Below are 56455 nucleotides of genomic sequence, written 5' to 3' on the forward strand. Positions count from 1 at the left end.
ATCAGCGACGCCGGCGGCGAACTGCTCCAGTCGCTGGTGCACCAGCGCTACAAGCTTAAGCGCAGCATCGTGGTGACCTCCAACCGGGTGGTGCAGGACTGGGGGAAGTACCTCGGCGACAACACCATGGCGACCACCATCCTGGACCGTCTGATGCACCGCGCGCACCTGCTGGAGTTCGAGGGGAAGAGCTACCGCTTGAAGGAGGCCGCCAGCCGTCTGACCGGCTTGGTCAAGCAGGGCGAGTCAAAAAATGACCCGGCTGCGGTCGATTAAACTACAATCCGACTGTCCTGCCTGGGGGAATTTGACCCGGCCAAGGGTGGGGGAATTTGAAGTGGCCAACGGGGTTCACGGGGAATCTCATGCGGCGTTATACCTACTTCGGGAGACGGAACTTCATTAGCTATGGATATCGGGCTGCCAAGATAATGAACTCGCAGAGTATCAGGAAGCAGCTTCGGCCCTTGTGGGGGAAGTTCCAGTTGGCTTTGAAGGAAGAGCGACGAAAACGATAGGGAAGGCAGAGGGCTTCGTTCTGACCAGAGAGCGACCAGAAACAAAAAAGCCCACGAACCGAAATTCGTGGGCTTTTTTGATGAATCTTGGTAGGCCGTGCGGGATTCGAACCTGCGACCAACGGATTAAAAGTCCGCTGCTCTACCAGCTGAGCTAACGACCCTTAGGTATGAAAACCTAGGCACTTTCGGAATGGTAGGCCGTGCGGGATTCGAACCTGCGACCAACGGATTAAAAGTCCGCTGCTCTACCAGCTGAGCTAACGACCCCCGAAAGAAGCGAGATTATAGGGGGTAATCAGCTCTGCTGTCAAATGCCCGTCAGTAATTATTTGCCGCCCAGGCGTTCTTTGGCCGTGGCGGCCGCAGGCGAGTCCGGGTATTGCTTGATGAGGTCTTGCAGGGTCTTTTTGGCGGCCTTGTCTTTCAGCTCCGTCTGGCAGCTGGCGATGTTGAGCATGGCGTCGGGCGCTTTCGGGCTGTCGGCGTAGTTTTTCAGGACCACCAACTGGGCGGCAATCGCGGCCTTGCAGTCGCGCTGGGCGTAGTAGGAGTTGCCGAGCCAGTATTGGGCGTTGGAGGCGTAGCTGGAACCTGGGTAGCGCGCGACGAAGTCGCTCAGCGCGCCGCCGGCCGCTTTGTAGTCGCCCGATTTGAACAGCTGCATGGCCGCTTCGTAGTTGCGTTGCTCGCTCGGGTCCACTTGCGAGGTCTTGCCGTCGATGGTGACTTCGCGCGGCTCCAGCTTGCGCAGGCGGGCGTCGAGGTCGACGTAGAAGTCTTTCTGGCGCTTCTGGGCATTGGCCAGTTCGTTGGCCAGCACTTCGATCTGGCCGCGCAGCTGGTTCACCTGCTGCAGTGTGGCTTCGTTCTGGTTGACCAGGTCCAGCGTGCTGGACTTGTCGGATTTGGTGTCGATGCGGGCTTGCAGGTCGGCGCGCATGGTTTCGACCTTGGTGCGCAGGTCGAGCAGGGCTTTGCGGGCTTCGTCGTCGTCGAACAGGCCGGCATGGGCTTGCAGCGGCAGCCAGGTCATCGCGGCCAGCAGGGCGGCGCTCAGGCCGGATTTGGAGAATTTCATCATGTCGGGCGCTCTTTCACACAAATCTAAACAATAAAGAAACGGGGCAGGGCGCGGATTAGTCCGCGCGCCGCCCCGTATTATGCCTGTGACCCGGCAAAAAGGTAGTGCTTTTGATTACTTGTAGACGATGTCAGCACGACGGTTTTGTGCCCATGCCTCTTCGTTGTGGCCTTCGGCTTTTGGCTTTTCTTTGCCCAGCGATACGGCTTCGATCTGCGACTCTGGCACGCCCAGGGTGCTCATGGCTTTGCGCACGGCTTCAGCACGTTTCTGGCCCAGCGCCAGGTTGTACTCGGAACCGCCGCGTTCGTCGGTGTTGCCTTGGACCAGGATCGAGCGGGCTTTGTTTTTGACCAGGTAGGCCGAGTGGTTTTCCACTACTGGCTTGCCGTCGGCGCGCACTGCGTAGCTGTCGAAGTCGAAGTAGACGCTGCGGTTAGCCAGCACGCCTTTTGGATCGTCCAGCGGGTCCAGCGATTTGGTTTCCACTGGCGCGACGGTGCGGGTGTCGGCTTGTGGCTGTACGGCTTTTTCGACCGGACGCTCAACCACTTCCACTGGCTTTTTCTCTTCGATCGGGGTCGACGAGCAAGCGGCGAGGATGGCGGCGGTGGTGATGGCAAATGCCAGGCTGCTGAGTTTACGCATATTCATTCTCCTAGTAGTGAATCGAAATTACTGCATGAACGGACCCCAGGTGGGCTCCTTGATGTTGCCCGCCTGAGCGGTCAGGCGTTGTTTTACACGGCCATCCACCGAGACCACTGCCAGCGATTTGCGGCCGCCAGCGCGGGTGGCGTACATGATGTATTTGCCGTTGGGGGCGAAGCTTGGCGACTCGTCGTCGGTGGTATCGGACAGGCGTTGCTCCTGGCCGCTGGCCAGGTCCAGCACGAACAGCTGGAAGTTGCCGTCGCGGCGCGAGATGTAGGCCAGCGTTTTGCCGTCGGCCGAGATGCGCGGGCTGATGTTGTAGCTGCCGCCGAAGGTGACGCGCTTGGCGTCGCTGCCGTCCGGGTTCATGCGGTAGATCTGCGGGCCGCCGCTGCGGTCGCTCGTGAAGTAGATGCTTTGGCCATCGGCCGACCATTGTGGTTCGGTGTCGATGCCGGTGCTGTTGGAGGCGCGGCGCAGGTTGCTGCCGTCGGCGTTGACGGTGTAGACCTGGGTGTGGCCGTCCTTGGACAGCGCCACCGCCAGCTTGTTGCCGTTCGGCGCCCAGGCCGGCGCCGAGTTGCTGCCTTTTTCGTTGGCCACCACGGTGCGGGCGCGGGTGATCAGGTTCTGCACGTAGACCACGGGCTTTTTCTGTTCGAACGAGACGTAGGCTACCTTGGTGCCGTCCGGCGACCACGATGGCGAGATGATCGGTTCGTTGGAGCGCAGCGCCAGCTGTTCGTTTTCGCCGTCGGCGTCAGCGACCAGCAGCTGGTAGTTGCGGCCTTCCTGCTTGACGTAGGCGATGCGGGTGGAGAAGGCGCCTTTGATGCCGGTCAGCTTGAAGAACACGTCGTCGGCGATCAGGTGGGCCGACAGGCGGGTGAACTGGGCGGTGACGGCCTTGTCCAGGTTGGACAGCTTGGACTGCTTGACGGTGTCCAGCAGCTTGTAGCGCACGTCATAGCGGCCATCGGCCAGCGCGTCGACGGTACCGACTACCAGCGCGTCGGCGCCCTTGGCCTTCCAGGCGCTGTAGTCGATGTTGTTGACGTCGTTGATGACGCCGGCATCGATGATTTTGAAGGCGCCGCTGCGTTCCAGGTCGGCCTTGATGATCTCGGAAATTTTCTGTGGCGACACGCCTTCATTGGCGAAGCCCGCGACGGCCACCGGGATCTGGTTGCTGCCAACGCCGGAAATTTCAATCCGCATCTGCGCCTGGGCGCTGCCCATGGTGGCGGCGATGACCAGGCCGGTGTAGAGCATATTGAGTTTTTTCATAATCAGTGCATTTCCTTCGGTTTGAAGATGAGTTCCAGGTCACGCTCAACCGTACCATCTTTTTTCTTGGGCAGTGGGGACGATTTGTTAATCGCGTTTTCAATCGCATTGTCATAGGCGATCGAGCCGCTGCTTTTTACTTTGCGGATGCCGATGACTTCACCGGACGGCAGTTGCGTAATCAAATAGGTTGCGCTGAGGCTGTCGTCCTGTTCGCCATACACCAGGTTGCTCTTGATCTTGGAGCGGATCGCTGCCGAGTAACCGCCGTCGGTGCGGCCGCCGGTCGACTGGGCGGCAGTGCCGGTCGTGCCTTTGGCGGCGGCGCCGGTGATGCGGCTCATTTCGGCGGCGAAGGCTTTTTCCTTGGCGGCTTTGTCCGCTTTTTCCTTGGCGAGTTTTTCCGCAGCGGCTTTTTTCTTGTCTTTTTCAGCCTGGGCTTTTTCCTTGGCTTCCTGTTCGGCTTTCTCTTTTTCTTTCTCTTCCTTGGCTTGCTGCTCGGCCTTTTTCTTGGCGTCGAGCTTGGCCTGTTTTTCGTCGGCTTCTTTTTTCAGGCGTGCCTGTTCCAGCTTCTCAGCTTTCTCTTCTTCCAGCTTTTTCTTCTTGATGCGCTGGAGGGCGATTTCAGGATCTTCTTTCGGCACCGGCGGCGCTTCGACCTTCGGGGCGGGTGGCGGCGGCTTGACGACTTCGGGTTCCGGTTCAGGCTGCGGCGCCGGTTCGGCGGGCGGCGCTGGCGGTGCGGCGTCCTGGACTTTCATGTCCCAGATTTCAGCCTGCACTTCGACCGGTTGATTGTTTTGCCAGCTCACGCCCACCCACAGGAACAGCAACAACACGGCGTGCATCGCCACTGCCAGCGTGATCGAACGCCAGCTGTCGTGTTGTCGCGGAACCTTGTACGGACCGCCTGCGGTTGCGGGTTTCATGGTTTGCATTTACTTGGTAGACAGGCCTACGCGGGTGATGCCCAGTTTCTTCGCTTCCGAGATCAGCTGGATGACGTCGTCGTACTTGCTTTCCTTGTCGCCGGCGATCAGCACCGGATAGTCAGGATGGTCGTTGTGAATGGTGCGCAGCTTGCGTACCAGCGCGTCGCGGTTGGGCGCGGTTTCCGGCGCGTCCTCATCCTTGCCCTTGACGCCGATCGACAGCGCGCCGTTCGGCTTGAGCACGATCTGCACGTAGTCGCTTGGCGGCTTGGTGGACTTTTCCGCGCGCGGCAGGTCGACCACGCTCGGGTCGTTGGCCGACGGCATCACCATGAAAATAATCAGCAGCACCAGCATCACGTCGATGTAGGGCACGACATTGATTTCCGATTTGAGCTTGCGGCCACGGCCGCCACGCATGCTGCTGGAGAAAGAAGAAGCCATAGTGATTAACGCGATTGACGCTGCAGAATGTTGGAGAACTCTTCCACAAAGCTCTCAAAACGGATCGCCAGGCGGTCCACGTCGTACGAGAAACGGTTGTAGGCCACGAAGGCGGGAATCGCGGCGAACAGGCCGATGGCGGTGGCGATCAGCGCCTCGGCAATGCCGGGCGCCACGGCGGCCAGCGTGGCCTGCTGCACGTTGGCCAAGCCGCGGAACGCGTTCATGATGCCCCAGACCGTACCCAGCAGGCCGATGTATGGCGACACCGAACCGACCGAGGCCAGGAAGGCCAGGTGCGATTCCAGCGCATCCATTTCGCGCTGGAAGGCGGCGCGCATGGCGCGGCGGGCGCTGTCCAGCACGGCGCCGGCGTCCATGTTTTCACGGCTGGCGGTGAAGGCGGCCTTGGATTTGATGAACTCGCCCATGCCGGCTTCGAAGATGCGTGCCAGCGGGCCGCTGTTGGCGCGGTCCTTGCCGGCGTTCTGGTACAGCGCGTGCAGGTTGCCGCCGGCCCAGAAGGTCTTTTCAAACTCCACCGTCAGGCGGCGCGCCGATTTGATCGCAAACAGTTTGCTGAAGATATAGGTCCAGCTGGTCAGCGAGATGACGAACAGCAGCGCCATAATCAGCTGCACGATCAGGTGTGCATTGGTGATGAGGGACAGGAAAGACAGGTCTTGAGTGACGTTCATTGTGTTCAGTCGGTTTGGGTGGTAACACGGGCAGGGCGCATTTTGTCGGCAACGACCGCCGGGACGGCGCGCGGACGCAAGGCAGAATCGACGCAGCCAACTTTGACGCGCGCCGTATTCAGCAATTGCTCGCCGCACCACGCTTCCTGATGGAAAACGATGGAGGCGCGGCCGATTTTTTCGATACTAACTGTTAATTTTAATTCATCATCCAGTTTGGCTGGCGCATGATAGTCGGCGCTCACGCTTTTGACGACGAACATGGCGTCATGTTCAGCCAGTAAATCGTGCTGGTTGACGTTGAGCGCGCGCAGCCATTCGGTGCGGGCGCGCTCAAAGAATTTGAGATAGTTTGCGTAATAGACGATACCGCCGGCGTCGGTGTCTTCGTAATAGACCCGTACGTTCCAGATGAAATCAGCTGGCATGTTGTTTTGACTACTAATGTGATTGAGCAACATTCTACGCGATATTGTTGTTTTGGTTGAACTTTATCAACTGGCGCGCAAGGGTGGCCTAACGACAGTAAAGCGATTTACTTGCAAGTTGCCAAGCATTGTAACAATGGCTTACGAAATTAGTTCATGCGTGAAGAGAAACTAAGTTTCGCTTAAGTCAAGCAGTGTTGGCGTTCACCCCGCACTTCGGTCCGCCGCGGGGTGTGACCCGTACGGGTCAGACCCCTCTGTCGGGGCGGGTTAGAGGGCGCGTTTGATGTTGAGCGCGCCGTAGCCCTGGCACGTCGGCATCATGTCGATGCGGTTGATGTTGACATGCGGAGGGAGGGTGGCAATCCAGTAGGCCGTGTTGGCGATGTCTTCGGCCGTCAGCGGGGTGGTGCCTTCGTAGACTTTGGCCGCTGCCGCGTCATCTTTCAGGCGCACATTGGAGAATTCGGTGCCGCCGCACAGGCCCGGCGCCAGGTTGGTGGTGCGTACGCCGGTGCCGGCCAGGTCAGCGCGCAGGTTCTGCGTAAACTGGTTGACGAAGGCCTTGGTGGCGCCGTACACATTGCCGCCCGGGTAAGCGGTGGAGCCGGCGATCGAACCGATGTTGATGATGGTGCCGCTGTTGCGCTCGACCATGCCTGGCAGGATGGCGCGCGTCATGGCCACCAGGCCGCTGACGTTGGTGGCGATCATGGTGTCCCAGTCTTCCAGCGACGAGGTGTGGGCCGGGGTGACGCCCAGCGCCAGGCCGGCATTGTTGACCAGTACGTCGATGGCGCGCCAGTCGGCGGGCAGGCTGTCCAGCGCGGCCTGGATCGAGGCCTTGTCGGTCACGTCCAGCACGATCGGGCGTACTGCATCGCCCAGTTCAGCCGACAATGCCTGCAGGCGGTCTTCACGACGGCCGCTGATCAATACCTTGTGACCGTTGCTGGCGAAAATGCGCGCCATGGCAGCGCCGAAGCCGGCCGTAGCGCCGGTGATGAAGACGATCATGATCTGTCCTTGGGTGAGTGGTCGGTTGGACAAAATTGTAGCCGCAAATCCGCGATCAGGTGGAATTGCCAATAATGCAATCTATATTCTTGCTCAAATCTGGCGCATCAAATACAATTTGGCTTCCATTACGTCTCACGTAACTGGCGAAAAGCTGGAGTGATTTTCAAAAATGCCCCACAATGGTGCGTTTTGGTCAGTCGGCGAAAGGTGGGCATCCACCGGGAAACGTGAGATTTCAATAGCCGTTCGCCTGGGCAGCCCTCGATGGAAAGCACGAAGAGGCTGCCGGTCCGCTATGGCTTCTCTCTTTCGATCCAACTGCCAGTAACGATTACTCACCCGATTGGAGTTTTTTCATGTTCGCAAAAGATCACACCCTCGCCAGCATTGACCCGGAACTGTTCGGCGCCATTCAAAACGAAAACACCCGTCAGCACGATCACATCGAGCTGATCGCTTCGGAAAACTACACCTCGCCAGCCGTAATGGAAGCGCAAGGTTCGCAGCTGACCAATAAATACGCCGAAGGCTACCCAGGCAAGCGCTACTACGGCGGTTGCGAGTACGTCGACGTCGTCGAGCAACTGGCCATCGACCGCGTGAAAAAACTGTACGGCGCGGAAGCGGCCAACGTGCAGCCTAACTCGGGTTCGCAAGCGAACCAGGGCGTATTCTTCGCCATGCTGAAACCAGGCGACACCATCATGGGCATGTCGCTGGCAGAAGGCGGCCACCTGACCCACGGCATGCCACTGAATATGTCCGGCAAATGGTTTAACGTGATCTCCTACGGCCTGACCGCCGAAGAAGACATCGACTACGCTGCGATGGAAGCACTGGCCAAGGAACACAAGCCTAAGCTGATTATCGCTGGCGCGTCGGCGTTCTCGAAAAAGATCGACTTCGAGCGCTTCGCTGCTGTCGCCAAATCGATCGGCGCCTACTTCATGGTCGACATGGCCCACTACGCTGGCCTGATCGCTGCCGGTCTGTATCCTAACCCGGTGCCGCACGCTGACTTCGTCACCTCGACCACCCACAAATCGCTGCGCGGCCCACGTGGCGGCATCATCCTGATGAAGGCTGAGCACGAGAAAGCCATCAACTCGGCAATCTTCCCTGGCATCCAGGGCGGTCCGCTGATGCACGTGATCGCCGGCAAGGCCGTGGCCTTCCAGGAAGCGCTGCAGCCTGCGTTCAAAGAGTACCAGCAGCAAGTGGTGAAGAATGCCGACGTGCTGGCCAAGACCCTGATCAAGCGCGGCCTGCGCATTGTGTCGGGCGGTACCGAGTCGCACGTGATGCTGGTGGACCTGCGTCCGAAGAACCTGACCGGCAAGGAAGCGGAAGCGATCCTGGGTTCGGCTCACATGACCTGCAACAAGAACGGCATTCCGAACGATCCACAGAAGCCATTCGTGACCTCGGGCATCCGTCTGGGTTCGCCAGCGTTCACCACCCGTGGCTTCAAGGAAGCGGAAGCGGAACAAGTCGGCAACCTGATCGCAGACGTGCTGGATAATCCACACGACGCGGCCACCATCGAGCGCGTGAAAGCGGCGGTGAAGGTTCTGGCTGACAAGTTCCCTGTCTACGCCAAGTAATTGCAGTACCGTGACGCCGGCAGTGGCCGGCGTCACTAAACCAAAGCGCCCATATGAAATGTCCGTTCTGCCAGCATGAAGATACCCAGGTCCTCGATACGCGTGTATCGGAAGAGGGGGATGCTATCCGCCGGCGTCGGCGCTGCGGCAAATGTGATAAACGATTTACCACGTATGAGCGCATCGAGCTGGTGATGCCGTATGTGGTCAAGAAAAATGGCAGCCGGACCGAATTCTCCTCGGTCAAGCTGCGCGGCAGTCTGGAGCTGGCCTTGCGCAAGCGTCCCGTGGCGGCGCCTGCGGTTGATGCGGCCGTTGCGTCGATTGAAGAAAAGCTGCTGACCAGCGGCCAGCGTGAAGTCGATACCGGCTACATCGGCGAGCTGGTGATGCAGGAGCTGAAGCGTCTCGATAACGTCGCCTTCATCCGCTTTGCATCCGTCTACAAAAATTTCGAGGACCTGGCCGAGTTCCAGAACGCGATTGCCGAAGTAGGGCAGGAGCGTAAGCCGTCCCGCAAAAGCTAGCATCCTGCTGGCGCACTTTTGATACACCTCATATTCTCAGCATTAAGCGCTGCTACCTTCTAGCACAGTCTTCCTGACTTGCGGAGGTGTGCCATGCGCGCACGCGGCAATAGCGGTTATACGCTGCTGGAAATCCTGATTGCAGTCGTGGTGCTGGCCCTCGGCATCATCGGCGGCGTGGCCTTGCAGATGGCGTCGTTGCGGGCACGGCACCAGGCGGTACTGCTGTCGCAGGCGGCACAACTGGCGGCCGCATTGTCGGAGCGCGTGCGCGCGAATCCTTCCTCAACCGACGTTTATCTGACCCTCAATTACGATGCCTATGCCGAGCCCATGCCGGTTGTGCCCGCAGCCTTGTGCGATGGCAGCGCATGCAGTCCGTTGCAACTGGCGTTGGCCGATTTGTACGAAGCCAAGCAACTGGTGCGGCAAACGCTGCCGGCTGGCCGCGTGGTGATTTGCCGCGATGGCGGCTTGTGGAGCGGTGGCAAGCTGCGCTGGTCTTGCGCGGGTGACGCCGCTGCGCCGATGGTGGTCAAGGTTGGCTGGCGCGGCAAGCATCCCGATGGGACGCCCTTGACCGATGCGGCGGGCGAATATGCGCCAGGCGTGGCGCTGACGGTGGGAGCCATGCCATGAAACGCGCGTGCGGCTGGGGCATGATCGAATTCCTGGTGGCGATCGCGCTGGGCCTGCTGATTACGGTCATGGGCAGCGGCCTGTTGCTGGCGTCCAGCAGCAACTACCGCAATCACAGCGACAACGTCTGGCTGGCGGATGGCGGCCGTTACGCCATGCGTATCATGGCGCAGGCAATACGCCAGGGCGCCTATGTGAACTGGGACAGCGAGCTTGCGCCGGCAGAGCTCGCACCCGATGCGCCGGCTGCGATTACCGGCCTGGATGCCGCCAGCATTACCCGCAGCAGCGATGGCATCAGCGCGCCACAGCCTGCGGTAGTCAATGGCAGCGACGTGCTGGCCGTACAGTTTTCCGGTTCAGGCACAGGCGCGAATGGCGATGGTTCCAGCATCAACTGTGCGGGCTTCGGCGTGGCTGGCGGCACGCGTGGCTGGAGCATTTTCTACGTTGCGGCGGACGCCGGCGGCGAGCCGGAGCTGCGCTGCAAATACCGCAGCGCGGCTGGCTGGGGCGCAGACGCCATCGTGCGCGGCGTCGATTCCTTTCAAGTGCTGTATGGCGTGGATACCGATACGCCGATGGATGGCGTGCCCAATACCTATCTGAACGCCACCGGGGCGGCGGCGCTGGGCTGGAAGCGGGTTTGCAGCGTCAAGCTGGCGTTGCTGCTGCATGGCGAACGCAACACGCGCGCGGATACGGCGCCTGCGCGTTTTGACTTGTTCGGTACGGCGTATGCGGATGCACATGGCGATGACCTCGGGGTTCGCGTTGTGGAGGGCAGTCTGCCGGCGGCGCAGCGTCAGCGTGCGCGGCGGCTGTTCAGCATGACAGTGGCATTGCGCAACCGGGGCGGTTGAATCATGCGCAGGCAGCGAGGCATCGCGTTATTGGTCAGCCTGGTGTTGCTGGTGATGGTCATGTTGCTTGGGGTGTCGGCAGCGGTGCTCAGCTTGCAGGGCGAGAAGGCTGCGCGCAGCGAGCGTGATCGGGATGTGGCATTTCTGACAGCGGAGGATGCCTTGGGCGATGCGGAGCGTGATATCCAGGACAGCAGCGATCCGTCGCGGCGCGAGGCGTTTGCCAATGGCGAAACATTTTCCAGCCAGTGCGGTAGCGGTGGCGTGGGCCTACGCTTGCGGCCAGCTGGCGCGCAGAAACCAGCCTGGCAGACGGTCGATCTATCCGGCGTGGAAGATGGCGGCGCCTGTAGCGCTACGCACGGCGCCTACACCGGGGCGGCGATGGCGACAGGCGAAGGCTTCCTGCCATTCAAGAAACCACGCTACGTGATTGAACGGATGGAGTGCCACCAGCCAGGCGACGATGCGTCCGCTGGCGCCAAGCCGCATTACTGTTATCGCGTCACGGCGATCGGCTTTGGCGCCAAGCCCGAGGCGGAGGTGGTGCTGCAAAGCGTCTTTGTGAAGCCGGAATAAGGAGCGCATCATGAGCGTGATACGGCATTGGTATGCGGCGGCGGTCTTGTTCACTATTGTAGCGACAACGCAGGCGAGCCCGCCGACGCTGGCGATCGATAGCTTGCCGCTCGCAGCAAGCTGTGGTGCAGCAACGCCAGCGAACGGTGCTGCCTTAGTGCTGGCCGGCACGGGCGATCTTTATCAGGCCACGATGACGCGCGAAGACTGGGGTGGCCATTTTGCGCGCTACCTGTTTTCGGGCGAAGGCGGAGCCTCGGCACTCGCCTGGGATGCCGGCGCCATACTCACCGGCGCACCGGGCAGGCCGCCTGTACCTGTGCCTGAGCTGCGGCAGATCTACACCTCGGTCGTCCAGCCGGATGGCGCACTGGTCATGGTGCCGTTCACGTGGCCTACGCTGTCGCTGCAGCAGCAGGCGCTGCTTAATCTTGAAGATGGTCAGGGAGAGCAACGCCTGGCCTACCTGCGTGGTGACCGGTCGCTGGAAGGCACGGCATTTCGCCAGCGTAGCAGCGTTCTCGGTGATGCCGTGCACAGCACGCCGGTGTATGCGGGGCCGGTTGAACATCGGGCGGTTGTCTACCTCGGAGCCAATGACGGCATGCTCCATGCCTTCAACGCCAGTACCGGCGTGGAGATTTTCGCCTATGTGCCGGACGCACTGTTCCCCCAGCTGTATCATCTGAGTGCGGCCGTCTATGCACACCGGGCTTATGTGGATGGTCCGGCCAATATCGGCGATGCGCTGATTGGCGGCGAAAAGAAAAGCATCCTGCTTTCCGCCATGGGCGGTGGTGTGAAAGGCGTGTTTGCGCTGGATGTCACTGATCCCGACAACTTTGCGGGCGGCCTGGGCGCGGTATGGGAATTCACCAGCCGCGACGATCCGATGATGGGCAACGTCATCGCCATCCCGCAGATCGCCAGAGTGCGCGTGCGCCGCAATGTGTATCGCTACTTCGCTATCGTTCCCAGCGGCGTCAACAACTATGAGGACGGCGGTGATGGCAAAGGCGCGTTGTTCCTGCTGGCGCTCGACAAACCGCGAACGGAAGGCTGGAAAATCAACAGCAACTACTACCGCATTACGACGCCGATCGCCGACAAGTCGCTGGCCAATGCCTTGAACGCGCCGGTTTTGCTCAACGATAGCGACGGCGCGCTGCGCTATGCCTACGCTGGCGATTTGCAGGGCAATCTGTGGCGCTTTGATTTCAGTGGCAACGCGCCATGGTCCAAGGCGCCGGGCAAGCCGTTGTTCGTTGCGCGCGATGCTGCCGGACATCGGCAGCCGATCACACAGCGGCCATTGCTGGCGTTTGCCAGTGTGCATGGCTATATGGTGTTGTTCGGCACTGGCCGCTTGATCGAAGCGGCCGACCGTGGCACTGCCACCGCGGTAACACAGTCTTACTACGCCATTCTCGATAGCCTGCAAACGCCGCCAGACGTCGTCACCAGCCGTCACCAGTTGGCGCAGCGTTTTCTTGACGGCAGTGGCGCGCTGCTCAGCATCAGCGGCGCGCGCATGGATGTGGACAGCAAAGGCTGGTATCTCGATTTCATTGAGACAGCCGAGCGTAGCGTTAACGCCGGGCTGCTGGCGGACGGCGCCGTGCTGTTCAATACAGTGCTGCCGGGTGCCGATATATGTAGTCCAACACGCAGCCGCAGCTACGCTCTGAGTGCGCTATCCGGACTGCCGGAGGGCGGGTTAACCGCAGTCCTGCCCGGCAACGAAGCGCTGGTTGGCCTGCTGCTGCCGTTCTATGCACCGGCGCCGGTATTGCTGCCGCAGGCGGTCACGAGTTCGGCACGCGACGCGCTGGGCCGTATCGTGCAGGAAAATACCTATGCGATGGCACAGCCTGGCGGAGCGGGGCCGTTGACCGTGGTGGGACGCATGAAATCCATACGCCGTGCCGGCCGCTTGAGCTGGCGTGAAGTCAGCAATTGGCGCGAACTGCACGAGGCGGCAAAATGAAGCCCGCAGGATTCACGCTGATTGAATTGCTGGCCGCGCTCGTGATTATCGCGGTGCTGTCGGCGCAGGCGGTGCCTGCCTATCAGCAGCACCTCATCCGCACGCGCCGCCATGAAGCGCATGCGGCCTTGCTCAGGCTGATGATGCAGCAAGAGCGTTATCACACACAGCACAATAGCTACATCGCCTTTTCATCGGGCAATGCCGACGCCGAAGCGCGCCAGTTCCAATGGTGGAGCGCGAACAGCGCCAGCAGCAGCGCCTACGAAATTGAAGGCAAGGCCTGTGACGGCGAACTGATCGACCACTGCGTCCAGCTGATTGCCACGCCGGGCACCGCGCTGGTCGATGAACGCTTCCATGACACGGACTGCCGCGCACTGACACTGACCAGCAATGGCCTGCGTCTGGCGGCCGGTCCCGCAGCAGGGTGCTGGCCATGAAGGCCCCATCCCTTCGCCGGGGCGCCGGCGTGACGTTGATCGAGTTGCTGGTGGTGCTGGCAATCGGCATCATCCTGTTGGGCACTGCCATACCGGCTTTCCATTCTGCCTTGCAGCGATTGCGCTTGCAGGCCGCCGCCAACGATCTGCTGGCCGCCATCGACCTGGCGCGATCCCAGGCCATCGCGCATGGCGGCAAGGTGGTGATGGCGCCGCTTGGCGCCGGCTGGCAAAGCGGCTGGGCGGTGTTCGTCGATCACAACAACAATCGCCGCCACGATGCCGGCGAGCCGCTGTTTTACCGCCATGACCCGCTGCCCGACACCATCCGCATCGCGTCGAACTTTTCCTCAAGTGCAGCGTCACTGTATGTTGCTTATAATGGCGCTGGGCGTGCTTGCAGCGCCGATAACACCCTGGCTGCGCGCTGGGGAACGTTGTCGCTGACGCAAGGCGGGCAGGCGCGCAACATCAAGATCAATATGCTGGGCCGGGTCCGTGTTTGCGATCCGGCGCGGGAACAGGGCAACTGCGGTGGCGCAGTGGATTAAGGATAATGTGGACATCAGCAATGATCTGGAGGGCATGACGCAGGCACTGGCGTGGGCGGCCAAAGGGCTGTACACGACGTCGCCGAATCCGCACATCGGTTGTGTCATCGTGCGCGATGGGCAGATCATCGGCGCCGGCGTCACCCAGCAGGCGGGCAGCGACCATGCAGAAATCCAGGCTTTGAAGGACGCGCAGGCGCGCGGCCATGACGTGCGCGGCGCGACTGCCTATGTCACGCTGGAGCCGTGCAATCACCACGGCCGCACGCCGCCATGCTCGGATGCGCTGGTGCGTGCCGGCCTGGGCCGTGTTGTGGCGGCCATGGAAGACCCGAATCCGCTGGTCGCGGGGCAGGGCATGGCCAAGCTGCAGGCGAACGGCATCGAGACCAGTGTCGGCCTGCTGGCCCATGAGGCGTATGAATTGAATATCGGCTTTTTCTCGCGCATGACGCGCGGGCTGCCATGGGTACGCATGAAAACCGCCGCCAGCCTGGATGGCATGACGGCGCTGCATAACGGCGTCAGCCAGTGGATTACCGGGCCGGAAGCACGCGCGGACGGCCATCACTGGCGCGCACGCGCGTGTGCGATTCTGACCGGCATCGGCACCGTCAAGGCTGATGATCCCCAGCTCAACGTGCGCGCGGTGGAAACGCCGCGCCAGCCGCGCCGCATCGTGGTGGACAGCAAGCTTGATATTGACCTGTCCGCCAAGATATTGGCAGGTGGCGGCACCTGGATTGCGGCGGCGGTCCGTCAGCCCGAGAAGGAGGCGGCGCTGGCGGCAGCCGGCCACGAAGTCATCCTGCTGCCGAACGCGGCCGGCAAGGTGGCTTTGCCGGAGCTCATGCGCGAGCTGGGCCGTCGGCAGATCAACGAACTGCACGTGGAAGCGGGCGGCAAGCTCAACGGCTCGCTGATCCGCGAGGGCTGCGTGGACGAGTTGCTGGTGTATCTGGCGCCCGCGCTGATTGGCGATGCGCAGGGCATGTTTGCACTGCCTGCGCTGACCGATCTGTCGCAGAAGAAACGGTTGAAATTTCACGAGGTTCAGCAGATCGGCGAAGATTTGCGTATCCTTGCTCGATTCACTCATTAGGAAGAATTATGTTTACTGGTATCGTCGCCGCTGTCGGCAAAATTGAATCGGTGAAGCCGCTCGAAGGCGGCTCGTTCGCAGGCGTGCGCCTGGACATCCACGCGGGCGGCCTGCCGTTGGCGGACGTGGGCCTGGGCGACTCGATTGCCATCAACGGCGCCTGCATGACCGTGGTGGAAAAAGACGCCACCCATTTCCGCGTTGACGTCTCGCGTGAAAGCCTGAACAAGACTGTCGGCCTGGACCAGCAGGGCGAAGTCAACCTGGAAAAAGCGCTGACGCTGAATGAGCGCCTGGGCGGCCATCTGGTATCCGGCCACGTGGACGGCCTGGGTGTGGTGCGCAAGTTCGAGCCGGTTGGCGAGTCATGGGAGCTGGTGGTGGAAGCACCGCATGACCTCGCCAAGTTCCTGGCCTACAAGGGCTCGATCGTGGTGAATGGCGTGTCGCTGACCGTCAACCGCGTGAACGACATCGGCACCGGCGCTGAGCTGGTGTGCCAGTTCTCGATCAACCTGATCCCGCACACCATCGCCGTGACCACGCTCAAGCACCTGGCCGTCGGCCATCAGGTCAATCTGGAGATCGACCTGATTGCGCGTTACGTCGAGCGCATGGTGTCGGTGTCTAGCCTGATCGGCGCCAGCAATTAACATTAACGGGACAGGCTTTTCAGATAAGCCACCAGGGCTGCGCGCTCGGCCTTGCTGCGCACGCTGAAGTCCATATTCTGGCCGGGCAGGAATTTTTCAGGATCGGCCAGCCAGCGGTCCAGCGTGCGCTCATCCCATTGCAGGTTGGCGTCACGCAGCGCGTGCGAATAGTCATAGCCCGCCACGCTGCCGGCATGGCGGCCAAACACGCCGCGATGGCGCGGGCCGGTTTCGTCGGTGTCCAGCGCATGGCATTCCGAACAACGTTTTTGCCACAGGCGCTGGCCTTTGGCGATCGGTTGGGCGCCTTGCGCCTGGGCGGATCCCGCCAGCAGCAACATCGCCAGGCAGAATGGTAACGCGGTAGTGAACATGATGAATCCCCTTGTATTTATTTCTTATACGCAAGTGCTGAGCGCCTGGATTCAAGGATTTTGAGGATGGCTGCGCACGGCAAGCGCGGGCAGCGGCGAAAGTGTTAATACAAATACCATGCGACTTGTCGAAAAAAGCGGGCTTTTGCGGTAGGGATGGCGTAAATCCTTTAAAATAGCGGGTTAAGAAATACTCTTGCTCAGCCTTGAAGGATTAAAAATGTCAATTTCCAGCACCGAAGAAATCGTCGCCGAATTGCGCGCTGGCCGCATGGTGATCCTGGTCGATGAAGAAGACCGGGAAAACGAAGGCGATCTGGTGCTCGCGGCGGACTTCGTGACGCCGGAAGCGATTAATTTCATGGTCAAATACGCGCGCGGCCTGGTGTGCCTGACGCTGACCGAAGAACGCTGCAACCAGCTCGAGCTGTCGATGATGTCGTCCAAAAACGGCACCGCGTTCGGCACCAACTTCACCGTGTCGATTGAAGCGGCGGAAGGCGTTACCACCGGTATCTCGGCGGCTGACCGCGCCAAGACCATCCAGGTGGCGGTGGCCAAGGATGCGCAGCCGTCGGACATCGTCCAGCCCGGCCACATCTTCCCGCTCAAGGCCCAGAAGGGCGGCGTGCTGATGCGCGCTGGCCATACCGAAGCGGGCTGCGACCTGACCGCCATGGCCGGCCTGACGCCTGCCTCGGTGATCTGCGAAATCATGAAGGACGACGGCACCATGGCGCGCCTGCCGGACCTGCTGGAATTCGCCAAGGAACACAATCTGAAAATCGGCACCATTGCCGACCTGATCCATTACCGCAGCCGTAATGAATCGCTGGTGGAAAAAGTGGGCGAGCGCACGCTGAAGACCAGCCATGGCGACTTCCGCATGATCGCCTACCGCGACAAGCCGAGCGGCTCGGCCCACCTGGCGCTGGTGCATGGACAGATCGAAAAGGGCAAGGAAACCCTGGTGCGCGTGCACCAGCCGGTGTCGATCCTGGACGTGCTGGAATCGGAAGCCACCACCCACTCGTGGAACCTGTCGTCGTCGATGGCGGCGGTGAAGGCGGCGGACAGCGGTGTGATCGTGCTGCTCAATTGCGAAGAGACTGCCGAGCAGTTCTTTGCCCAGTTCGACGCACTGTGCAAGCCGGAAGCCAAACCGAAAGGCCGCGCGGCCAGCATGGACCTGCGCAGCTATGGCATCGGCGCGCAGATCCTGCGTGAAGTCGGCGTCTGCAAGATGCAGCTGCTGGCCAGCCCGCGCAAGATGCCGTCGATGGCCGGCTTTAATCTGGAAGTCACTGGCTACGTCGCCAAACCTAACTAATTCAACCAACATACAGAGGCACATCATGACCGTAGGAAGCTACGAAACCAACCTGAACGGCGAAGACTTGCGCATTGGCGTGGTACAAGCCCGTTTTAACGAAGACATCTGCCACGGCCTGCTGTCCGCTTGCCTGGCTGAGCTGAAGCACCTGGGCGTGGCGGATGAAGACATCCTGCACGTGACCGTGCCGGGCGCGCTGGAAGTGCCGCTGGTGCTGCAGAAGATGGCGGAGTCGCAGCAGTTCGACGCGCTGATCGCGCTGGGCGCCGTGATCCGCGGTGAAACTTATCACTTCGAGCTGGTGTCGAACGAGTCGGGCGCGGGCATCACCCGTATCGGCCTGGACTTCGGCATTCCGATTGCCAACGCAATCCTGACCACCGAGAACGACGAGCAGGCGGAAGTACGCATGGCCGTCAAAGGCGCCGACGCTGCGCGCGTGGCAGTGGAGATGGCCAATCTGACCATCGCCCTGGAAGAGCTGAACCAAGACCTCGGCGACGACGAATAAGAACGAAACACTAGAAGGTAATGATATGACTGAGAAGACTTTGCACGCCAACCCCAGCAAGAACCGCACGCCGCGCCACCGCGCCCGTGAGTTCGCGCTGCAAGGGTTGTACCAGTGGCTGCTGAATAACGAATCCGCCTCCACCGTGGTCAACCACATCCGCGGCGCGCACGGCTTCGACAAGGCCGACGCGGAACACTTCACGGTGCTGCTGAACGGCGCGATCGGTTCGTCGGTCGAGCTGCGCGCAACGTTTGCGCCGCTGGTGGACCGCGGCATTGCCGAGCTGTCGCCGATCGAGCACGCGGTGCTGCTGATCGGTGCCTACGAACTGAAGAACAACCTGGAAATTCCTTACCGTGTCGTCATCAACGAAGCGGTAGAGCTGACCAAGTCCTTCGGCGGCATCGACGGTCACAAATACGTCAACGGCGTGCTGGACAAGCTGGCTGCGCAGCTGCGTCCGGATGAAGTTGCTGCGGACAAGAAGCGCTAAGCTTTCCCGGTATCGTTAAAAGCCACCCACGGTAGCGTGTGGTGGCTTTTTTTATTGGTGGCTTGACGCGGGGTGGGGCAGGTGGACAGAATTGCTTTTCGGATAATTCTGGGGCGGTATCATCGAACTGCAAACACCAAGCTGGCGCCGGCGTGGCTGGCTGGCGCTGATCGCCGGCGCTCACGTGCTGGCTTTTTTGTGCTGGCAGCCGCCTGCGCGGCCGCTGGCGGCTTCTATTACGTCGCAGACGCCGATTACCTACATCCTGACGCCGATCAGGCGGCCACCACCGCCTCCGCCGCAGCGCACGGCGGCACCGGCGCCAACGCCGCAGAAAACGCGTATCGCCTGGGCAGCGCCGTCACCGGCGCCAGCGCAGCCCCAGGCCATCACGCCACCGGCGGAGCGGCAGCCGGAAGCCATCACGCAAACGGCGCCGCCACCGGATCCGTTCGCCTTGCCGGTCAAGCCGGAGCAGAACTTGAAAGAACGCGCGATTGCCGGCGCGCTTGCCGCTGACAAGCAGGCGCGCAAGGACGCGTGGACGCAGCGCGACAGGCGGTATGTCAACGATGAGAGCGCGTTGGCGGCGGCAATCGGCAAAGCCTATCGCGGCGGTACGTTAAAGACAGTGGAAATGGTGGCTGCCGACGGTAGCCGGATCACCAAATGGGTGATGCCCGGAGGGCAGGAGGTCTGCTATTACTCCGAATCCAACAATTTCAGCGGCGGGCGCGATCCCTTCCGCGACACCGGACGCCTCAGCGTCAGAAGCTGCAATTAGCCGGGACGAAAAAAACCACCTGACCAAGGTGGTTTTTTTTGCTTTGCGGAGCAGACCGGATTACAGGCCAGCGATCTGCGTGCCGTTGACCGACTTGTCGGTGGCAGCCACTGCCGCTGGCTTGACGGGTGCGGCGGCCATCACCGGGGTGATGGTTGGCACTTTCTTACCGGCCGACACTTGTTTCAGGCGGCTGTATTCAGCCAGAACGCGCGAACCGTAGCCATCGTCATGTTCGAAGGCAGCGGCGCCCACGTAGCTTTTCAGGCCAGCTTCAACCGAACCGCCACGGGTCACGTAATCCTTCAGGATCAGCGAGCCGACGCGGATGTTGGCCACGGGATTCAGTGCAGCTTGCAGGCCGCCCATTTCCTGGAACTTCTCGTGGTGCACCTTGGACATGACTTGCATCAGGCCTTGCGCGCCCATCGGGCTTTCCGCAAACGGGTTGAAACCCGACTCAATCGCCATCACCGACAGGATCAGCAGCGGATCCAGTTTGATCTCGCGTGCCGTCAGGTAAGCGGTGGACACCAGCATGTTGGCTGCGTCGCCCGCAACGCGGTAGCGCTTGGACAGCCAGGTGGTGACCCATTGCTGCTGCTTCTGGGTGCCCAGCAGGGCTTTTTCTTCCGCCGACAGCGGTTCTGCGTTGGCAGTTGGCGCTGCTGCGGCAGGTGCTTCCATCAGCGCGGTCAGTGGTGGCGCCTGAACGGCGACCACTTCGGCTTCTGGCGTGCGGTTCAGGCTGTCGCTGAGGGCCTTGGCCAGGTCTGGACGGACAAACAGGACTGCCATTACTACTAAAGCGGTCACACCCACAATGGTCAGGGTGTGCTGGGCGGTGGTCAACACGCCCTTTGCCGAAATGCGGGTCGAAGACAACCACGCTGGCTGGCTAGCCATGAAACGGGCAGACAGGACTGCACCGGTGTTGCGATTAATCATATAGTTCCCCTGAAATGTCCGTAAAAGCGATACCCCGCCAGCGTCAAACGCAGCTATACAGGTGCTCATGCCGTGCATCAGAAATATTCGTTCGTCGTCGCTGTAGGAAGCACACGAGAACGCCATCATTGCTTGCTTGTTGCTGATCTCTCCAGATGGAGTCAACCAGATGCAATACAACTACTACCGGGGAGGAAGGCAGACGCCTTGTGAAAACACTCCTTAAAATGTCATGTGGAGCCCCGACTCCGTGAATGAATGAGCGCTGACATTGTGTGGTCCGCGTAAGGTCCTGAGACCTGTTCTCTTCAAGTAGGGTGGATTGTATGAGGCGTTTTATATCAAGTCAATACTAACAAACTCGTGTGTTATAACTTTTAAATCTAGCTTTTTGCCATGTGTGCGGCGGAAAACCAATAAAATCAACCACTTGACCTGTATTTTTAAACAGTGCGCTTTAATGTAAGAAAATATTAAAAAACGATGAAATATTCCGATCTACGAGATTTTATTTCTCAACTGCAACGGATGGGCGAACTTAAACCCATTTTGACACCTGTTTCGCCACATTTAGAGATGACCGAGGTTTGCGACCGTACCTTGCGGGCTGGCGGACCTGCCTTGCTGTTCCAGAATCCGACCGGGCACAGCATGCCGGTACTGGGTAATTTGTTCGGTACGCCGCGCCGTGTGGCGCTGGGCATGGGCGCGAACGATGTCACCGAGTTGCGCAAGATCGGCCATGTGCTGTCGCGCCTCAAGGAACCGGAGCCTCCCAAGGACTTCAAGGACCTGATGGGCCTGGGCTCGCTGGTCAAGGCCGTGTGGGACATGGCGCCGAAAGAGCTGCGCGGTGCGCCATGCCAGGAAATCGTGTGGGAAGGCGCCGATGTCGATTTGTCGAAATTGCCGATTCAGCACTGCTGGCCCGGCGATGTGGCGCCATTGATTACCTGGGGCCTGGTGATTACCAAAGGCCCTAATAAGAAGCGCCAGAATCTGGGCATCTACCGCCAGCAGGTGCTGGGGCCGAACAAGGTCATCATGCGCTGGCTGGCGCATCGCGGCGGCGCGCTCGACTTCCGCGAGCACGCCATCCAAAGCAAAGGCAAGCCTTATCCTGTCTGTGTCGCTTTGGGGGCGGACCCCGCTACTATATTAGGTGCGGTGACGCCGGTGCCGGACAGCCTGTCGGAATACCAGTTTGCCGGCCTGCTGCGCGGCAGCCGTACCGAGCTGGTCAAGGCCATCGGCAGCGAGCTGCGTGTGCCGGCCTCGGCGGAGATTGTGCTGGAAGGCCATATCTATCCTGACGAAAATCACCCGTCGGGTTATGAGCATGCGCTGGAAGGGCCGTATGGCGACCACACCGGTTATTACAATGAGCAGGACTGGTTCCCGGTGTTTACGATCGACCGCATCACGATGCGCCGCGATCCGATTTATCACTCGACCTACACCGGCAAGCCGCCGGATGAGCCAGCCGTGCTGGGCCTGGCGCTGAACGAGGTGTTCGTGCCGCTGCTGCAAAAGCAGTTCAGCGAGATCACCGACTTCCACCTGCCGGCCGAAGGCTGCAGCTATCGCATGGCAGTGGTGCAGATCAAGAAACAGTACGCCGGCCACGCCAAGCGCGTGATGTTTGGCGTGTGGAGCTTCCTGCGCCAGTTCATGTATACCAAGTTTATTGTGGTGGTCGATGAGGACGTCAACATCCGCGACTGGAATGAAGTGATCTGGGCCATCACGACGCGCGTCGATCCAACCCGCGACACCACGCTGGTCGATAACACGCCGATTGATTACCTGGACTTCGCCTCGCCGGTCAGCGGTCTGGGCAGCAAGATGGGCATTGACGCTACCAACAAATGGCCGGGTGAAACCAGCCGTGAGTGGGGCACGGTGATCGCCATGTCGCCCGAGGTGAAAACACGCGTCGACCAAATTTGGCAGGAATTGGGACTCTAAGATATAATGGGTGCTGGCGGGCCCCTGCGCATTGTGGCATGGTCAACCTGGTCAGGTCGGGAACGAAGCAGCCACAGCCGTTCACCATAAGTGCCGCAGATCAGGCTCGCCTCCTTATTCAAGAAAAAGCCATGTGTTAGATCACATGGCTTTTTTTTATTCGCTGTCGAGTTCGGCTTCGTAAGGCCGCTCGGAGGCCACTATCAGCGGATTTTCCTTCAACAGCGCCGAGTCCGCCTTCAGCTTGATCTGGTTGCGGGCATCGGTGTTGTAGACCGCGTTGCCAATCTTGAGCTGCGCCGGATGGCTGAACTTGAAGGTGACGGTCTTGGCGCTTGGTGCGAACAGGCTCAACGCCCCTGCCATTTTCTTGATCGCCTGATTCATCTGGCCGATGCTGCCCATGACCTGGGCATAATTCCACTGCATGCCCTCGGGGACCGGCGTGGTGGCGTCCCAGCCGACGGCGGACTTCTCTTCCTTGGGCAGGCTGGTCATGATCTTGGTGTCGTCGCTCATCCATTTGGGATTCGGCACCAGCGCCATGCGGAAGTCGGCGGACAAGGCCGGCAATTGCTGGCGCTCGCCGCCGCGCACCGCTGTCAAGATGACGTCGCCCGGCTTAATGCTCTTGTTGTTCGGCTTGACGGTCACGTACAGGCTGATCTTGTCGCGTTCCGCAGCGGGCAGCGCGTAGAACTTGTCGATGCGCAGGTCTTCCACCAGTTTTTTATAGGGCAGCCATTCGCGTTCATCGGCGTGGGCGGCGAGGGACAGCAGCAGCGCAGGAAGCAGGGCGAGTTTTTTCATTTTTTGCATATTAAAAGAAAAACAAATTGTAGGCGGAAAAGGCAGACTTACCTAATCTAGTCGTGACTTGTTACAATTGCCGCTTTGGCACCCGCGATACGGTAAAATCCCAGCATGTCCTATCAAGTCCTCGCCCGCAAATACCGCCCCCGGAACTTCGAAACGCTCGTCGGTCAGGAGCACGTGGTTCGCGCGCTGACGCATGCTTTGCATAGCGGTCGGCTGCATCACGCTTATCTGTTCACCGGCACCCGTGGGGTCGGCAAGACCACCTTGTCGCGTATCCTGGCCAAGTCGCTCAACTGCGTTGGCCCGGATGGCAATGGCGGCATCACCGCGACGCCGTGCGGCGTGTGCGAAGCATGCACCGCCATCGACGCCGGCCGTTTTGTCGATTACATCGAGATGGACGCGGCGTCCAACCGCGGCGTCGACGAGATGGCGCAACTGCTGGAACAGGCGGTGTACGCGCCAAGCAATGCACGCTTCAAGGTCTATATGATCGACGAGGTGCACATGCTGACCAACCACGCCTTCAACTCGATGCTGAAGACGCTGGAAGAACCGCCGGAGCATGTCAAGTTCATCCTGGCGACCACCGACCCGCAAAAGATTCCGGTGACGGTGCTGTCGCGCTGCCTGCAATTCAACCTGAAGCAGATGCCGCCGGGGCACATCATCGGCCATCTGGAAAATATTCTGGGCCAGGAAGGCATCACCTTTGAGCATCCGGCGCTGCGCCTGCTGGCGACCGGCGCCCATGGCTCGATGCGCGATGCGCTGTCGCTGACCGACCAGGCGATTGCCTACGCCGCCGGCGCGGTAACGCTGGACGCGGTGCAAGGCATGCTGGGCGCGCTCGACCAGTCGTATCTGATCCGTTTGCTGGATGCCTTGGCCGCGCAGGATGGCGCTGACCTGTTGGCAGTGGCCGACGAGATGGCGACGCGCAGCCTGTCGTACAACGGCGCCTTGCAGGATCTGGGCACCTTGCTGCACCGGATCGCGCTGGCGCAGACCGTGCCTACCGCCGTGCCGGAAGATTTGCCGGAGTATGCGGACATCGTGCGCCTTGCCGCTGCGTTTGATGCGGAAGAAGTGCAGCTGTATTACCAGATTGCCGTCCATGGCCGCAACGAACTGGGCTTGGCGCCGGATGAATATGCCGGCTTCTCGATGACCTTGTTACGGATGCTGGCCTTTCGCCCCGGCGTAGGCGGGGCTGAAGGGCAGGCTGCAACGGCCTCACCAGCCGTGTCGCGCCAGGCGGCGATGGCGTCGGCCCGCGCTGCGGCCGGTGCACCGCCGGCCCGCGCGGCCGCGAATGTACAGGCAAACCATGCCAGCGTGGTGCCGCCGTCGGTAGTTGCCGGCGCGGCGGCGATGGCTGCGGCGGCTGCCGCACCGGCACCAGCACCAGCCATCTCGCAGCCGGTCGCCGCACCCGCACCGATGTCTGCCGCACCAAGCGCGCCACCGCCTGCAGCACCGGCTGCTGCGATGCCAGCCGTCGCTGCGCCAGCGCCATCGGCCGCACCGATCAGCACCGCGCGCGCAGCCATCAACGCGGCGCTGGAAGCGGCCCGTGCCGCATCGCGTCCTGGTGGGCGCCCGGCGGCCAGCGCACCAGCTGCTGCACCAGCCAATGCACCTGCGGGACCGTCCTCGCCTCCCAGTGTAAGCGCCGCTTCGACGGCGCCTGCACCTTCGGCGCCTGCGGCTGCCTATGCGCCACCGGCACCCGCGCCGCAAGCACCGTCTGCCGCTTACACGCCGCCAGCCGCATCCATGCAGGCCAAGGCGCCGCAGCGCCCGGCGCCGTGGGAAGACATGCCGCCAGCCGCCGACATGGGCGGCACTGCCGTGCTGGAAGCGCCTGCGCGCCAGGCTGTACAGCCACAGCAAGCTGCGGCGGACGACGACCTGCCGCCATGGGTCACCGAATTCTCGGATGACTCCGCCATGCCGGCACAGGGCGCGCCGCATCCGTACGCGCCCGCAGCAGCGGCACCGCAAGCTGCACCGGCCGATGATCCGCACGCCATCGCCATGCCAGTACGCGCCGCGCCGGCGCCCGCGAAAGCGCCGTACGCATACGTCATCACGCCGGTCGCTGAACTGGGCTGGGATGGCAACTGGCCCACCGTCGCAGCCGCCCTGCCATTGCGCGGTACGGCCCAGCAGCTGGCCATGCAGTCCGAGCTGGTGAACTGCGGCTTTGAAGGCAATGCCACCGTGTTCACCATCCGCGTGCCGATCGAAACCTGGCGTACGCCGGGCAACCTCGAAAAGCTCACGGCCGCACTGAGCGAACGCTTTGACCGGCCGGTGCGCGTGGACAGCGAACTGGGCGCCGTGTGGTACACCGCCAGCGCCGAAGCGCAGGCCTACCGCGAAGCCTGTCAGCGTGCGGCGGAAGAAACCGTCGCCAACGATCCTTTTGTGAACAGCATGATCCGCGAACTGGATGCCTGGGTCGTCCCAGGCTCCGTCGTGCCGCCGCAAACCAGCGCGGCTGCGGCTGCCTGATCACCTCTTTCAACTTACCGAAACCCGGAGAACTCCACCATGATGAAAAACCAACTGGCCGGCCTGATGAAGCAAGCCCAGGCAATGCAAGACAATATGAAAAAGGCCCAGGACTCGCTGGCCCTGATCGAAGTGGAAGGCCAGTCCGGCGCCGGCCTGGTCAAGGTCGTGATGACCTGCAAGAACGACGTCAAGCGCGTGTCGATCGACCCGTCGCTGCTGGCCGACGACAAAGACATGCTGGAAGATCTGGTGGCCGCTGCCTTCAACGACGCCGTGCGCAAGGCCGAAGCTACCGCGGCAGAAAAAATGAGCGGCCTGACCTCCGGCATGAATCTGCCAGCCGGCTTCAAGATGCCTTTCTAAGGAACCATGTCCAAGTCGCTGGAATTTCTGACCGAAGCGCTGCGCCGGCTGCCCGGCGTGGGGCCGAAGTCGGCGCAGCGCATGGCCTTCCATCTCCTGCAGCATGACCGCGAAGGCGCGGACATGCTGTCGCGCGCATTGCATCAGGCGGTCAGCGCCGTGCATCACTGCGCACTCTGCAATACCTTTACCGAAGAAGACGTCTGCGACACCTGCAGCGACGAGGAGCGCGACCGCCACCTGCTGTGCGTGGTGGAGACGCCCGCCGACCAGCTCATGATCGAGCAGACGCTCACGTACAAAGGCCTGTACTTTGTGCTCATGGGCCGGCTGTCGCCGCTGGATGGGATCGGTCCGCGCGACATTCATCTGGAAAAGCTGGTGGCGCGCGCCACCGATGGCCTGGTTACCGAGGTGGTGCTGGCCACCAATTTCACCAACGAAGGCGAGGCCACCGCGCACTACATCAGCGAAATGCTGAAAGCGCGCGGTCTGCGGGTGAGCCGTCTGGCGCGCGGCGTGCCGGTTGGCGGGGAACTCGAATATGTAGACGCGGGCACCATCGCCCGCGCCATGCTGGATCGAAGGGCGACATGACGACCAAGAACACCGCCGGGCCGTTGGCCGGCATCAAGGTACTGGAACTGGGCACGCTGATCGCGGGCCCTTTTTGTGCGCGCATGCTGGCGGAGTTTGGCGCCGAGGTCATCAAGGTCGAGTCGCCGGACGGCGGCGATCCGATCCGCAAATGGCGGGTGTTGAAAGATGGTACGTCGCTGTGGTGGTCGGTGCAGTCGCGCAACAAGAAATCGCTGACGCTGAACATGAAGCATGCGCAGGGCCGCGAGATCGCGCGCAAGCTGGCGCTGGAAGCGGACCTCATCATCGAGAACTACCGCCCTGGCGTGCTGGAAAAATGGGAGCTCGGCTACGAGCAGCTCAAGGCGGTTGATGCGTCAACCATCATGGTGCGCCTGTCGGGCTTTGGCCAGACCGGACCGATGAAGGATTTGCCGGGCTTTGGCGCCATCGGCGAATCGATGGGCGGCTTGCGCTATGTGTCTGGTCACGCGGACCGGCCGCCGGTGCGCGTGGGCGTGTCGATCGGCGATTCGGTCGCCGCGTTGCATGGCGTGATCGGCGCCATGATGGCCTTGCGCCACCGCGACGCGACCGGCGGCAAGCGCAAAGGCGAGGGCCAGATGGTGGACGTGGCCTTGTATGAATCGGTATTCAACCTGATGGAATCGCTGGTGCCGGAGTTTGACCATGCGGGCGTGGTGCGCGAGCGCACGGGCGGTTCGCTGCCGGGCATCGTGCCGTCCAACACTTACACCACCAGGGATGGCGAAAACATCGTGATTGCCGGCAATGGCGATGCGATCTTCAAGCGGCTGATGCTGGCCATGGGCCGCATCGACATGGCCGGTAATCCTGAGCTGGAGCGCAACGACGGCCGCGTCAGGCACACGCAGATGATCGACGATGCGATTCAGGCCTGGTGCGAGACGCAGGATATCGACAGCGCGCTGACCGTGCTGAAAGCGGCCGATGTCCCGGCCGGCAAAATCTACTCCGTGCGCGACATGATGACGGACCCGCAATTCCTGGCGCGCGACATGTTCGAACAACACCAGTTCGCCGACGGCACGCCGGTCAAGCTGCCCGCGGTCTCGCCCAAGCTGTCGGCCACGCCAGGCCACACCAAATGGATAGGCCCAAGCCTGGGCCAGCACAACGACGAAATTCTCCAGTCCCTGGGCTACACCGCGCAAGCCATTGCCGCGATGAAGCAGGATGGCGTGCTGTAGCCATATCAGTCGGCGATGGCATATAAGGTCTGATGGCGGGTGATTGCAAGCGCAACCAGGCGCTGGAGGTCATTGAGGAATGATGGTTTTGCGGTAGGGTAGCGATGCGCCATGGTTGTGATTTCTTTTTGCAGACCTGGTAGTTCAATGGTAGTCGTATCGACATCTTCGAAGTAGTCGTGAAATCGCAAGATGCGGAATAACTTTAACTCTCGGGCATAAGCGATGAGTTCCTCATGTTCGGCCATCGATATGGGCACAACCTCAACCGGTGTGCCGTCTTGCGCTAATAAAGCAAAGTCCAGTGGCATGATTTCCTACCTTCGGCCGGGAAACATGGTGACAAGGTCTCCATTTGGCCGCGTAAAAATAGTAACGATCGCAGTTGGCATGCCTGTGTCACGGTCTATGCCGATCGGCATACCGACGTCGAGCACCCGCTGAAGATTTCCTTTATACGGATAAGCCGGAAGAGCCGCAGCCTTATTCAGTAAATCCATCAAATCAACACTGAGATAGAATTTACTCTTTGATTTATGCCGTGTAAATTGCGACGCAATATGGTGACGCATGATATGCCGCCAAGCCCGCTTGGTAATATGAATCACGTCATCGCCATTGCGCGCTGGCTGGCGAGCAGGCTGGGGATGAGCTCGGGTGGGGAGGGATGGCCCAGGTAGTAGCCTTGGGCCATGTCGCAACCGTATTGTTCCAGCAGGACCAGTTGGGCGTCGGTTTCCACGCCTTCGGCAACCACCGCCATCTTCAGGCCGTGCGCCATGGCAACGATGGCGCGCGTGATGGCGGCGTTCTCTGCATCCAGCGGCAGGCCGCTGATGAAGCTGCGGTCTATTTTCAGCGCGCGGACGTCAAAGCGCTTGAGGTAGTTCATCGATGAGTAGCCGGTGCCGAAATCGTCGATCGACAAAAATACGCCGATGCCGCGCAACTGTTCCAGCGTGACCATGGTGGCGCGCGCGTCGTCCATGAGCGTGCCTTCGGTGAGTTCGAGTTCCAGCAGTTCGGCCGGCAGGCCGGTGTCGTGCAGGGCGGACAGCACGCTTTGCGTGAGGTTGTCATCCTTGAACTGCTTGGCCGACAGGTTCACCGCCACGCGCACCGGCCGCCTGCCGGGCAGTTGCCAGGTCGTGGCCTGCTGGCAGGCGGTGCGCAATACCCATTCGCCGATCGGTACGATGAGGCCGGTCTCTTCGGCCAGCGGAATGAATTCGGTCGGTGAGATCACGCCGCGCTCGGGATGCTTCCAGCGCACCAGCGCTTCAAAGCCGACGATCTGCGTGCTGGCAACGTCGATCTGCGGCTGGTAGAGCAGGTACAGTTCGTCATTCTGCAAGGCCTTGCGCAGGCCGACCTCCAGCTTCACATGGCTCATGATCTGCATGGTCAGCGAGGAGCTGTACAGCTTGGCGTTGTTCTTGCCGCAGTTCTTGGCGTGGTACATGGCTGTGTCCGCATACTTGAGCAGCGAGTTGCAGTCTTCGCCGTCTTCCGGATACAGCGAGATGCCGATGCTGGCGGTGACGAAGATCTCGTGCGCTTCCAGCAGGAAGGGCCGGCGCATGGCTTCCTTGACGCGTTGGGCGACGTTGAGCGCGTCCTCCACCTTGTCCAGGTCGGGGATCAGGATGGTAAATTCGTCGCCGCCCAGGCGGGCCAGGTTGGTGCACACCAGATCGCCGGGCCGCGTGGTGTCGCGCAGGCGATCGGACACGGCCTTGAGCAGATGGTCGCCGACATCATGTCCCAGCGTGTCGTTGATGCGCTTGAACGCATCGAGGTCCATGAACAGCACGGCGAATTTTTTGTTGGCCTTGCGCGAGCGCACCAGTTCAGCCTCTAGCGTTTCCAGAAACGCCTGACGATTCGGGATGCCTGTCAGCGAGTCGCAATAGGCAAGGCGGCGGATTTGCTCTTCACTGCGCTTGCGCTCGCTAATGTCGCGTACCAGACCCAGTACCTCGTTCGGGCCAGTGGCCACCAGCCGCGCTTCGAAGTGGCGCGCCGGCAGGGGCGCGGGACCGGGCAACGGCAGTTGATAGTCCAGCGAACGGATGTGCTGGGTCTGCAGCACCGAGTGCACCTGCTCCAGCATGTGGCCGGCAATCTCCGGCGGCAACACCTGGCTAAGATGCCGGCCCACGCACAGGTCGCTGGCGAAGACACTGCTGGCCTCGTGGCCTTGTTCGTAATCGAGATAGTAGCCATCTTTGTTCATGCGAAAGAAAGTGTCGGGAATCGCCGCCAGCACGGCGCGGTGCTGGGCATCGGCAATGCGCAGGCGGCTGATGGCGTCGCTGGCGCGCAGCACGTACAGCACGCGGTGACCCAGTATCGGCCAGTTGATGGGCTTGGACACGAAGTCGGTGGCGCCCGCCTCGTAGGCGCGCGTCACCGAGTCCAGCTCATCGCCGCCCGTGACCATGATGATGGGCACGGTACCGTGGGTTTCCAGCTGGCGGATCTCGCGGCACACGGCAAGGCCGTCCAGGCCGGGCATGTCCACATCCAGCAGCACCAGGTCGGGTGACGCGCTTTGATAGCGGGCGATGGCCTGGAGGCCATCTTCCGCTTCGATGGCGTCCAGGCCGACCTGCGCCAGCATCTCGAGCATCAGCAAACGCATGGTGGGATCGTCGTCCGCGACCAGTACCAGGCCGCGCTTGGGGGAGGTTGCCATGATCAGATTTCCTTTTCCAGGAGGGCTCCCAACGCCTGCCGCGCGGCCTGGAAAGAGCGTTCCATATCGGCCAGCAGTGGCGCGGCGCCGGCGGTGGTGTCGTTGCGTCCTAGTTGTTCCAGTTCCTTGCTGCGCTGCGCCAGCGCGTCGGCGCCGACGTTGGCGGCGCTGGACTTGAGGCTGTGCGCGGCCTTGCGCATCCCTTCCGTATTGTCGGCCGTAATGGCCTGGCGGATGGTGTGCAGATGGGTGGGTGTGTCGTGGAGGAAGGCGTACAGCACGCGCTCCAGCAGGGCGCCGCCATTGTTCGGGCTGAGCGCGCGTATATTGTCCAGTGCCTGCAGGTTGATGTGTTCGTCCGCCTGCGGTGGCGCTGGCTCGGCAGGCGCGGCCGCGATGCGGGGCAGGTTGATCCAGCGGGACAGTGTCTGCCCCAGCGCCTGCTGGGTGAACGGCTTGCTCAGGTAGTCATCCATGCCGGCGGCAAGACAGGATTCGCGGTCGCCTTGCAGCGCGTTGGCGGTGATCGCGATGATGGGCAGGTTGCGCGCGCGGCCATGTTGCTGTTCGTGACGGCGGATTTCGGTGGTGGCGGCAAAACCGTCCATCACGGGCATCTGGCAGTCCATGAGGATGACGTCGAAGTCGTCTTCCTGGACGGAGTGCAGCGCTTCTTCGCCATTGCAGGCGCGGCGCACGTCGAGCCCCAGACCTTCCAGCATCGCGCTGGCGACTTCAACGTTGACGGGGTTGTCTTCGGCAAGCAGAACCTTGCGGCCCTTGCGCACGCGTGACGCGTTGCCGGCGCTGAGTGTCGTCAACGGCGGTGCGGCTGCTGCGCTGGCGGCGCGCGTCTCGCGTCCGCGTGCCGGGGGGGTGAGGGCTTCGTACAAATCGCAGTCACGCGCGGGCTTGATGAGCTGGAACGCAGCGCCCGCTGTGCGTAGCTGCACGTTATCGGCAGCGTTGTGTTCGGTGCTGAGCAGGAGTAGCCGCGTGGCGCACAATGCCGGCTCGCCGTGGATGGCGGCCGCCAGCGCCAGGCCGCTGGTGCGGGGCAGCTGCATGTCGAGCAGTGCGGCATCATAAGCTTGTCCGCTGGCGGCCGCTTGCAGCAGCTGGGGCAGGGCGTCGGTAGCGCTGGCGTGGGCGCAGTGGATGCGCCACGACGTCAGCTGCCGCTCCAGCGCGCTGCGGCTGGCAGGGTTGTCATCGACTATCAAAGCGCGGATTCCCTGGGTGGCGGTGGACGGGTCGTCGCTGTCAACACGACGTTTGTCAAAATTTACGGCAAACCAAAACACCGAACCTTGAGTTAGCGCATGATCCACGCCAATTTCGCCACCCATGAGTCCCACCAGTTGTTTTGAGATCGCCAGTCCCAGGCCGGTGCCGCCGTGTTTGCGCGTGGTGGAACCGTCGGCTTGTGAGAAGGAATCGAAGATGCGCGCGCGTGCTTCGGCGGAGATGCCGATGCCGGTGTCATGGACTTCAAACCGCAGTCCCACCGATTGCGCGTCTTCCTGCACCACATGCACTTTGACGGTGATCTGGCCGCTGTCGGTAAATTTGATGGCGTTGCCAAGCAGGTTGAACAGCACCTGGCGCAGACGGTTGGGATCGCCGCAGATCGCCAGCGGGATGTGGTGGGCGACGTCCAGCTCCAGCCGCAGTCCCTTGGCCTGCGCCTGTGGCGAAAACACATTCTCGATGTCGTCCAGCAGGTCGCGGAAATTGAAGTGGATGTATTCCACCGTGAGCTTGCCCGCTTCGATTTTGGAAAAGTCGAGAATGTCGTTGATGATGACCAGCAGATGCTCGCCCGAGCGCTTGACCATGCTGGTGTAGTGGCGCTGCTGGTCCGACAGGCGGGTTGCCAGCAGCAGGTCGGTCATGCCGAGGACGCCGTTCATGGGGGTACGGATTTCGTGGCTCATGGTGGCCAGGAAGGCGCTCTTGGCCTGGCTCGCGGCCTCGGCGGCGTTCTTGGCTTTTTCCAGTTGTTCGGTGCGGACGCTGACCTGGCGCTCCAGCTGGTCGCGATACTGGGCCAGCGCGGCATCGCGGCCTTCGACTTGCGCCAGCATGTCGTTGAAGCTGTCGATCAATGCGCCGAGCTCGTCATTGCGCTGATGGGCGATGCGTGGTGTGGCTGCGCCCTGGCTGACTTGCCGGGCGGCGGCGATGAGCTGCTTGACAGGCTCGCTGAGGCTGTTCTTGAAGCGTGCCGCGTTCAGCCGGGCCAGCGTGAAGGACAAGACGGCGGCAAATGCGGCGACGCCGAGGGTTTTCAGGATCTCCGGCCACATGTGGCTTTGCGTGGCCTCCAGCAGCAGGACACTGTCGCCGTCGCGCAGTGCATGGTAGAGGCGCGTGGTGGCAGCCCAGGGGGGGCCGTTGTGTTCGACACGGATGCGGAGGTCATCGATGGCCGCTGGCGCATCCGACGCGGCTTGATCCGGTGGCAGCAGGGGGGACCGGTAGCGGCTGCGCAGTGTGCCGTCGTTGTCGTAGATGACTGCTTGCAGGATGGTGTCATCGGCAACGAGGGCGTCAAGGACAGGCTGGCGCTCGCTGAGGAGCATGGCGGCCAGGATGGTGAGCCGCTGAGCATCCTTCTCGCGATGGCTGACGACAGAGGCTGCTGCAAACAGCACAAATACCAGCAGCAGCGCGCTGCCGGTCGACACCACCGAGATGCGCGTGAGCTTTTGATGCGGACCGGAGCGTTCAATGTTGAACATCGCAAGGCCTCATTCATAAATGCCAATAAGAAAAATATATGCTGCAGGCAAGCTCGACTTTGATCCGGGTTAAGGCGGGCACGTTTGCGCCAGCTCAAACAACCCATGCGTGACAGTTGCAAGCTGTGGGAATGGAACGCAAAAAAATCTTGTTTGTGGCGGAAGCGGTCACACTGGCGCATGTGGGGCGTCCGCTCGCGCTGGCGCAGACGCTGGACCGGCAACGCTACGAGGTGCACTTTGCCTGCGCGCCGGGCTATGAGATGTTCCTGGCGGGGAGCGATCTCAGCACATGGGTGCTGCACAGCATTTCCGGCGAACGTTTTCTGGCGGCGCTCGCGGCCGGCAAGCCGGTCTACGACCGGGCCACACTGGCGCAGTACGTGCTGGATGATGTGGCGCTGCTGGAGGCGGTGCGGCCGGATGTGGTGGTGGGCGACTTCCGTTTGTCGCTGTCGGTCAGCGCGCGTGTGGCGCGGGTGCCGTACGTGGCACTGATCAACGCTTACTGGAGTCCGTACGTCAAACAGCACTACCATGTGCCGGCGCTGCCGATGACGCGCGTGTTGCCGATTGCACTCGCGGAGCGTCTGTTTCGTGGCGTGAGGCCGCTGGCGTTCGCCTTGCATAGCCGTCCGCTCAACAAGGTGCGGCGCGCGTATCGCCTGCCATCGCTGGGCTACGACTTGCGGCGCATCTACACTGATGCGGACCACGTGCTGTACCCGGATCTGCCCGAGATGTTTCCGCCGCTCGACATGCCGACAACGCACAGTTATCTGGGACCGGTGATCTGGTCGCCGCCCGTGGCCTTGCCGGCATGGTGGGATACCTTGCCGGCTGGCCGGCGTATCGTCTATGTCACGCTGGGCAGTTCGGGGCAGGCAGCGTTGCTGCCGACCTTGCTAGACGCCCTGGCGCCGCTGCCGGTCACGGTGCTGGTGGCAACTGCGGGCCATGCAGTGCCGGCCAGCGTGCCGTCCAATGCGCACCTGGCGCCGTATCTGCCGGGCATGTTGGCCGCACAGCGCGCCAGTCTGGTGGTCTGCAATGGCGGCAGTCCGACCAGCCAGCAGGCGCTGGTGGCGGGCGTGCCGGTGCTGGGGATCGCCGGAAATCTGGACCAGTACCTCAACATGCAGGGCGTGTTGCGCATGGGCGCCGGCATCCTGTTGCGTTCGGACCGGGTGCGGGAAAAGCAGCTGCGCGCGGCAACGCTGCAATTGCTGGAACACGCCGGTCCGCGTGCGGCGGCGGCCGGCGTGTCCTTGCAGTGCCTGCGCTACGACGCAGGAGGGCGTCTGGCGCAGCTGCTGGCAGCGATTTAAAGCTGGGCGCGCAATTCCAGCGCAATCACGCGCGGTTTGCTGACGTAGACGTACGGCGAACCCACGGCCGAGCCCAGCGTACTGACCGACACATACTGTTTGTTGGTCAGGTTGCTGACCACCAGGCCAACACCCCAGCGGCCGGACGCCGCCGTCCAGCCCACGCGCGCGTCCACGCGTTCACGCGCCTTGCCCGCGCCGACCACGCTGTCCGGCAGGCAGTTGCCGGTCGCGCTGGTGTCGGCATTGCAGCGCTTCTTGCCCTGATAGCCGTACATCAGGTTGACGTCAGCCTTGCCGTCGGCGACCGGCCACTTGGCGGCCACGCCAGCCGAGGCGCTCAGGTACGGCGCGCCTGCCGGCTGACCATCCAGGCTGACGCCGGTTGGGGCGACATAATGGTCGTAGGTCTGGTCCAGATATTCCAGCGAGCCGTTCAGGCGCCAGATGCGGTTCAGCTTCCACTGGCCTTCCAGATCCACGCCGGTGGCCTTCTGGTCGCTGTTGACGATCTGATAGACCGGGATGCCGCTGGTGGCGCTGGCCGGCACCAGCGTCAGGCTTTGCAGGTTGGTGTATTTGTAGCGGAACACGGAAGCGCCGTAGCTCAGGCCCAGCGAATTCACGCTGCCTTTCAGGCCGGCCTCCAGATTGGTCACCAACTCCTTGTCGTATTGGCCGTTGACGCCCACCGCATCAAAGCCGCCGGACTGGTAGCCCTTGCTCCACGATACATATGCCATGTGGTCCGGCGTCAGGTGATGGTCGAGCACGACACGCGGGCTGAAGTTGTTCCAGCTCTTGTCCGCGCTGAACGCCGCCTTGGCCGAGCCTGGATTGGTGAACTGGATATTGCTCGTCGTGACCGCCTTGAGCGTGGCCGCCTGGGTTGCGGTCAGCAGTCTGGCGGCGACTAGCGACGGGAAGAAATTGGCCTGGTTGAGCGCGGCCAGTGTGGTGTCCAGTCCGCTTGCGGTACGCGCCGGGTTGTACCAGCTGAACGATTTCTGGTCGTGCGTGTAGCGGCCACCCAGCGTCAGGTTGCTGCTGTCGCTGACGTGCCAGATGGCGTCGCCATACACGGCGTAGGCGCGGTACTCGCCCTTGTCGTGCATGTACTCGGACCAGGACTGGCCCAGCAGGTTGACGCCTTGCAGCGCGGCGTTGCCGGTGGCCTTGCCCAGGCCCTGTGCCAGCGCGGTCAGCGTGGCATATGGCGACAGGCCGGCCGAGTGGTTGATGATGGTGTCCAGCGAGGTGGTGGTGGCCGACACGCTCTGCACCGACGCCGCACGTTCGCGGTAGGCGCTGACGCCGCTGACCCAGTTGATCTTGCCGGTCTCGCCGCTGAGCTTGAACTCCTGCTGCCAGGTCGCGTTGGATTCAACGATGCCGGTGGACAGCGCCGTGGCCGCGTTGGCGCCCGCATCGTTATCCTGCCAGTTCTGGGCGTTGTAGTGGCGGTAGGCCGTGGTGCTGGTCAGCGTGGCAAACGACAACGGGGTTTCGATGCGCAGCGTCACGCCGTCGAAGGTGCGGCCCTGCATGTCCGGCTCGGCGTCATTGTTGAGCTGGGTATTCAGCGGATTGGTCCACGTGGCCGGGCCGCCGTAATTGATCTTGTTGTTGGTGAGCGAGAACACGGGCGGGCCGGAGGCGCGCATCACCTCATGTTCCCAGCTCAGCGTGGCGGCGCTGTCGTCGCCTTGCCAGCGCACGGCCGCGCGCACGCCGCGGTCGCCATCATCGCCCATGCGCTTGCCGTTGTAGGCGTTGCGTGCCCAGCCGTCATCCTGCTGGGTAACGGCGGAAATCCGCAGCGACAGGCTGTCGGTCAGCGGCGTGTTGTACAGGGCTTCCGCGTGGCGCGTGCCGTGGCTGCCGACGCGCACCAGGCCGTTGGCTTCGACGCGATTGACAGGGTCATTGGTGACGATGGAAATGGCGCCTGCCGCAGCGTTGCGGCCAAACAGCGTGCCTTGCGGCCCCTTCAGCACCTCGATGCGCTTGACGTCGTTGAAGTTGAGCAGTGAGCCGCCATTCTTGCCGGTGTAGACGCCATCGGTGTAAATGCCCACCGGAGAATCGGTGCCGATGCCGAAGTCTTGCGTGCCCACACCGCGCAGGTAGACCGATGGCCGCACGGACTGCGAGGTATCGATCGACAGGCCCGGCACGAAGGCATCCACATCGCCGAGGTTGGCAACGCCGATGTCCTTGAGCGCGGCGCCCGACATGGTCTGGACGGCAATCGGGACGTTTTGAATTTGCTGGCTGCGGCTCTGGGCCGTCACCACGACCACTTGTTCCGTCTCTTGTGCAAAGCTGGTGGTCGTGGCCATGCTTGCCAGCGCCACACTGACCGCGCTGGCGCACAAGCGCAGCGGCAGCCGTTGTTGAATCAAACTCACTTTCATCTCCCGTTGAACGTACAATTTTTGACTTCAAAACGCCGGCTGATCGCCTGCTGAAAATGATTCTAAGGTTTGCTTTCTTCTAAAAATAGGAGCAATATCGCCATAATCATGACCAATATCGCCAACCCCATCCCGCATTTCGAGGCACAAGTGCTGTGTTTGCCTGAGGCTATCATGGGAACGGTGTTCAACGCGGCCGACGTGCTGAGGCTGGCTGCAACCGTGCTGAAGTTGCGAAATCCCCACGCTGTCAGCCCCCTGAGCTGGAAAATCGTGACGCCGGCCGGCAGTCCGGCCTTGTTCGATACCTCGGTCGCAGGCGTGTTTGCTTCGACCTCGGAGGTGACGGCGCCGCCGCATCGCCGCTTGCTGATTATTCCGGCGCTATACGTGTCCAACGCGCTGGAATTGCCGCTGCTGGCCACACGCTATCCGGCCGTGATGACGATGCTGAAGGCGCATGTGGAGCAGGGCGGCATTATCGCAGCCTGTTCGACCGGCCTGATTTTTCCTGCGCTGGCCGGCATGTTGGACGGCTTGACGCTTGATGCACACTGGGCCTTCAAGGCGTTCTTCCGCCGCCGCTTTCCCGCCTGTGATTTCTCCAGCCCGGATGCCATGAGCTTTTATCCGCAGCTGTACACTTGCGTGGCGCCGTCGCAGCAGACCGATTTCCTGATCGAGATATTGACGCGCATGGTGGATGCCGAAGCGGCGCAAGGCTGTGCGCGGCTGCTGCAGCTGCAATCGGAGCGTCAGGAGCAAGGCAACCAGCTGTCCGAGCGTGACTGGCTGTCGATGACCTCGGACAGTCCCGTGTACCGTGCCAAGCAGTGGCTGGAAGCGAATATCGAACAGCCTTATGATTTGTCGGCACTGGCAGCGGTGGCATCGTCCAGCGAGCGCACCTTGCTGCGTCACTTCCAGAGCGTGCTCGGCATGACGCCGCTCGACTATCTGCAGGACCTGCGCGTGCAGCGTGCCAAGGTGATGCTGGAGATTAGTCTGAACAGTCTGCAAACCATCGCCAATGCCTGCGGTTACACCAACGCCAGCACCTTCAGCAAACTGTTCCGCCGGGCGATGGGTATGAGTCCGGGCGAGTATCGCAAGCACCACACCTTCCGTACCAAGCGCGCGCACTGGCGTGTGACGCGCGGATAAAAAAAAGCGGATCAGGTGGCTACGCCTGATCCGCTATCAAGGACCGCTGCAACAGCTCAGGACTGCACTTTGCGGCGCGTGCCCAGCGCGAGACCTGCAAAGCCGAGGCCAATCAATGCCAGCGTGGCTGGCTCGGGTATCGTCGCAAAGCTTTGCGACGAATCCACTTTCAGGAACGGTACTGTGGTGGGAGTGGAGCCGTCCCACATCATGGTCGGGGTAAAGAATGACGGCACATTGGTGGTGCCGGTAAACTTGTCGACAAAGATGGAGCCGGTGACGGCGTTCAGGTAGTTGGTGTCCACATAGTCGATCATGAAGCGCGAATCGAAGGAGCCGGTGCCGACAGTGCCCGAGGCGCTAAAGCTGGCGTCGTTGAACACCAGGTGGCCGGACATAATCAGCACGCCGTCGCCATCACCGCCGCCACCACCGCAACCGGCCGAGGTGACGCCTTCGCCATAGCAGCGCACGGTGTTGCCGTTGTTGCCGGGAACGGCCTTGCTGCCGTCAGTGATGTTATCGAGGTAGATGGCAACGTTCTGCACACCGGCATGCGCGGCATCCACATCCATCGCAGCAGACTGTGTAGCGGGCAGGCCGAAGTGTGCGGTGGTGGCGGTCTGTGAATTGACCAGTTCCTGAAAGCGTACCACCTTGCTGATTTCAAACGTGGTGTTCAGACCGGCCGGCGTGACGATGGCGGGAATATTGCTGTTCGACATAGTACCTACCACCATTTGCGAGCGCAGTTCGGTCAGGTAGGGCGCGGTGGCGCCGGGGCCGACGATGCGGCCGGGAACAAAGCCAGTGGCCAGGCCGGTATCGGTGACATTGGTCCACAGGTCGGCGTAGGTGCTGTAGGCGCCAGTACCGGTAGGGTCCAGGCCCAGCGTGGGACCGGCGCTGGCCGTCAGCGGCGTCGCCAGCGCGGTGGCCAGCATGGCGATGGCCAGCGCAATTGGAGAGGTTTTCATGAATGCTCCTGAAGGTGAGGCCAAGGGAATCGAGGCCGTGAGGAGCTAAGAGCAAAAGCCTTGCCAGCAAAGGCGTTCTTTTGAAATCAAGGACTTAGGATTTGCTGGACGAGGCAGTGTAAAAAATTCCGTCACTGGGCAGCTTTGAGCCGGCGTGCCGGCACGCCGCCCCAGACTTCGCCCGCGGCAATCTGGGTGTCCTTGGTGACCACCGCGCCGGTCGAGACGATGGCGTTGTCGCCGATCTGCACGCCCGCCATCACCACCGCCTTGGCGCCGATCGTGACGGTGTTGCCGATGTGGACTGCCTTGAGTTCCAGCCGCGCGCCTTCAATCACGTGCGCGAAGATCACGGCATCGTGGCCGATGATGGTGTTGCTGCCGATGTAGGTGAGCGGCGGGTCGAGCAGCACGCCCGCGCTGTAGGTGTTGGTGCCCAGCCTGGCGCCCAGTGCGAGATAGATCAGCCGCTGGAGCGGCACCGGAATGAAGTAGGTGCGTATCAGCGAATTGAACAGCAGCAGATAGAACAGGATGTTGACGTTGGCGACCAGCTCATCGCGTGAATTCTCCGCCACCTCGCCTTCGCGCAGCGGCAGCGCCAGCAGGAACAGGCGGTACACCAGGAACGCGGACAGGTAGATCAGCAGCACGGCCAGCAGCACCAGTGCCACGCCGCGAAAATCGCTGGGCGGCAGACCGCGTGCAAGCAGCGCGGTGCTGCCGATTCCCAGCAGCAGTATCACCGTCAGCAGGCTGATGAAGACGGCGATCTGGCCCGGTTTGATGGCACGCATTACCGCGCTCCCGGCACCACCAGCAGATCGCGCAAGGGGCGGCGCAAGGAACGCGATAGGGCCGGCGCTCCCGCGCCAATACGACCCATGAACACCGCCGTCTCCCAGTCCTGCTGGCCCACCAGCGCTTCGCCGTGGCGCGACAGCTCGGCTGCGCGCGCCAGCATGCCGGGGGTGTCGGAGAATTTGCGGCGCTCGCGCACGTAGCGCGAGAAAATGAGCGGCGTGAGTTCAGGCTGCAGTTGCAGTCCTTGCGCCGTGGCGGTCAGCCAGAAGCGCTGCATGGCACGGCCGGCGGCAAGATAGTCATCAATGCGCTGTGGCCGCAGGTCGGCCACCAGCACAAAATGCGCGGCGCAAGCGAGGCTGGGGATCAGGTCCATCTGCACGCGCGGCGCCAGCGTGCCGGCCAGCCAGGTATTGAAGAACTGCACGCGCTTCCAGTCCTGCATCACCCAGCGCATCAGTCTGGTGGTCATGGCATCGGCGCCCAGCGCCTGATCGGGAATACGGTCTTCGCTGTAGCGGGCATTCCACTCGATGACGGACTGGTGTACCTGATGCGCTTCCGGCATGGTCAGACGCAGCTTGGCGTTGTTGAACATGAGGCGCGCAGCAGCCAGACGCTGCGCGCCTTCCAGCCAGTGCACCCGATAGCCTTGCGGCAGGGCGATCGCCAGTGCAGACTTTTCCGCTGCCGTCAGGGCGCGCCGGCTCAGCGCGCGCCGCTGCACGCTGCGTTGCAGGATGGCGCCGGCCAGCGGATCGGCCTCCAGGCCCGGCGCCGGCGTGAAATCGACGCTCAGGGTGGGCTGCGTATCGGGCGTGTCACCGTGGCGCGTGCTGCGCATGTCCAGCCCAAACGTGCTGGCGGCGATGGCCATGGTTTCCAGCAGCGCGCCGATCGACATTTGGCTGGGGTGGCCGTCCAGATCGTAGACGCAATGGTCGCGCGTGTCATGGCCATGGATGACCAGCTGACGCGGGCCGAGTATCTCAAAGCGCCACGGCTGCGTGTTGTCGCCGCTGGGCGCCCAGCGCGCCAGCTCGAGGATGCGTTCCAGCGTTGCGTCCAGATGCGGTACCGTCGTGCTCATGTCTGCTCTCCGGGCCGGCGCCGTCTGGCCAGCAGCATCGCCAGCCGTTGCAGCGGATGGCGGTTGCCGCCGGGGCGCCAGGTCCGCACCAGCTTGTTGCGGTAGGCGTCGAACTGATAGCCGCGCGGGGCCGCCAGCACCTCACCCCGCTGTAATAAAATTTTCAGGGCCTCGGTGGCAGCGGCGCCGGCGCACAGCTCGCAGCCCATGATGGTGGACGGGCCACGCTGCTCCTTGAGGTTGATGCTTGACGGATCGACCAGATAGCCGCCATGCAGGCCGGCCGGCGCCAGCCCGACCAGGAAGCGCAGCGCTTTTTCGAGGTCCGGCTTGTCGCCCCAATCAAAGTATTCTTCAAACGTCATATGTCCCGGCAGGAAGTTGAGTACCGCAGTGCCCATGCCCAACGGCGCGGCAGTGATGGCGGGAATATTCAGCCGCGCGCAGGCGGCGAAGGTGGTCTGCCGCGCGCCAAAGGCAAAGAAGTCGAGGCCATCCACGTATAAGTCTACACCCTCAAAGAAGCTGACCAGATTGTCCTCGTTGACGCCGTTGGGAAAACGCACCAGCTGCAGCCCGGGGTTGATGTCCAGCGCCATGGCCGCCAGCACATTCACCTTGGGTTGGCCCAGCGTCGAGACGTTGGCGCCAACCTGGCGGTTGAAGTTGGCGAGGTCGAATGTATCGAAGTCGGCAATGTGGAAGGCGCCGATGCCCAGCCGCGCCAGCGTCAGCAAATGGACACCGCCAACCCCGCCCATGCCGGCAATCGCGATGCGCTTGCCGCGCAAGATGGCCTGCTCATCCGGCGTGACCCAGCCGATGTTGCGCGCAAAAGCCTGTTGGTAAATATAAGGTGCCATCTGCGTTAGATGGCATCGCCGGCCGAGAAGTTCCGCCGCCGACGAAAAAAAACCGGCTCACTGGGAGCCGGTCTGTCTCAGCAACAACCGCCGCGCTTGCCTGCGCCGCCGTAGCGCGCCTCCTGACGTTCGCGGAAGAATTCCTCGTACGTCATATAGGGCTCGCCGGGATGGGTGGTTTCCCGGTGCGTCACATACGCATCGTAGTCCGGCAAGCCCATCATCAGGCGCATACTCTGCCCGAGATAGCGGCCGGCCTTGGCGATCTCGCCCAGCATCACTGCACCTTGGCGGTGGTCAGCACCATCGGGCTCTCGTTGGCGGTCGGCTTGCTCGCGGCACGTGCGGCCTGCACGGTGCGGGCGCCAAAGATCAGCACGCTCAGCACGACGATCACGAAGAAGCCAGCCAGCGAGGCATCCAGATAATCGTTGAAGATCACCTGTTGCATCTGGGCGATGGACTTGGCGGGGGCCAGGATCTTGCCCTCATCGAGCGCGGCCTGGTACTTGGCCGCGTGGGCCAGGAAACCGACTTTCGGGTTGGCGTCGAAAATCTTCTGCCAGCCCGCCGTCAGCGTGCACAGCAGCAGCCACACGGTCGGCACAATGGTGACCCAGGCGTACTGGCCACGCTTCATCTTGAACAGCACGCAGGTGCCGAGGATCAGCGCGATCGCCGCCAGCATCTGGTTGGCGATACCGAACAGCGGCCACAGCGTATTGATGCCGCCCAGCGGATCGACCACGCCCTGGTACAGGAAGTAGCCCCAGGCCGCCACGCACAGGCCGGTTGCGACCAGGTTGGCCACCGTGTTTTCAGTCTTCTTCATGGCCGGGATAAACGCGCCCAGCAGATCCTGCAGCATGAAGCGGCCGGCGCGGGTACCCGCATCCACCGCAGTCAGGATGAACAGCGCCTCAAACAGAATCGCAAAGTGGTACCAGAACGCCATCATTTCCCGGCCGCCCAGTACGCCGGACAGGATGTGCGCCATGCCCACCGCCAGCGTCGGTGCGCCACCCGCGCGCGAGATAATGCTGTGCTCGCCAACATCCTTGGCGGTCTGCGTCAGCATTTCCGGGGTGATGAAGAAGCCCATCTGCGACACCGCGTGCGCGGCGGATTCCGCCGTCGTGCCCAGCAGCGCCGCTGGCGAGTTCATCGCGAAATACACGCCAGGATCGATGGTCGAGGCCGCCACCAGCGCCATGATCGCCACAAACGATTCCATCAGCATCGCGCCATAGCCGATGAAGCGCGCATGGGTTTCGTTCTCGATCATCTTCGGCGTGGTGCCCGACGAGATCAGCGCGTGGAAGCCGGACACCGCGCCGCAAGCGATGGTGATAAACAGGAACGGGAACAGCGAACCAGCCCAGACCGGACCGGTGCCGTCAATGAACTTGGTCAGCGCCGGCATTTGCAGATGCGGCGCCACAATCAGGATGCCCAGCGCCAGGCCGACAATGGTGCCGATCTTGAGGAAGGTCGACAGATAATCGCGCGGCGCTAGCAGCAGCCACACCGGCAGCACCGACGCGACAAAACCGTAGCCAATCAGCATCCAGGTCAGCTCAGTGCCGGTGAAGGTAAACATCGGCGCCAGCGCAGGATTTTCCTGCACCCACTGGCCGCCGAAGATCGCGCCCATCAGCAGTACAAAGCCGATGATCGACACCTCGCCAATGCGGCCGACGCGGATGAAGCGCGAATACACGCCCATGAACAGCGCGATCGGAATGGTGGCCATCACCGTAAAGCTGCCCCAAGGCGAGCCGGTCAGCGCCTTCACCACGATCAGCGCCAGCACCGCGAGGATGATGACCATAATCATGAAGGTCCCCAGCAGCGCGATATTGCCCGGAATCGCGCCCAGTTCCGACTTGATCAGATCGCCCAGCGAGCGGCCATCACGGCGCATCGAAATGAACAGCACGATGAAATCCTGTACCGCGCCGGCAAACACCACGCCGGCCAGTATCCACAGCATGCCCGGCAGATAGCCCATCTGCGCGGCCAGCACCGGACCGACCAGCGGGCCGGCGCCAGCGATGGCGGCAAAGTGGTGGCCGAACAGCACATACTTATTGGTCGGCACGTGATCGAGGCCATCGTTGAGCTTGTTGGCAGGCGTCATGCGGCGCCCATCCAGGCCCAGCACTTTATCGGCAATGTACAGGCTGTAATAGCGGTAAGCGATCAGATACACGCAGACCGCGGCAATCACGATCCAGATTGCGCTGATCGATTCACCGCGGTGCAGCGCCACGACGCCCAGCGCCGAGGCGCCCAGCACCGCCAGCACCGCCCAGCCCAGCTTGCTGACCAGGGTATTCGGTAGAGTACTCATACATCCTCCAAGGTTGTCTTTAACTCCGGGGTCAGGTCCGTCATTTCTACACAACCTCTGCCGTAGTCTTCGCTACGGTTGGGGTCGTGTAGAAATGGCGGACCTGACCCCGGATTTACTTATGAGGAGTATTCACCAAGCTGATAACGGGGGCAAGCGCAGCATTACGCAAGCCTGGTGCGTACAACTACGTAGGACTGGCGCGGCGCACAGGCGTAGAATCCGGGGCTACGGGAATGGAGGGGGCGGCGTCATGAAGTTGCGGCAAAAGGTGATTTTTCTGGCCATTACGCCGCTGATACTGGCGCTGTGCGCGATCGCGCTGGCGGTCCGGCATCAGTCGGTGCTGCTGGCCCAGCAGCAGCGCGAGACGATTCAGCAGGCTTATCTCAGCAGCAAGGAGGCGGAGCTCAAGCATTATGTCGCGCTGGCGTCGCATTCGATTGCCCATCTGTACGACTCGGGCCGCAATGATGAGGCGACGCGCCAGGAAGCCATGCGTATCCTCGGTTCGCTGAGCTATGGCGATGATGGTTATTTCTTCCTGTATGACATGCAGGGCAATACGCTGATGCATCCGCGCCAGCCGGAGCTGGTCGGCCGCAATCTGTTCGGCCTGCGCGATGAGCACGGCCAGCCGACCATCCAGAATCTGCTGCAGCGCGCCAGGGCGGGCGGCGGGCTGGAACGCTATATGTGGGTCAAGCCGTCGACGCAGAAGCCGGTCGCCAAGCTGGGCTATGTGATCGCCATGCCGAAGTGGGGCTGGATGATGGGCACCGGCATTTATCTGGACGATGTTGACCAGGCCCTGGCCAAGGTGGATGTCCAGCAGTCGCGCAATATTCACAGTACCATGTTGTGGATCGCCGGGATTGCGATTGCCGCTGCAGTGGCGGTGGCCAGCTCCGGCCTGGCGCTCAATATCAGCGAGCTGCGCGTGGCCGATGCCAAGCTCAAGGTGCTGGCCCAGCGCGTGGTGGAGTCGCAGGAGGAGGAGCGGGCGCGGCTGTCGCGCGATCTGCATGATGGCATCAGCCAGTGGCTGGTGTCGATCAAGCTGCAGATCGAAGCCGGCATCATCCGCCTGACCAGCGGCCTGTCGTCGGGCAAGCTGGAACAGCAGCAGGCGGCGCAGGCGGTGTTTGAACATGCGGCCGACCAGCTCAGCAATGTGATGGCCGAGGTGCGCCGCATTTCGCATAACCTGCGTCCGGCCATCCTGGATGACCTGGGACTGGCGGCGGCCTTGCACCATCTGGCCAAGGAGTACACCCTGAGTAGCGGAACCCCGGTAAACTTTGAAGCGTCAGGCTGTACGGATGAATTGCCGGACGTGGCCAATACCGTGCTGTTCCGCCTGGCGCAGGAAGCGCTCACGAATATCGAGCGTCATGCGGGCGCCAGCAGCATCGGCATCACGCTCAGCGGCGAGGCGGAGGGCGTCACGCTGCGCATCCGCGATGACGGCAGTGGTTTTGATGCCGAGGGCATCGCGCTGCATCCCCAGCGCGGCATCGGTTTGCGCAATATGATGGAGCGTATGGATGCGATCGGCGGCCGTTTCGAGATTCTGTCCTCGACCGACGGCACCATCGTGACGGCCTACGCCGCTAACAACAGTTAAAACGATATGACGAATACGATCAAGATTCTGCTGGTGGATGACCACCCCCTGGTGCGCGATGGCCTGCGCGCGCGGCTGGAAGCCATGCCGCAATTTGAAGTGGTGGCCGAAGCCGGCGGCGCAGCGGAGGCGCTGGAGCAGGCCGCCCGCCATCCCGTCGACCTGGTGCTGATGGACATTAATATGCGCGGCACCAATGGCATCGAGGCGACCGCGCTGTTCAGGCAGGCATTCCCGCGCATTGCGGTGCTGATCCTGTCAATGCACGACAAGGTGGAATATGTGTCGCAAGCGATCCAGGCCGGCGCACGTGGCTACGTGCTCAAGGATGCGCCCGGCAAGGACATCGTGGTGGCCATCGAGACGGTGATGTCCGGCGGCATCTATTACAGCGCCGCGTTGGCCCGTCAACTGGCGCAGCCGCAGACCCAGGACAACCAGCTGACCACCCGCGAGCACGAGGTGCTGCGCCACATTGCCAATGGCGAGTCCAACAAGCAGATCGCCCGTGCGCTGGACCTGAGCGTGCGGACCGTGGAAACCCACCGTCTCAACATCAAGCGCAAGCTGGGCATAGAAGGGCAGGCCGAGCTGATCCGCTTCGCTGTGCAAAACGCCCAATGAAACCGCTACCAAGGTGACAAGTGTGGCAGAAATCCCGACGGCTGCTTCTAATACTGTTAAGCAAGTTCTAATAGAACGTGTTTGTACGGCAATATCTGCTATATTCCTGCTCCGACTGCAGATTATTGCAATAGTGCAAAATAACCGTTCCGCGCCCTGAAAATTGGTCTTATACTGGTAGCATTGCTAATTACACTATTATTTGTATGGTATTTGATTGCCTTAAGTCAATGGTTGGTCTAAGATGGCGCGGATAACCTCGATGAGATATTGATGTCTGCGCCTGAAATCAGCCCGTTTCCACTGGTGGAATTACATGCAGTATCCAACGCTCACAATGAGTGGGTGGCACTGACATTTGCGCTATCGCCCGATGCCGGCGATGCCTTCCAGGCGACGTTGGCCCTGTTGAAAACGCCCGACGTGTTTGCCGCGTTGGCGCCGATGGATTGCATCCTCCCCGTCCCGAATCCGCAGTTGCTGGAGCTGTCCCATCTGGAGACGCTGCCGAGCAACCGCGTCATCCTGCGCGTGCCGGCCGCCGCCTGCGCCGACGTCGCCGTGCAGCGCAAACTGTCCAGCTACGCCGATGCCGGCTACCACATCATGATCGACGGCGTGACCGAGGGATCGACCGCCACCATGTGCGGCGCCCGCTCGCTCATGACGGACGCCGCGATGAGCCTGCCGCCAGTGCTGGCATTGGTGGCGCAGCCGGGGCCGCATCTGGCCATGGGCATGCGCAGCGAAGAACGCATCGCCGAATGCGCCAAGGCCGGCTTCAGCTGGTTTGCCGGCGATTTCGCACTACATCCCGCGCAGGACGGCAACGCCGGCGACGGCACCTCGCGCAAACGCCTGCTGGCGCTGCTGGGCTTGCTGGCGCGCGATGCCGATTCGCGCGAGCTGGAAGTGTTGCTCAAGCAAGATCCCGCACTGGCCTACCATTTACTCAAACTCGTTAACTCGGCCGCCTTTGCGCTGAGCTCGCCGATCCACAGCTTCGGCCAGGCCATCAACGTCCTGGGCCGCCGCCAGCTGCAACGCTGGCTGCAACTGCTGCTGTACGCGCGTCAGCAGGATGACGGCCTGGCCAATCCGCTGCTGCCGCTGGCGGCCGTGCGCGCCTCCATGATGGAAGGCTTGGCCAAGGCGCTGGACTGGGACCGCGACCAGCAGGACATGGCCTTCGTGGCCGGCGTTTTCTCGCTGCTGGACGTGCTGCTGGCCATGCCGATGACTGAAATCGTCGCTGCGCTGAGCCTGGATCTGGACGTGGTGATGGCGCTGCTAGACCGCGCCGGCCCGCTGGGCGATCTGCTCAAGCTGGTCGAGCACCACGATAGCGCCAGCCTGGAACAGGCCGGCATCTCCCACGAAGCCTATTGGGAAGCGCAGCTGCAGGCTTACCACTGGGCGATTCAGGTGAGCAGGAATATTTAAGCCATGCTCGCGCAACCCGTCACCGACTTCCTGACCAGCAGCGCGGCTTTGTGCGACGCGGTGCTGCGTTTGCGCGGCCATGCGCTGACGGAGGAGTTGGGACGCATCGTCCGCGCCGTGCTCAACAGCCCGCTCGGCGAATACATCCCGGCCGATTCCGCCTCGATGTTGCTGACGCCGCCGATGGACGCGGCAGTTGCAGCCAACGATGACGCGGTACCCAGCCTGAGCCAGGACGTCTGCTTTGACGACCATTACTTCGGCCGCTTTGTGGTGTCCGGCGGCGCCCATTACAGCGAGCTGGACCGTCAACACCTGGCCAGCCTGGCCAGTCTGCTGGGCAGCGTGCTGCAAGTGCATTCGGTGGCGCAGCGCACCACCCACGCCTACGTGCAGGTAGAAGCCAAGCTGCAGCACCAGTCGCAAATCCTCGACCACATCCATGAGTCGGTGCTGACCATGGACATGAGCGGTTTCATCATCAGCTGGAACAAGGGCGCCGAGCGCCTGTTTGGCTACACCGCAGTGGAAGCGGTGGGGCGCAACATCCTGTTCCTTTACGATGAGGAAGACATCGGCTTCCACGACGCCTTCCTGGAGCAGGGCGGCCGTCTGATGGAAGTGCGGCGCAAAAAGAAAAATGGTGAAGTGTTCTGGGCCAGCCTGTCGCTGTCGCCGCTGTGCGACATCAACGACCGCTCGATCGGCCTGATCGCCTACCTGACCGACATCACCGAACGCAAGATGGCCGAGGAGCGCATCCACCATCTGGCCTACTACGACGCGCTGACCAGCCTGCCGAACCGCACGCTGCTGACCAAGCTCGTCGACCAGGCCCTGATGGTGGCGCAGCGTAACAAGGCGCACGGCTGCGTGCTGTTCATCGACCTCAACCGTTTCAAGCTCATCAACGACACGCTGGGCCGCAAGATCGGTGACCAGTTGCTAGTGGAAGTGGCGCGCCGCTTCCGCACCGTGCTGCGCGACCAGGACCTGGTGGCGCGGCTGGGCGGCGATGAATTTGCTGTCGGCCTGTTCGACATCGGCCAGCACTTTGAAGCCAGCATGGTGGCGCAGAAACTGCTCGCCACCTTGAATGCGCCGATCCTGATCGACGGCCACGACCTGCGCGTCGGCGGCAGCATCGGCATCAGCGTCTATCCGCAGGATGGGCACGATGCAGAAACCCTGCTGCGTCTGGCCGACATCGCCATGTACCGCGCCAAGCAAGAGGGCGGGGCGGATGGCGACCATGTGGCCTTCTACAGTCAGGACATGAACCAGGGCATGCAGGAACGCATGCGCATCGAAACCGGCCTGCGCAATGCGCTGGGCAACGGCGAACTACTGCTGCACTACCAGCCCAAATACGCCATCCCGGACGGCAAAATCATCGGCGCCGAAGCGCTGGTGCGCTGGCGCCATCCCGTGCGCGGACTGGTGCCGCCGTCGGAATTCATTCCGCTGGCCGAGGCGACCGGGCTCGTGGTGCAGGTCGGCGAATGGGTGCTGGAGACCGCCTGCGCGCAGGCGCAAGCGTGGAAAGACGCCGGCCTGCCGCCGATCCGTCTGGCCGTGAACGTCTCGGCCCGCGAATTCACCGCCACCTTGCCGGGACGCGTGAGCGACACCTTGAAACGCTACGGCCTGGAGCCATCGTGGCTGGAACTGGAAATCACCGAAAGCACGCTGATGCACAACATCGACCGCGTGATCGGCATTATGGACCGGATCACCGCCCTGGGCGTGACCTTGTCGCTGGATGACTTCGGCACCGGCTACTCATCGCTGTCCTACCTGAAACGCTTCCCGATCGATACGCTGAAGATCGACCGCTCGTTCACCATCGGCATCCCGGGCGACCCGAACGATTGCGCGATTGCCAACACCATCATCTCCATCGCCCAGCAGCTCAAGCACAAAGTGATCGCGGAAGGCGTGGAGACCGTGGAGCAGCTGGCATTCCTGAAAAATTCCGGCTGTGACGAGGTGCAGGGCTACCTGTTCTCGCAACCGCTGGAGGCCGAAGCGTTTGAACGGGCGTTGAGGGAGAATTGGCGCCCAGGAAGATCTTCCCGGGCAGCGTAAGAAATCTGTATAATGTTGCACACTTAGGAAGCGTGGCCGAGTGGTTGAAGGCAACAGTCTTGAAAACTGTCGACGGTTTACGCCGTTCGTGAGTTCGAATCTCACCGCTTCCGCCAGAATCCAAAGATAAGCCCTTGATATTCAAGGGCTTTTTTATTGCCTGATCGCCTTTGGCGACGCGTCAAATTTAGCGTTTCAGCCTTGCCGATGGGCTAGTTGCGGAGACGATCTCCGCAACCCCTGGTTACGCGCATCTAAAATTTCACACTTTTTCCCGCTCCAAAAACGAAAAGGCCCGGTGCGAAACCGGGCCTTAGGAGCGTCTTTGGGCGTTACCTGGTCGGCGCTACCGCCTGGCCAACGCGACGGTAAACGCGGCCAGTGATCTCTTCTTCGGTGTGGCCAAGTAGTTCACTTGCCGCCTTCATGTCGCTAATCTCACTGGCCGACTTGGCGCGGATGTCGCGGAACTGGAATTGTTTGATGCGCTTGGCGAGGTCCTTCTTATTTGCTTCCTCAGCGGCTTTCGCAGCTGCCGCGCGTGCGGTATCGAAGCGCAGGCGGAGGTGGTGCTGCTTTACCTGGTCGCCGTTGGCCAGCGTCACCAAGAACGATCCAGTCGCCCGGCCTGGCCTTGACTGGATGCGCTCGATGACCTTTGCTAGTTCCGATTTGACGCCAGCTGTTTCGAGCATGATGCGCAAAAACTTGTTAGTCTTGCCCTGGCGGACGTGGAGCGCACCCTCGCGGATGTCGGCATCCTTCATTCGTAGCACGTCGCCTGGGCGCTGGCCGGTCAGGTAGTTGATGTCCATTGCATCCTTCAGCTCTGTACACGCCTGATTGTGAACGGCGTCCCACACTTCCCTGTCCGCATAGAAATCGCGCGGCTTTTCCTTGTTTTTGCGCACACCCCTGCATGGGTTTTCGCCCTTCATGTAGCCCCATTCGCGGGCCATATTGAATATGTGCGACAGTAGTGTTACCTCGCGGTTGGCGCGTACTTTTGCCGTGCGTGCGTCGCGGTAGCGAGCAATATCGTGAGGCGTTATCTGAAAGGAGAAGTAATTGAAAAGCAAGTGCCTGTGTATGTCACTGCGAGTGATGATGCTGCCTACGGCGTTAATGTTGGCTTCGTGCGCGCATACAACGCCGCCTGGGCAGGTGGCGATCCCGGACCCGCCGCCGAGTCTGATCGAGAACCAGCCGGAATTCCGCTCTCTGAAGTCGCGGAAACCGACGCCTTCAACGCCACGGTCTGTCGCGCCTGGCGTGAACAGGCTTTTGGATGGCGCGAATACTACGATAAATTGACGGCTGCTACCGGTAACGCGAGATAAGGGTTTTGTGCAAACGCCTCGCACGACCGGAGCCAAAACACAGGGCGCCCTTAGTAGATTAGCTTTACTAAGGGCGCACGTAAATTAGTATAATTTTATTGTTGATATTTTTAGATATCTATAATATAACAACCCCTCAGCAAACTTCTGGGGATGAAATGAAAAAATTATTGTAAAAGGGGCTACTGCAGCCAGCATAGCTTGCTCAATTTGGTTGGCTCCAACTGCGCAAGCTGAGGAAAGTGCGATTAGCACGCTGAGGTATCAGGGCGACAATTCTGTGGAATTATGCTCCCCGGATCGACGAGGCAATCTTACGTGTCAAGTTTCAACGATGCCTTCTAGCGTTGGGACTGTGGTAAAGGTACTAAGCGGAGAATTCGTAAAAAATGCTCAAGCTAGTTGGATTGCAATGGGGCCGTTGAAGTTCAGCCTATGCTCGCAGCAAGCTAACGAAGTCAAGTGTGCAACTATTGGACGACCTAATTTTCATGGCATTGCTATCGGTTATGCGCAGGTTGGCGTAACCAAAGTATTGCGCTTTTCTGCTGTGAAGGAAGGTGACGCCAGTCGCCCGTATTTAGATGCCGTATCAAGCCAGTTCATGGAAAAATTTGCTGCTGCAAAGCTTAAGCTTGAGTATCCCGAAGGTGGCGCGCCTGTTAGAACTGTCAAAGTTGGCAATACAACCCTGAAAGTCGGTAGCCACGCTGGGATATCGGCCTTGGCTGGTTGTGGTTGGTCGGGGGGAGACGAGATGCCGTGTGACGAAGACGTCCCCATTGTCGTAATTGAACCACCTGTCGATCCGGAGCCTGATCCACCGGTAATCCCTGGCGGGACAATTGAATTACCAATTAACGGCACTAATCCTGATGATCGGCCATCGCCAGCAGCAGTTGAGCGTTGTATTTCCCTTATATGTGAACCTGCCGACGCTAAATTTGTTAGGGACTGTTATGCGTTACCATCTAAAGTTGAACAAGCGAAATGTATGGCTGTGGCGGGAGACCTCTGGGCTGAATGTCTAACCAACTGCCGACTTGGCATATGGCCTTAGATCATCTTATACAGTGGTAAAATGCGGCATAACCAGTTTCCCAAGGAGTTGCTATGGAAAACCTCGATCCCATGGTCGTCTATGATAGGGTGTGCGATGACATGATTAGTGGGAACCTGGAGTCTGCTCTGCAGGGATTGTCGTGGATATTTCTACACGGTGCCGAAACAGACCCTATGTTCAATGTCCTTCGCAGAACTTATGGGTTAGGGACTTGGCGACAACTGGCAGGTCGTTATCCCGCCGCTCAAATTGCCCTACGTAATCTGCACGACGAGAAGCTAGCTCAGCTGGTGGGCGATTCTTCCAATGCTTCCCTCATCGCAGACGTTGCTGCATTGAAAAAATACAGTTGTTAGTGTGTCGTCTGCTCTTGCGATGGTTCGTTCGCGAAAGTAGCAAGGCGAGGCGAAATCAAAGGACCTAGGTAAAAGCCTAGGTCCTTTTTTTCTTGCGTTAATTTGTATTGAAAATTGACGCTTCCACGCATCTGTGTCCGTTTGCTGGCAGGATTGACCCTCACAGTTTGACCCTCACGCCATACCCTCGCGACCGCTGCCAGGGTTACGCGGATAAGGACGTCGTACGGGGCAAGACCTACACACTGCAAGAGTGTAAGGCGCTAGTGGAGTCGCAACTGGCAGCAAAGGGCGCTGAGGTACTGCGCCGTACTAAGGAGGCCATCTCGCAGAATGAGTATGACGCCTATCTGCAACGCAAGATAAGCGGTTTGTGCAAATGTCTGCACGAACGGTGCGGTAATCCCCCCATTTTTAGAGCGCGCTAAAAGTAGAGGTTAAGCGGCCATCCGAATTCGCGGAGGCGGAAATCCGTCTATTCCCATCCAGAGGCGCCTGGCCAGGATTGTTACCGAAATAAGTGAAGTCAATGCATGTCATGTCATCAACATTTCATCATTGTTACGTAAGTTGTCGCCTGCATGACTTCAGTTTTCATGTTTCCCTGACAATCGACCTGGATCAATCAAATGCATATTTTCAAATTCGCGCCCGCCCGCACGCAGGTGCAGGCATGAGCCGTCGTGACTTTCTCCGCAAAATGGGCAAGTCGGCCGGCGCCAGTGCCCTGCTTGCGACCTTTCCACCGTCCATCCAAAAGGCGCTGGCCCTGCCGGCCAACCAGCGCACTCGTAGCCTGCAGGATGTTGAGCATATCGTCGTGCTGACGCAGGAGAACCGCAGTTTCGACCATTACTTTGGCACCCTGGAAGGGGTGAGGGGATTCGGTGATCCCTTTCCGATTCCGGTAATGGACCGGCAGAATCTCTTCAATCGCAAGTCGGTCTTCGTGCAGCGCTCTGTCGGCGGGGCGCCGGTGCCTGGCCGGCCTAACTGGCCGCAGGGCAGCGCCATCGCGCCGTTCCGGCTCAACACGGTGCAGGACTTCCCAGTCATGCGCGTGGCCGGGACGCCGCATGCCTGGCTTGACGCCCAGCTGGCGTGGGACCAGGGTCGGATGAATGATTGGTGCACGGTCAAGCAGAATCGCGCGATGGGCTATTACGCTGACGCCGACATTCCCTTCCAGTTCGCGCTCGCACGTGCCTTTACCATCTGCGACCACTATCACTGCGCAACCCAGACCGGTACCAACACCAACCGGCTGTTTCTGTTCAGTGGCCACAACGATCCACTGGCCGCTGCCGGCGGCCCATCGACTGACAACAGCCGCGACGACTTTAATCCGGACACGTCCACCGACTACTTGTGGACCACCTATCCGGAGCGGCTCGAAGCGGCGGGTGTCAGCTGGCAGGTTTACCAGAACATGGCGGACAACTTCACCGATAACTCGCTGGCCGGATTCCGCTCTTTCCGCAACGCGTGGTATCGCCGGCCGGGCTATTCGCAATCCTTGCGCGATCGCGGCACGACGACGCGTGACCTCGATCTGCTCAAGGCCGACGTGCTGGCCAACCGCCTGCCGCAGGTCAGCTGGGTCGTCGCGACCGCCGAAGGCTCCGAACACCCGGGGCCTTCGAGTCCAGCGTCGGGCGCCGACTACATCGCGCGCGTGCTGGACGCGCTGACCGCCAATCCTGATAGCTGGAGCAAGACGGTCCTGCTCATCAACTTCGACGAGAACGACGGCTTCTTCGACCACATGCCACCGCCGGCGGTGCCTGCGTACACGAGTTACAGCAGCAATCCGGCGCAGTCGCAGCTGGCCGGTGCGTCGACCGTCGACACGACCGGCGAGTACCATCACGTGCTCAACGGCGCCGATGCCCGCACGCACCATCGTCCCTACGGGCTCGGGCCGCGCGTTCCGATGTATGTGATCTCGCCGTGGACCAAGGGCGGCTGGGTCAATTCGCAGGTGTTCGACCACACATCGGTGGTGCGTTTCATCGAGGCGCGTTTCGGTGTGCGCGAGCCGCTGATCAGCCCATGGCGCCGTGCGGTGAGCGGCAACCTGTTGTCCTGTTTCGACTTCGCCAACCCGAACGACAACGGCTTCACGCAACTGCTGCCGGAAACCGCTGCGCGGCGTTCGATGGCGATGAGCCTGCCAAACACCAAGGTCCCCGCCACGCCGACCACGCTGACGGCGCCGGTCCAGGCGGCCGGTGTGCGTCCGGCGCGCGCGCTACCTTACGAACTCCAGGTGCAGGCACAGGTGCCGGCCGGCGGCGGCCTGGTGGAGCTCAGCTTCGACAACCTGGGCGAAGCCGGCGCGGTGTTTCATGTGTACGACCGCCTGGCGTTGGAGCAGGTCCCGCGCCGCTATACGGTGGAACCTGGCAAACAGCTCAAAGGCCGCTGGAGCACCGCATCTGCCTACGATCTCTGGGTACTGGGGCCGAACGGTTTTCACCGCCACATCGTCGGCGACGTGCGTGGCGACGGCAACGCTGCATGGCCGGAAATCAGCCTGCGCGCCGAACGCAGCGCCGGCGAGCTGCTGATTGACCTGGTCAACAATGGCGCCCAGCCATGTACCTTCGAACTCACCGCCAACAAGTATTACGCGAACAAGCCGTTGCAAGTGCGTGTCGTCGCCCGTTCGAGGAGCACCGTCCGGCTTCCCCTGGCATCGAGTTCCAACTGGTACGACTACAGCCTGCGGGTGGTTGGTATGCCGGGCTGGTTGCGCCGCTTTGCCGGCCATCTGGAAAACGGCTTGCCGTCGATCAGTGACCCGGCGATGCACGGGGCAGCGCAGCTTGACCAGTACCGCGTCATTTGACTTTTATAAGGAGCTTTTCATGAAGTGCAGATTTTTTGTTGCCGCAGCCTTGTTCGCCCTGGCGTGTAGTGCCAAGGCTGACGTCATCTACGGTCAGAACCTCGTTGTCAACGGTGATGCCGAAGCCGGTGTGAGCGGCTGGACCGCCTACCCGGGTTACAGCATGGTGCAGTCGGTGGACTATGGCAGCAACTGGGTGCTGCCCACCCAGCCTGGCCCGGTCAATCGTGGCACGAAGATGTTCGCCGGCTTGGGGCAGTATGCCGTGGGCTATCAGACCCTGGACTTCGGCGTGGCGACGGCCAAGAGCAGTTCCTATTCCCTGAGCGGATGGCTCGGCGGCTGGGCCAGCCAGGGGGATAACGCACTGTTCTTTGTGCAGTTTCTCGATGCGGAAAACAATGCGATAGGCAGCGCCGCGATCGGTCCCGTCACCCCACAGGATCGCGGCAACCAGACAGGCTTGTACTACCGCGAGTCCGTGGGAATCATGCCTGCTGGCACCAGCAAGCTGTCGTTCTGGCTGTCGATGGAGCGTCTCGCTTCGAACGACAACGATGGCTACGCGGATAACCTGTCCTTCATCGCGCGGGAGATTACCAGCCCGGTACCGGAACCGGGCATGGCGTCGATGTTCTTGCTGGGCCTGGGCACGTTGGTCGGAGTGCTCCGCCGCAACACG

At 61.4% G+C, this 56455-nt stretch carries 54 protein-coding genes, 3 tRNA genes, 1 other RNA gene and 1 riboswitch (1 of these 59 cut by a window edge); of the genes, 33 read left to right on the plus strand and 25 right to left on the minus strand.

The genetic code is table 11. The features are described 5' to 3' along the window. Positions 1-276: ATP-binding protein (locus BUA36_RS16200; RefSeq protein WP_167544308.1), on the plus strand; the 276-nt coding region annotated here is incomplete at its 5' end. 330 nt (positions 277-606) lie between these two features. Here the strand turns inward: BUA36_RS16200 and BUA36_RS16210 are convergent. The 10 genes from BUA36_RS16210 to BUA36_RS16255 all read right to left on the minus strand — a co-directional run bounded on the left by BUA36_RS16210 (position 607) and on the right by BUA36_RS16255 (position 7062). Beyond that, a tRNA-Lys gene (locus tag BUA36_RS16210) sits at positions 607-682 on the minus strand. 30 nt (positions 683-712) lie between these two features. Then, positions 713-788, minus strand: a tRNA-Lys gene (locus BUA36_RS16215). Positions 789-846: 58 nt separating this feature from the next. After that, a complete protein-coding gene (gene ybgF, locus BUA36_RS16220; RefSeq protein WP_139260608.1) occupies positions 847-1602 on the minus strand; it encodes a tol-pal system protein YbgF in 756 nt (251 codons plus the stop codon). A 114-nt stretch (positions 1603-1716) separates the two neighbouring features. Then, positions 1717-2250: a peptidoglycan-associated lipoprotein Pal gene (gene pal / locus BUA36_RS16225; protein ID WP_072786215.1), complete on the minus strand. Its 534-nt coding sequence runs from the start codon at positions 2248-2250 to the stop codon at positions 1717-1719. 27 nt (positions 2251-2277) lie between these two features. Beyond that, on the minus strand, positions 2278-3543 hold the full coding sequence (gene tolB / locus BUA36_RS16230) for a Tol-Pal system beta propeller repeat protein TolB (RefSeq protein ID WP_072786216.1): 1266 nt from the start codon (positions 3541-3543) through the stop codon (positions 2278-2280). Positions 3544-3545: 2 nt separating this feature from the next. Next, entirely contained in the window at positions 3546-4472 is a 927-nt protein-coding gene (gene tolA / locus BUA36_RS16235; RefSeq protein WP_072786217.1) for a cell envelope integrity protein TolA, read from the minus strand. Positions 4473-4481: 9 nt separating this feature from the next. Further along, positions 4482-4919: an ExbD/TolR family protein gene (locus BUA36_RS16240; RefSeq protein WP_072786218.1), complete on the minus strand. Its 438-nt coding sequence runs from the start codon at positions 4917-4919 to the stop codon at positions 4482-4484. Between the two features lie 5 nt (positions 4920-4924). Further along, positions 4925-5617: a protein TolQ gene (tolQ, locus tag BUA36_RS16245; RefSeq protein WP_072786219.1), complete on the minus strand. Its 693-nt coding sequence runs from the start codon at positions 5615-5617 to the stop codon at positions 4925-4927. 5 nt (positions 5618-5622) lie between these two features. Then, entirely contained in the window at positions 5623-6045 is a 423-nt protein-coding gene (gene ybgC, locus BUA36_RS16250) for a tol-pal system-associated acyl-CoA thioesterase (protein ID WP_072786220.1), read from the minus strand. Between the two features lie 270 nt (positions 6046-6315). Further along, positions 6316-7062, minus strand: a complete 747-nt coding sequence (locus BUA36_RS16255) for an SDR family NAD(P)-dependent oxidoreductase (RefSeq protein ID WP_072786221.1) — start codon at positions 7060-7062, stop codon at positions 6316-6318. A 129-nt stretch (positions 7063-7191) separates the two neighbouring features. Beyond that, positions 7192-7328, plus strand: a riboswitch (ZMP/ZTP riboswitch). Positions 7329-7421: 93 nt separating this feature from the next. Between BUA36_RS16255 and glyA the strand changes: the two genes are divergently transcribed. From glyA to BUA36_RS16305, 10 genes are all read left to right on the plus strand, one after another. After that, entirely contained in the window at positions 7422-8669 is a 1248-nt protein-coding gene (glyA, locus tag BUA36_RS16260; protein ID WP_072786222.1) for a serine hydroxymethyltransferase, read from the plus strand. A gap of 53 nt (positions 8670-8722) precedes the next feature. Beyond that, positions 8723-9196, plus strand: a complete 474-nt coding sequence (gene nrdR / locus BUA36_RS16265) for a transcriptional regulator NrdR (RefSeq protein ID WP_072786223.1) — start codon at positions 8723-8725, stop codon at positions 9194-9196. A gap of 93 nt (positions 9197-9289) precedes the next feature. Beyond that, positions 9290-9835 (plus strand): type IV pilus modification protein PilV, encoded by a 546-nt coding sequence (gene pilV, locus BUA36_RS16270; protein WP_072786224.1) that lies wholly within the window; start codon positions 9290-9292, stop codon positions 9833-9835. Beyond that, a complete protein-coding gene (locus BUA36_RS16275; RefSeq protein WP_084560199.1) occupies positions 9832-10698 on the plus strand; it encodes a PilW family protein in 867 nt (288 codons plus the stop codon). The genes pilV and BUA36_RS16275 overlap by 4 nt, the downstream gene beginning before the upstream one ends. A 3-nt stretch (positions 10699-10701) precedes the next feature. Next, entirely contained in the window at positions 10702-11277 is a 576-nt protein-coding gene (locus tag BUA36_RS16280; RefSeq protein WP_072786225.1) for a pilus assembly PilX family protein, read from the plus strand. 10 nt (positions 11278-11287) lie between these two features. Further along, positions 11288-13264, plus strand: a complete 1977-nt coding sequence (locus BUA36_RS16285) for a pilus assembly protein (RefSeq protein ID WP_072786226.1) — start codon at positions 11288-11290, stop codon at positions 13262-13264. Next, positions 13261-13707: a type IV pilin protein gene (locus tag BUA36_RS16290; protein ID WP_072786227.1), complete on the plus strand. Its 447-nt coding sequence runs from the start codon at positions 13261-13263 to the stop codon at positions 13705-13707. Before BUA36_RS16285 ends, BUA36_RS16290 begins: the two co-directional genes overlap by 4 nt. Continuing rightward, positions 13704-14258 (plus strand): GspH/FimT family pseudopilin, encoded by a 555-nt coding sequence (locus BUA36_RS16295; RefSeq protein ID WP_072786228.1) that lies wholly within the window; start codon positions 13704-13706, stop codon positions 14256-14258. The genes BUA36_RS16290 and BUA36_RS16295 overlap by 4 nt, the downstream gene beginning before the upstream one ends. A gap of 7 nt (positions 14259-14265) precedes the next feature. After that, the gene (gene ribD / locus BUA36_RS16300; protein ID WP_072786769.1) at positions 14266-15360 is read left to right on the plus strand and encodes a bifunctional diaminohydroxyphosphoribosylaminopyrimidine deaminase/5-amino-6-(5-phosphoribosylamino)uracil reductase RibD; all 1095 of its coding nucleotides are present in this window, start codon (positions 14266-14268) and stop codon (positions 15358-15360) included. Positions 15361-15368: 8 nt separating this feature from the next. After that, on the plus strand, positions 15369-16013 hold the full coding sequence (locus BUA36_RS16305; protein WP_072786229.1) for a riboflavin synthase: 645 nt from the start codon (positions 15369-15371) through the stop codon (positions 16011-16013). A gap of 2 nt (positions 16014-16015) precedes the next feature. Here the strand turns inward: BUA36_RS16305 and BUA36_RS16310 are convergent, their stop codons facing one another. Further along, positions 16016-16387, minus strand: a complete 372-nt coding sequence (locus BUA36_RS16310; protein ID WP_084560200.1) for a c-type cytochrome — start codon at positions 16385-16387, stop codon at positions 16016-16018. Between the two features lie 220 nt (positions 16388-16607). On the opposite strand from BUA36_RS16310, the gene ribBA reads away from it, so the two are divergent. The 4 genes from ribBA (at position 16608) to BUA36_RS16330 (ending at position 19511) form a co-directional block, all read left to right on the plus strand. Further along, entirely contained in the window at positions 16608-17717 is a 1110-nt protein-coding gene (gene ribBA / locus BUA36_RS16315) for a bifunctional 3,4-dihydroxy-2-butanone-4-phosphate synthase/GTP cyclohydrolase II (protein ID WP_072786230.1), read from the plus strand. A gap of 25 nt (positions 17718-17742) precedes the next feature. Next, positions 17743-18231, plus strand: coding sequence for a 6,7-dimethyl-8-ribityllumazine synthase (gene ribH, locus BUA36_RS16320; protein WP_072786231.1), 489 nt, complete (start codon positions 17743-17745; stop codon positions 18229-18231). A gap of 25 nt (positions 18232-18256) precedes the next feature. Continuing rightward, on the plus strand, positions 18257-18727 hold the full coding sequence (nusB, locus tag BUA36_RS16325) for a transcription antitermination factor NusB (protein WP_072786232.1): 471 nt from the start codon (positions 18257-18259) through the stop codon (positions 18725-18727). Between the two features lie 184 nt (positions 18728-18911). After that, positions 18912-19511 carry a hypothetical protein gene (locus tag BUA36_RS16330; RefSeq protein ID WP_072786233.1) on the plus strand — a complete coding sequence of 200 codons (600 nt, stop codon included), beginning with the start codon at positions 18912-18914 and terminating at the stop codon, positions 19509-19511. A gap of 60 nt (positions 19512-19571) precedes the next feature. Here BUA36_RS16330 and BUA36_RS16335 read toward each other — a convergent pair whose 3' ends face one another. Further along, positions 19572-20459, minus strand: a complete 888-nt coding sequence (locus BUA36_RS16335; protein WP_084560202.1) for a lytic transglycosylase domain-containing protein — start codon at positions 20457-20459, stop codon at positions 19572-19574. 483 nt (positions 20460-20942) lie between these two features. On the opposite strand from BUA36_RS16335, the gene ubiD reads away from it, so the two are divergent. Further along, positions 20943-22427, plus strand: a complete 1485-nt coding sequence (ubiD, locus tag BUA36_RS16340; protein WP_072786234.1) for a 4-hydroxy-3-polyprenylbenzoate decarboxylase — start codon at positions 20943-20945, stop codon at positions 22425-22427. A 15-nt stretch (positions 22428-22442) separates the two neighbouring features. After that, positions 22443-22541, plus strand: an RNA gene (gene ffs, locus BUA36_RS16345) — signal recognition particle sRNA small type. A gap of 42 nt (positions 22542-22583) precedes the next feature. On the opposite strand, the gene BUA36_RS16350 is transcribed toward ffs, so the two are convergent. After that, positions 22584-23237 carry a hypothetical protein gene (locus BUA36_RS16350; RefSeq protein ID WP_072786235.1) on the minus strand — a complete coding sequence of 218 codons (654 nt, stop codon included), beginning with the start codon at positions 23235-23237 and terminating at the stop codon, positions 22584-22586. A gap of 114 nt (positions 23238-23351) precedes the next feature. Here BUA36_RS16350 and dnaX point away from each other — a divergent pair, with 114 nt between their 5' ends. From dnaX to BUA36_RS16370, 4 genes are read left to right on the plus strand one after another with little or no spacing between them, the layout of a single operon-like run. Then, positions 23352-25766, plus strand: coding sequence for a DNA polymerase III subunit gamma/tau (dnaX, locus tag BUA36_RS16355; protein WP_072786236.1), 2415 nt, complete (start codon positions 23352-23354; stop codon positions 25764-25766). 39 nt (positions 25767-25805) lie between these two features. Further along, the gene (locus BUA36_RS16360; RefSeq protein ID WP_072786237.1) at positions 25806-26132 is read left to right on the plus strand and encodes a YbaB/EbfC family nucleoid-associated protein; all 327 of its coding nucleotides are present in this window, start codon (positions 25806-25808) and stop codon (positions 26130-26132) included. Between the two features lie 6 nt (positions 26133-26138). After that, positions 26139-26729 (plus strand): recombination mediator RecR, encoded by a 591-nt coding sequence (gene recR, locus BUA36_RS16365; RefSeq protein ID WP_072786238.1) that lies wholly within the window; start codon positions 26139-26141, stop codon positions 26727-26729. Next, positions 26726-27943 carry a CaiB/BaiF CoA transferase family protein gene (locus BUA36_RS16370; protein WP_072786239.1) on the plus strand — a complete coding sequence of 406 codons (1218 nt, stop codon included), beginning with the start codon at positions 26726-26728 and terminating at the stop codon, positions 27941-27943. Before recR ends, BUA36_RS16370 begins: the two co-directional genes overlap by 4 nt. 5 nt (positions 27944-27948) lie before the next feature. On the opposite strand, the gene BUA36_RS16375 is transcribed toward BUA36_RS16370, so the two are convergent. From BUA36_RS16375 to BUA36_RS16385, 4 genes are read right to left on the minus strand one after another with little or no spacing between them, the layout of a single operon-like run. Further along, a complete protein-coding gene (locus BUA36_RS16375) occupies positions 27949-28254 on the minus strand; it encodes a hypothetical protein (RefSeq protein ID WP_072786240.1) in 306 nt (101 codons plus the stop codon). 6 nt (positions 28255-28260) lie between these two features. After that, on the minus strand, positions 28261-28551 hold the full coding sequence (locus BUA36_RS30355; RefSeq protein ID WP_139260609.1) for a hypothetical protein: 291 nt from the start codon (positions 28549-28551) through the stop codon (positions 28261-28263). Continuing rightward, the gene (locus BUA36_RS16380; RefSeq protein ID WP_072786241.1) at positions 28548-30641 is read right to left on the minus strand and encodes a putative bifunctional diguanylate cyclase/phosphodiesterase; all 2094 of its coding nucleotides are present in this window, start codon (positions 30639-30641) and stop codon (positions 28548-28550) included. Before BUA36_RS16380 ends, BUA36_RS30355 begins: the two co-directional genes overlap by 4 nt. A gap of 2 nt (positions 30642-30643) precedes the next feature. Further along, entirely contained in the window at positions 30644-33385 is a 2742-nt protein-coding gene (locus BUA36_RS16385) for a hybrid sensor histidine kinase/response regulator (protein ID WP_072786242.1), read from the minus strand. Positions 33386-33516: 131 nt separating this feature from the next. Between BUA36_RS16385 and BUA36_RS16390 the strand changes: the two genes are divergently transcribed. Further along, complete coding sequence (locus BUA36_RS16390) at positions 33517-34713, plus strand: glycosyltransferase (RefSeq protein ID WP_072786243.1); 1197 nt, start codon at positions 33517-33519, stop codon at positions 34711-34713. Here BUA36_RS16390 and BUA36_RS16395 read toward each other — a convergent pair. After that, positions 34710-37124, minus strand: a complete 2415-nt coding sequence (locus BUA36_RS16395; RefSeq protein ID WP_167544309.1) for a TonB-dependent receptor — start codon at positions 37122-37124, stop codon at positions 34710-34712. The two genes, BUA36_RS16390 and BUA36_RS16395, sit on opposite strands and share 4 nt — an antisense overlap. A 114-nt stretch (positions 37125-37238) precedes the next feature. Here BUA36_RS16395 and BUA36_RS16400 point away from each other — a divergent pair, with 114 nt between their 5' ends. After that, a complete protein-coding gene (locus tag BUA36_RS16400; protein ID WP_072786245.1) occupies positions 37239-38294 on the plus strand; it encodes a GlxA family transcriptional regulator in 1056 nt (351 codons plus the stop codon). Positions 38295-38350: 56 nt separating this feature from the next. Here BUA36_RS16400 and BUA36_RS16405 read toward each other — a convergent pair whose 3' ends face one another. The 6 genes from BUA36_RS16405 to BUA36_RS16430 form a co-directional block, all read right to left on the minus strand. Next, positions 38351-39271 (minus strand): PEP-CTERM sorting domain-containing protein, encoded by a 921-nt coding sequence (locus BUA36_RS16405; RefSeq protein WP_072786246.1) that lies wholly within the window; start codon positions 39269-39271, stop codon positions 38351-38353. A 131-nt stretch (positions 39272-39402) separates the two neighbouring features. Further along, positions 39403-40068 carry a DapH/DapD/GlmU-related protein gene (locus BUA36_RS16410; protein ID WP_072786247.1) on the minus strand — a complete coding sequence of 222 codons (666 nt, stop codon included), beginning with the start codon at positions 40066-40068 and terminating at the stop codon, positions 39403-39405. Further along, positions 40068-41165, minus strand: a complete 1098-nt coding sequence (locus BUA36_RS16415; protein ID WP_072786248.1) for a nitroreductase family protein — start codon at positions 41163-41165, stop codon at positions 40068-40070. The genes BUA36_RS16410 and BUA36_RS16415 overlap by 1 nt, the downstream gene beginning before the upstream one ends. After that, on the minus strand, positions 41162-42028 hold the full coding sequence (locus BUA36_RS16420) for a ThiF family adenylyltransferase (RefSeq protein WP_072786249.1): 867 nt from the start codon (positions 42026-42028) through the stop codon (positions 41162-41164). The genes BUA36_RS16415 and BUA36_RS16420 overlap by 4 nt, the downstream gene beginning before the upstream one ends. 77 nt (positions 42029-42105) lie before the next feature. Continuing rightward, a complete protein-coding gene (locus tag BUA36_RS16425; protein WP_072786250.1) occupies positions 42106-42306 on the minus strand; it encodes a YbdD/YjiX family protein in 201 nt (66 codons plus the stop codon). After that, positions 42306-44381 carry a carbon starvation CstA family protein gene (locus BUA36_RS16430; protein ID WP_072786251.1) on the minus strand — a complete coding sequence of 692 codons (2076 nt, stop codon included), beginning with the start codon at positions 44379-44381 and terminating at the stop codon, positions 42306-42308. Before BUA36_RS16430 ends, BUA36_RS16425 begins: the two co-directional genes overlap by 1 nt. 253 nt (positions 44382-44634) lie before the next feature. On the opposite strand from BUA36_RS16430, the gene BUA36_RS16435 reads away from it, so the two are divergent. The 5 genes from BUA36_RS16435 (at position 44635) to BUA36_RS16455 (ending at position 50279) form a co-directional block, all read left to right on the plus strand. Next, positions 44635-46008: a cache domain-containing protein gene (locus BUA36_RS16435; protein WP_072786252.1), complete on the plus strand. Its 1374-nt coding sequence runs from the start codon at positions 44635-44637 to the stop codon at positions 46006-46008. 6 nt (positions 46009-46014) lie between these two features. After that, positions 46015-46632 (plus strand): response regulator, encoded by a 618-nt coding sequence (locus tag BUA36_RS16440; RefSeq protein ID WP_072786253.1) that lies wholly within the window; start codon positions 46015-46017, stop codon positions 46630-46632. Positions 46633-46905: 273 nt separating this feature from the next. Continuing rightward, positions 46906-48075: an EAL and HDOD domain-containing protein gene (locus tag BUA36_RS16445; RefSeq protein ID WP_072786254.1), complete on the plus strand. Its 1170-nt coding sequence runs from the start codon at positions 46906-46908 to the stop codon at positions 48073-48075. Between the two features lie 3 nt (positions 48076-48078). Beyond that, positions 48079-50163, plus strand: coding sequence for a putative bifunctional diguanylate cyclase/phosphodiesterase (locus BUA36_RS16450; protein ID WP_072786255.1), 2085 nt, complete (start codon positions 48079-48081; stop codon positions 50161-50163). 26 nt (positions 50164-50189) lie between these two features. Beyond that, positions 50190-50279 (plus strand) — tRNA-Ser (locus BUA36_RS16455). Between the two features lie 216 nt (positions 50280-50495). On the opposite strand, the gene BUA36_RS16460 is transcribed toward BUA36_RS16455, so the two are convergent. Next, on the minus strand, positions 50496-51242 hold the full coding sequence (locus BUA36_RS16460) for a tyrosine-type recombinase/integrase (RefSeq protein WP_072786256.1): 747 nt from the start codon (positions 51240-51242) through the stop codon (positions 50496-50498). Positions 51243-51248: 6 nt separating this feature from the next. On the opposite strand from BUA36_RS16460, the gene BUA36_RS31025 reads away from it, so the two are divergent. The 5 genes from BUA36_RS31025 to BUA36_RS16480 form a co-directional block, all read left to right on the plus strand. Continuing rightward, positions 51249-51503, plus strand: coding sequence for a hypothetical protein (locus tag BUA36_RS31025; RefSeq protein WP_139260610.1), 255 nt, complete (start codon positions 51249-51251; stop codon positions 51501-51503). A gap of 412 nt (positions 51504-51915) precedes the next feature. Continuing rightward, complete coding sequence (locus BUA36_RS30365; RefSeq protein WP_139260611.1) at positions 51916-52563, plus strand: hypothetical protein; 648 nt, start codon at positions 51916-51918, stop codon at positions 52561-52563. A gap of 53 nt (positions 52564-52616) precedes the next feature. After that, a complete protein-coding gene (locus BUA36_RS16465; protein ID WP_072786257.1) occupies positions 52617-52922 on the plus strand; it encodes a hypothetical protein in 306 nt (101 codons plus the stop codon). 673 nt (positions 52923-53595) lie between these two features. Next, a complete protein-coding gene (locus BUA36_RS16475; RefSeq protein ID WP_072786259.1) occupies positions 53596-55773 on the plus strand; it encodes a phosphocholine-specific phospholipase C in 2178 nt (725 codons plus the stop codon). A 19-nt stretch (positions 55774-55792) separates the two neighbouring features. Beyond that, a protein-coding gene (locus tag BUA36_RS16480; protein WP_072786260.1) for a PEP-CTERM sorting domain-containing protein crosses the window boundary here: on the plus strand, positions 55793-56455 show its 5' portion. Its footprint extends 18 nt past the window's final position; only the first 663 of its 681 coding nucleotides appear in the window; its start codon is at positions 55793-55795; its stop codon lies off the right edge, out of view.

The sequence above is a fragment of the Duganella sacchari genome (assembly GCF_900143065.1).
GTDB lineage: Bacteria > Pseudomonadota > Gammaproteobacteria > Burkholderiales > Burkholderiaceae_D > Rugamonas > Rugamonas sacchari.

Bases quoted from the DNA above. Each gene is read 5' to 3' on its own strand.
- BUA36_RS16310 (WP_084560200.1), bottom strand. From the start codon at position 16,387: ATGTTCACTACCGCGTTACCATTCTGCCTGGCGATGTTGCTGCTGGCG.
- BUA36_RS16370 (WP_072786239.1), top strand. From the start codon at position 26,726: ATGACGACCAAGAACACCGCCGGGCCGTTGGCCGGCATCAAGGTACTG.
- BUA36_RS16295 (WP_072786228.1), top strand. From the start codon at position 13,704: ATGAAGGCCCCATCCCTTCGCCGGGGCGCCGGCGTGACGTTGATCGAG.
- ribBA (WP_072786230.1), top strand. From the start codon at position 16,608: ATGTCAATTTCCAGCACCGAAGAAATCGTCGCCGAATTGCGCGCTGGC.
- BUA36_RS16400 (WP_072786245.1), top strand. From the start codon at position 37,239: ATGACCAATATCGCCAACCCCATCCCGCATTTCGAGGCACAAGTGCTG.
- BUA36_RS16360 (WP_072786237.1), top strand. From the start codon at position 25,806: ATGATGAAAAACCAACTGGCCGGCCTGATGAAGCAAGCCCAGGCAATG.
- BUA36_RS16465 (WP_072786257.1), top strand. From the start codon at position 52,617: ATGGAAAACCTCGATCCCATGGTCGTCTATGATAGGGTGTGCGATGAC.
- BUA36_RS16430 (WP_072786251.1), bottom strand. From the start codon at position 44,381: ATGAGTACTCTACCGAATACCCTGGTCAGCAAGCTGGGCTGGGCGGTG.
- ribH (WP_072786231.1), top strand. From the start codon at position 17,743: ATGACCGTAGGAAGCTACGAAACCAACCTGAACGGCGAAGACTTGCGC.
- ybgF (WP_139260608.1), bottom strand. From the start codon at position 1,602: ATGATGAAATTCTCCAAATCCGGCCTGAGCGCCGCCCTGCTGGCCGCG.
- BUA36_RS16390 (WP_072786243.1), top strand. From the start codon at position 33,517: ATGGAACGCAAAAAAATCTTGTTTGTGGCGGAAGCGGTCACACTGGCG.
- ybgC (WP_072786220.1), bottom strand. From the start codon at position 6,045: ATGCCAGCTGATTTCATCTGGAACGTACGGGTCTATTACGAAGACACC.
- nusB (WP_072786232.1), top strand. From the start codon at position 18,257: ATGACTGAGAAGACTTTGCACGCCAACCCCAGCAAGAACCGCACGCCG.
- pal (WP_072786215.1), bottom strand. From the start codon at position 2,250: ATGCGTAAACTCAGCAGCCTGGCATTTGCCATCACCACCGCCGCCATC.
- recR (WP_072786238.1), top strand. From the start codon at position 26,139: ATGTCCAAGTCGCTGGAATTTCTGACCGAAGCGCTGCGCCGGCTGCCC.
- tolA (WP_072786217.1), bottom strand. From the start codon at position 4,472: ATGAAACCCGCAACCGCAGGCGGTCCGTACAAGGTTCCGCGACAACAC.
- BUA36_RS16410 (WP_072786247.1), bottom strand. From the start codon at position 40,068: ATGCGTGCCATCAAACCGGGCCAGATCGCCGTCTTCATCAGCCTGCTG.
- BUA36_RS16240 (WP_072786218.1), bottom strand. From the start codon at position 4,919: ATGGCTTCTTCTTTCTCCAGCAGCATGCGTGGCGGCCGTGGCCGCAAG.
- BUA36_RS16305 (WP_072786229.1), top strand. From the start codon at position 15,369: ATGTTTACTGGTATCGTCGCCGCTGTCGGCAAAATTGAATCGGTGAAG.
- tolB (WP_072786216.1), bottom strand. From the start codon at position 3,543: ATGAAAAAACTCAATATGCTCTACACCGGCCTGGTCATCGCCGCCACC.
- BUA36_RS16415 (WP_072786248.1), bottom strand. From the start codon at position 41,165: ATGAGCACGACGGTACCGCATCTGGACGCAACGCTGGAACGCATCCTC.
- BUA36_RS16335 (WP_084560202.1), bottom strand. From the start codon at position 20,459: ATGATTAATCGCAACACCGGTGCAGTCCTGTCTGCCCGTTTCATGGCT.
- BUA36_RS30365 (WP_139260611.1), top strand. From the start codon at position 51,916: ATGGGGCCGTTGAAGTTCAGCCTATGCTCGCAGCAAGCTAACGAAGTC.
- BUA36_RS16255 (WP_072786221.1), bottom strand. From the start codon at position 7,062: ATGATCGTCTTCATCACCGGCGCTACGGCCGGCTTCGGCGCTGCCATG.
- BUA36_RS16275 (WP_084560199.1), top strand. From the start codon at position 9,832: ATGAAACGCGCGTGCGGCTGGGGCATGATCGAATTCCTGGTGGCGATC.
- glyA (WP_072786222.1), top strand. From the start codon at position 7,422: ATGTTCGCAAAAGATCACACCCTCGCCAGCATTGACCCGGAACTGTTC.
- BUA36_RS16445 (WP_072786254.1), top strand. From the start codon at position 46,906: ATGTCTGCGCCTGAAATCAGCCCGTTTCCACTGGTGGAATTACATGCA.
- BUA36_RS16475 (WP_072786259.1), top strand. From the start codon at position 53,596: ATGAGCCGTCGTGACTTTCTCCGCAAAATGGGCAAGTCGGCCGGCGCC.
- dnaX (WP_072786236.1), top strand. From the start codon at position 23,352: ATGTCCTATCAAGTCCTCGCCCGCAAATACCGCCCCCGGAACTTCGAA.
- BUA36_RS16435 (WP_072786252.1), top strand. From the start codon at position 44,635: ATGAAGTTGCGGCAAAAGGTGATTTTTCTGGCCATTACGCCGCTGATA.
- pilV (WP_072786224.1), top strand. From the start codon at position 9,290: ATGCGCGCACGCGGCAATAGCGGTTATACGCTGCTGGAAATCCTGATT.
- BUA36_RS16425 (WP_072786250.1), bottom strand. From the start codon at position 42,306: ATGCTGGGCGAGATCGCCAAGGCCGGCCGCTATCTCGGGCAGAGTATG.
- ubiD (WP_072786234.1), top strand. From the start codon at position 20,943: ATGAAATATTCCGATCTACGAGATTTTATTTCTCAACTGCAACGGATG.
- BUA36_RS16375 (WP_072786240.1), bottom strand. From the start codon at position 28,254: ATGCCACTGGACTTTGCTTTATTAGCGCAAGACGGCACACCGGTTGAG.
- BUA36_RS16280 (WP_072786225.1), top strand. From the start codon at position 10,702: ATGCGCAGGCAGCGAGGCATCGCGTTATTGGTCAGCCTGGTGTTGCTG.
- BUA36_RS16405 (WP_072786246.1), bottom strand. From the start codon at position 39,271: ATGAAAACCTCTCCAATTGCGCTGGCCATCGCCATGCTGGCCACCGCG.
- BUA36_RS16440 (WP_072786253.1), top strand. From the start codon at position 46,015: ATGACGAATACGATCAAGATTCTGCTGGTGGATGACCACCCCCTGGTG.
- BUA36_RS16450 (WP_072786255.1), top strand. From the start codon at position 48,079: ATGCTCGCGCAACCCGTCACCGACTTCCTGACCAGCAGCGCGGCTTTG.
- tolQ (WP_072786219.1), bottom strand. From the start codon at position 5,617: ATGAACGTCACTCAAGACCTGTCTTTCCTGTCCCTCATCACCAATGCA.
- BUA36_RS16290 (WP_072786227.1), top strand. From the start codon at position 13,261: ATGAAGCCCGCAGGATTCACGCTGATTGAATTGCTGGCCGCGCTCGTG.
- BUA36_RS16350 (WP_072786235.1), bottom strand. From the start codon at position 23,237: ATGAAAAAACTCGCCCTGCTTCCTGCGCTGCTGCTGTCCCTCGCCGCC.
- BUA36_RS16380 (WP_072786241.1), bottom strand. From the start codon at position 30,641: ATGGCAACCTCCCCCAAGCGCGGCCTGGTACTGGTCGCGGACGACGAT.
- nrdR (WP_072786223.1), top strand. From the start codon at position 8,723: ATGAAATGTCCGTTCTGCCAGCATGAAGATACCCAGGTCCTCGATACG.
- BUA36_RS16285 (WP_072786226.1), top strand. From the start codon at position 11,288: ATGAGCGTGATACGGCATTGGTATGCGGCGGCGGTCTTGTTCACTATT.
- BUA36_RS16420 (WP_072786249.1), bottom strand. From the start codon at position 42,028: ATGGCACCTTATATTTACCAACAGGCTTTTGCGCGCAACATCGGCTGG.
- BUA36_RS16385 (WP_072786242.1), bottom strand. From the start codon at position 33,385: ATGTTCAACATTGAACGCTCCGGTCCGCATCAAAAGCTCACGCGCATC.